Source organism: Bacillus sp. SH5-2, assembly GCF_008368905.1.
Taxonomy (GTDB): domain Bacteria; phylum Bacillota; class Bacilli; order Bacillales; family Bacillaceae_G; genus Bacillus_A; species Bacillus_A luti.
In genome coordinates, this window is sequence record NZ_QOSD01000006.1 from 115,344 (window position 1) to 173,014 (window position 57,671).

General features: G+C 34.7%; 60 protein-coding genes and 1 pseudogene (1 of these 61 only partly in view). 11 read left to right on the top strand and 50 right to left on the bottom strand.

All coding sequences use genetic code 11. The features are described 5' to 3' along the window. Positions 1-101 precede the first annotated feature (101 nt). The 8 genes from DN410_RS05595 to DN410_RS05630 form a co-directional block, all read right to left on the bottom strand. Positions 102-1,763, bottom strand: a complete 1,662-nt coding sequence (locus tag DN410_RS05595; RefSeq protein WP_149175714.1) for an alkaline phosphatase — start codon at positions 1,761-1,763, stop codon at positions 102-104. Positions 1,764-1,987: 224 nt separating this feature from the next. Further along, on the bottom strand, positions 1,988-3,088 hold the full coding sequence (locus DN410_RS05600) for an ABC transporter ATP-binding protein (RefSeq protein ID WP_149175715.1): 1,101 nt from the start codon (positions 3,086-3,088) through the stop codon (positions 1,988-1,990). Positions 3,089-3,156: 68 nt separating this feature from the next. Next, positions 3,157-3,864: an HAD family hydrolase gene (locus tag DN410_RS05605; RefSeq protein ID WP_149175716.1), complete on the bottom strand. Its 708-nt coding sequence runs from the start codon at positions 3,862-3,864 to the stop codon at positions 3,157-3,159. Next, a complete protein-coding gene (locus tag DN410_RS05610; protein ID WP_149175717.1) occupies positions 3,857-5,284 on the bottom strand; it encodes a CehA/McbA family metallohydrolase in 1,428 nt (475 codons plus the stop codon). The genes DN410_RS05605 and DN410_RS05610 overlap by 8 nt, the downstream gene beginning before the upstream one ends. 83 nt (positions 5,285-5,367) lie before the next feature. Beyond that, on the bottom strand, positions 5,368-6,729 hold the full coding sequence (locus DN410_RS05615; protein ID WP_149175718.1) for an extracellular solute-binding protein: 1,362 nt from the start codon (positions 6,727-6,729) through the stop codon (positions 5,368-5,370). A 25-nt stretch (positions 6,730-6,754) separates the two neighbouring features. Beyond that, positions 6,755-7,573 (bottom strand): carbohydrate ABC transporter permease, encoded by an 819-nt coding sequence (locus DN410_RS05620; RefSeq protein ID WP_001032572.1) that lies wholly within the window; start codon positions 7,571-7,573, stop codon positions 6,755-6,757. Positions 7,574-7,583: 10 nt separating this feature from the next. Then, a complete protein-coding gene (locus tag DN410_RS05625; RefSeq protein WP_149175719.1) occupies positions 7,584-8,450 on the bottom strand; it encodes a carbohydrate ABC transporter permease in 867 nt (288 codons plus the stop codon). A 162-nt stretch (positions 8,451-8,612) separates the two neighbouring features. Beyond that, positions 8,613-9,401 (bottom strand): DeoR/GlpR family DNA-binding transcription regulator, encoded by a 789-nt coding sequence (locus DN410_RS05630; protein WP_149175720.1) that lies wholly within the window; start codon positions 9,399-9,401, stop codon positions 8,613-8,615. A gap of 238 nt (positions 9,402-9,639) precedes the next feature. Here DN410_RS05630 and DN410_RS05635 point away from each other — a divergent pair, with 238 nt between their 5' ends. Both DN410_RS05635 and DN410_RS05640 read left to right on the top strand, forming a co-directional pair. Continuing rightward, a complete protein-coding gene (locus DN410_RS05635) occupies positions 9,640-10,122 on the top strand; it encodes a DUF2975 domain-containing protein (RefSeq protein WP_149175721.1) in 483 nt (160 codons plus the stop codon). A 10-nt stretch (positions 10,123-10,132) separates the two neighbouring features. Then, entirely contained in the window at positions 10,133-10,348 is a 216-nt protein-coding gene (locus tag DN410_RS05640; protein WP_000974633.1) for a helix-turn-helix domain-containing protein, read from the top strand. 41 nt (positions 10,349-10,389) lie between these two features. On the opposite strand, the gene DN410_RS05645 is transcribed toward DN410_RS05640, so the two are convergent. The 8 genes from DN410_RS05645 to DN410_RS05680 form a co-directional block, all read right to left on the bottom strand. Next, positions 10,390-10,701 (bottom strand): hypothetical protein, encoded by a 312-nt coding sequence (locus DN410_RS05645; protein ID WP_149175722.1) that lies wholly within the window; start codon positions 10,699-10,701, stop codon positions 10,390-10,392. A 108-nt stretch (positions 10,702-10,809) separates the two neighbouring features. Continuing rightward, a complete protein-coding gene (locus DN410_RS05650; RefSeq protein WP_149175723.1) occupies positions 10,810-11,196 on the bottom strand; it encodes a DUF3887 domain-containing protein in 387 nt (128 codons plus the stop codon). After that, positions 11,193-11,876, bottom strand: coding sequence for a YhfC family glutamic-type intramembrane protease (locus tag DN410_RS05655; RefSeq protein ID WP_149175724.1), 684 nt, complete (start codon positions 11,874-11,876; stop codon positions 11,193-11,195). The genes DN410_RS05650 and DN410_RS05655 overlap by 4 nt, the downstream gene beginning before the upstream one ends. Positions 11,877-11,965: 89 nt before the next feature. Next, positions 11,966-13,282: a GHKL domain-containing protein gene (locus DN410_RS05660; protein WP_149175725.1), complete on the bottom strand. Its 1,317-nt coding sequence runs from the start codon at positions 13,280-13,282 to the stop codon at positions 11,966-11,968. Beyond that, positions 13,282-14,016, bottom strand: coding sequence for a response regulator transcription factor (locus tag DN410_RS05665; RefSeq protein WP_149175726.1), 735 nt, complete (start codon positions 14,014-14,016; stop codon positions 13,282-13,284). The genes DN410_RS05660 and DN410_RS05665 overlap by 1 nt, the downstream gene beginning before the upstream one ends. 162 nt (positions 14,017-14,178) lie before the next feature. Next, on the bottom strand, positions 14,179-14,760 hold the full coding sequence (locus tag DN410_RS05670; protein WP_149175846.1) for a kinase: 582 nt from the start codon (positions 14,758-14,760) through the stop codon (positions 14,179-14,181). Then, complete coding sequence (locus tag DN410_RS05675; protein WP_149175727.1) at positions 14,760-15,302, bottom strand: GNAT family N-acetyltransferase; 543 nt, start codon at positions 15,300-15,302, stop codon at positions 14,760-14,762. The genes DN410_RS05670 and DN410_RS05675 overlap by 1 nt, the downstream gene beginning before the upstream one ends. Before the next feature lie 14 nt (positions 15,303-15,316). Further along, entirely contained in the window at positions 15,317-15,700 is a 384-nt protein-coding gene (locus DN410_RS05680) for a VOC family protein (protein ID WP_149175728.1), read from the bottom strand. Positions 15,701-15,973: 273 nt separating this feature from the next. On the opposite strand from DN410_RS05680, the gene DN410_RS05685 reads away from it, so the two are divergent. Both DN410_RS05685 and DN410_RS28360 read left to right on the top strand, forming a co-directional pair. Then, complete coding sequence (locus tag DN410_RS05685) at positions 15,974-16,222, top strand: DNA alkylation repair protein (RefSeq protein ID WP_149175729.1); 249 nt, start codon at positions 15,974-15,976, stop codon at positions 16,220-16,222. Between the two features lie 295 nt (positions 16,223-16,517). Then, positions 16,518-16,814: a hypothetical protein gene (locus tag DN410_RS28360; RefSeq protein WP_149175730.1), complete on the top strand. Its 297-nt coding sequence runs from the start codon at positions 16,518-16,520 to the stop codon at positions 16,812-16,814. A 118-nt stretch (positions 16,815-16,932) separates the two neighbouring features. On the opposite strand, the gene DN410_RS05695 is transcribed toward DN410_RS28360, so the two are convergent. Continuing rightward, positions 16,933-17,469, bottom strand: coding sequence for a DUF2812 domain-containing protein (locus DN410_RS05695; protein ID WP_149175731.1), 537 nt, complete (start codon positions 17,467-17,469; stop codon positions 16,933-16,935). A gap of 7 nt (positions 17,470-17,476) precedes the next feature. Beyond that, the gene (locus tag DN410_RS05700) at positions 17,477-17,794 is read right to left on the bottom strand and encodes a PadR family transcriptional regulator (protein WP_000991890.1); all 318 of its coding nucleotides are present in this window, start codon (positions 17,792-17,794) and stop codon (positions 17,477-17,479) included. A gap of 206 nt (positions 17,795-18,000) precedes the next feature. On the opposite strand from DN410_RS05700, the gene DN410_RS05705 reads away from it, so the two are divergent. The 3 genes from DN410_RS05705 to DN410_RS05715 are packed head-to-tail and all read left to right on the top strand — an operon-like array spanning position 18,001 to position 21,174. Next, positions 18,001-18,930 carry an AAA family ATPase gene (locus DN410_RS05705; RefSeq protein ID WP_149175732.1) on the top strand — a complete coding sequence of 310 codons (930 nt, stop codon included), beginning with the start codon at positions 18,001-18,003 and terminating at the stop codon, positions 18,928-18,930. After that, positions 18,927-20,093 carry a DUF58 domain-containing protein gene (locus DN410_RS05710; protein ID WP_149175733.1) on the top strand — a complete coding sequence of 389 codons (1,167 nt, stop codon included), beginning with the start codon at positions 18,927-18,929 and terminating at the stop codon, positions 20,091-20,093. The genes DN410_RS05705 and DN410_RS05710 overlap by 4 nt, the downstream gene beginning before the upstream one ends. Continuing rightward, complete coding sequence (locus tag DN410_RS05715; protein ID WP_149175734.1) at positions 20,065-21,174, top strand: DUF4018 domain-containing protein; 1,110 nt, start codon at positions 20,065-20,067, stop codon at positions 21,172-21,174. The genes DN410_RS05710 and DN410_RS05715 overlap by 29 nt, the downstream gene beginning before the upstream one ends. Positions 21,175-21,240: 66 nt before the next feature. Here the strand turns inward: DN410_RS05715 and DN410_RS05720 are convergent, their stop codons facing one another. The 3 genes from DN410_RS05720 to DN410_RS05725 all read right to left on the bottom strand — a co-directional run bounded on the left by DN410_RS05720 (position 21,241) and on the right by DN410_RS05725 (position 24,224). Then, positions 21,241-22,692 (bottom strand): MFS transporter, encoded by a 1,452-nt coding sequence (locus DN410_RS05720; protein WP_149175735.1) that lies wholly within the window; start codon positions 22,690-22,692, stop codon positions 21,241-21,243. A 124-nt stretch (positions 22,693-22,816) separates the two neighbouring features. Beyond that, entirely contained in the window at positions 22,817-23,002 is a 186-nt protein-coding gene (locus DN410_RS28150) for a hypothetical protein (protein WP_218947464.1), read from the bottom strand. A 4-nt stretch (positions 23,003-23,006) separates the two neighbouring features. After that, positions 23,007-24,224, bottom strand: coding sequence for an aspartate aminotransferase family protein (locus DN410_RS05725; protein WP_149175736.1), 1,218 nt, complete (start codon positions 24,222-24,224; stop codon positions 23,007-23,009). 271 nt (positions 24,225-24,495) lie between these two features. Between DN410_RS05725 and DN410_RS05730 the strand changes: the two genes are divergently transcribed. Beyond that, positions 24,496-25,875 (top strand): catalase, encoded by a 1,380-nt coding sequence (locus tag DN410_RS05730; RefSeq protein ID WP_149175737.1) that lies wholly within the window; start codon positions 24,496-24,498, stop codon positions 25,873-25,875. A 64-nt stretch (positions 25,876-25,939) separates the two neighbouring features. On the opposite strand, the gene DN410_RS05735 is transcribed toward DN410_RS05730, so the two are convergent. The 7 genes from DN410_RS05735 to DN410_RS05765 form a co-directional block, all read right to left on the bottom strand. Next, positions 25,940-26,149, bottom strand: a complete 210-nt coding sequence (locus DN410_RS05735; protein WP_149175738.1) for a hypothetical protein — start codon at positions 26,147-26,149, stop codon at positions 25,940-25,942. Then, a complete protein-coding gene (locus DN410_RS05740; protein WP_255446676.1) occupies positions 26,146-27,234 on the bottom strand; it encodes a response regulator aspartate phosphatase in 1,089 nt (362 codons plus the stop codon). Before DN410_RS05740 ends, DN410_RS05735 begins: the two co-directional genes overlap by 4 nt. Before the next feature lie 221 nt (positions 27,235-27,455). Then, entirely contained in the window at positions 27,456-27,983 is a 528-nt protein-coding gene (locus tag DN410_RS05745) for a hypothetical protein (protein ID WP_149175739.1), read from the bottom strand. 112 nt (positions 27,984-28,095) lie between these two features. Next, on the bottom strand, positions 28,096-29,850 hold the full coding sequence (locus DN410_RS05750) for an adenine deaminase C-terminal domain-containing protein (RefSeq protein WP_149175740.1): 1,755 nt from the start codon (positions 29,848-29,850) through the stop codon (positions 28,096-28,098). Positions 29,851-30,079: 229 nt separating this feature from the next. Beyond that, positions 30,080-31,558: a sodium:solute symporter family protein gene (locus DN410_RS05755; protein ID WP_149175741.1), complete on the bottom strand. Its 1,479-nt coding sequence runs from the start codon at positions 31,556-31,558 to the stop codon at positions 30,080-30,082. Then, on the bottom strand, positions 31,555-31,755 hold the full coding sequence (locus DN410_RS05760) for a DUF3311 domain-containing protein (RefSeq protein WP_149175742.1): 201 nt from the start codon (positions 31,753-31,755) through the stop codon (positions 31,555-31,557). Before DN410_RS05760 ends, DN410_RS05755 begins: the two co-directional genes overlap by 4 nt. 309 nt (positions 31,756-32,064) lie before the next feature. Next, positions 32,065-33,690: an amidohydrolase gene (locus DN410_RS05765; RefSeq protein WP_149175743.1), complete on the bottom strand. Its 1,626-nt coding sequence runs from the start codon at positions 33,688-33,690 to the stop codon at positions 32,065-32,067. Positions 33,691-34,301: 611 nt separating this feature from the next. Here DN410_RS05765 and DN410_RS05770 point away from each other — a divergent pair. Together DN410_RS05770 and DN410_RS27845 are read left to right on the top strand one after the other, a co-directional pair. Beyond that, positions 34,302-35,720 carry a sigma-54 interaction domain-containing protein gene (locus DN410_RS05770; protein ID WP_149175744.1) on the top strand — a complete coding sequence of 473 codons (1,419 nt, stop codon included), beginning with the start codon at positions 34,302-34,304 and terminating at the stop codon, positions 35,718-35,720. 248 nt (positions 35,721-35,968) lie between these two features. Further along, a complete protein-coding gene (locus DN410_RS27845; protein ID WP_179958583.1) occupies positions 35,969-36,127 on the top strand; it encodes a hypothetical protein in 159 nt (52 codons plus the stop codon). A gap of 231 nt (positions 36,128-36,358) precedes the next feature. Here the strand turns inward: DN410_RS27845 and DN410_RS05775 are convergent, their stop codons facing one another. From DN410_RS05775 to DN410_RS05825, 12 genes and pseudogenes are all read right to left on the bottom strand, one after another. After that, on the bottom strand, positions 36,359-37,093 hold the full coding sequence (locus tag DN410_RS05775; protein ID WP_149175745.1) for a signal peptidase II: 735 nt from the start codon (positions 37,091-37,093) through the stop codon (positions 36,359-36,361). 15 nt (positions 37,094-37,108) lie between these two features. Next, the gene (locus tag DN410_RS05780) at positions 37,109-38,218 is read right to left on the bottom strand and encodes a DUF58 domain-containing protein (protein ID WP_149175746.1); all 1,110 of its coding nucleotides are present in this window, start codon (positions 38,216-38,218) and stop codon (positions 37,109-37,111) included. After that, complete coding sequence (locus DN410_RS05785; protein ID WP_149175747.1) at positions 38,218-39,147, bottom strand: AAA family ATPase; 930 nt, start codon at positions 39,145-39,147, stop codon at positions 38,218-38,220. The genes DN410_RS05780 and DN410_RS05785 overlap by 1 nt, the downstream gene beginning before the upstream one ends. A gap of 300 nt (positions 39,148-39,447) precedes the next feature. Further along, positions 39,448-40,695, bottom strand: coding sequence for a PoNi-like cognate immunity protein (locus DN410_RS05790; protein WP_149175748.1), 1,248 nt, complete (start codon positions 40,693-40,695; stop codon positions 39,448-39,450). 57 nt (positions 40,696-40,752) lie between these two features. Then, positions 40,753-40,899, bottom strand: a pseudogene (locus DN410_RS27850) (sugar-binding protein); the annotation flags it as partial. A 264-nt stretch (positions 40,900-41,163) separates the two neighbouring features. Beyond that, entirely contained in the window at positions 41,164-41,895 is a 732-nt protein-coding gene (locus DN410_RS05795) for a PoNe immunity protein domain-containing protein (RefSeq protein ID WP_079245693.1), read from the bottom strand. Positions 41,896-41,972: 77 nt separating this feature from the next. Then, positions 41,973-43,676, bottom strand: a complete 1,704-nt coding sequence (locus DN410_RS05800; RefSeq protein WP_149175749.1) for a T7SS effector LXG polymorphic toxin — start codon at positions 43,674-43,676, stop codon at positions 41,973-41,975. After that, entirely contained in the window at positions 43,673-44,035 is a 363-nt protein-coding gene (locus DN410_RS05805; protein WP_149175750.1) for a DUF3958 family protein, read from the bottom strand. The genes DN410_RS05800 and DN410_RS05805 overlap by 4 nt, the downstream gene beginning before the upstream one ends. Positions 44,036-44,075: 40 nt before the next feature. Then, entirely contained in the window at positions 44,076-44,351 is a 276-nt protein-coding gene (locus DN410_RS05810; RefSeq protein ID WP_149175751.1) for a TIGR04197 family type VII secretion effector, read from the bottom strand. A gap of 212 nt (positions 44,352-44,563) precedes the next feature. Then, positions 44,564-44,857, bottom strand: coding sequence for a putative quinol monooxygenase (locus DN410_RS05815; RefSeq protein WP_149175752.1), 294 nt, complete (start codon positions 44,855-44,857; stop codon positions 44,564-44,566). 38 nt (positions 44,858-44,895) lie between these two features. Further along, on the bottom strand, positions 44,896-45,534 hold the full coding sequence (locus DN410_RS05820) for a nitroreductase family protein (RefSeq protein WP_149175753.1): 639 nt from the start codon (positions 45,532-45,534) through the stop codon (positions 44,896-44,898). A gap of 18 nt (positions 45,535-45,552) precedes the next feature. Beyond that, the gene (locus tag DN410_RS05825; protein WP_000204180.1) at positions 45,553-45,981 is read right to left on the bottom strand and encodes a MarR family winged helix-turn-helix transcriptional regulator; all 429 of its coding nucleotides are present in this window, start codon (positions 45,979-45,981) and stop codon (positions 45,553-45,555) included. A 264-nt stretch (positions 45,982-46,245) separates the two neighbouring features. On the opposite strand from DN410_RS05825, the gene DN410_RS05835 reads away from it, so the two are divergent. Continuing rightward, a complete protein-coding gene (locus DN410_RS05835) occupies positions 46,246-48,189 on the top strand; it encodes an elongation factor G (protein WP_149175755.1) in 1,944 nt (647 codons plus the stop codon). 73 nt (positions 48,190-48,262) lie between these two features. Here DN410_RS05835 and DN410_RS05840 read toward each other — a convergent pair whose 3' ends face one another. From DN410_RS05840 to DN410_RS05885, 10 genes are all read right to left on the bottom strand, one after another. Next, positions 48,263-49,375 carry a cupin domain-containing protein gene (locus DN410_RS05840; protein WP_000818554.1) on the bottom strand — a complete coding sequence of 371 codons (1,113 nt, stop codon included), beginning with the start codon at positions 49,373-49,375 and terminating at the stop codon, positions 48,263-48,265. 14 nt (positions 49,376-49,389) lie between these two features. Next, on the bottom strand, positions 49,390-49,890 hold the full coding sequence (locus DN410_RS05845) for a DinB family protein (protein WP_149175756.1): 501 nt from the start codon (positions 49,888-49,890) through the stop codon (positions 49,390-49,392). Beyond that, a complete protein-coding gene (locus DN410_RS05850; RefSeq protein WP_149175757.1) occupies positions 49,887-50,831 on the bottom strand; it encodes a fumarylacetoacetate hydrolase family protein in 945 nt (314 codons plus the stop codon). The genes DN410_RS05845 and DN410_RS05850 overlap by 4 nt, the downstream gene beginning before the upstream one ends. A 93-nt stretch (positions 50,832-50,924) precedes the next feature. Beyond that, on the bottom strand, positions 50,925-51,482 hold the full coding sequence (locus tag DN410_RS05855; protein ID WP_149175758.1) for a hypothetical protein: 558 nt from the start codon (positions 51,480-51,482) through the stop codon (positions 50,925-50,927). 45 nt (positions 51,483-51,527) lie between these two features. Next, entirely contained in the window at positions 51,528-52,757 is a 1,230-nt protein-coding gene (locus tag DN410_RS05860; protein WP_149175759.1) for an FAD-dependent oxidoreductase, read from the bottom strand. 60 nt (positions 52,758-52,817) lie between these two features. Beyond that, positions 52,818-53,234, bottom strand: coding sequence for an acyl-CoA thioesterase (locus DN410_RS05865; protein ID WP_048526209.1), 417 nt, complete (start codon positions 53,232-53,234; stop codon positions 52,818-52,820). 19 nt (positions 53,235-53,253) lie between these two features. Then, a complete protein-coding gene (locus tag DN410_RS05870) occupies positions 53,254-54,810 on the bottom strand; it encodes a class I adenylate-forming enzyme family protein (RefSeq protein ID WP_149175760.1) in 1,557 nt (518 codons plus the stop codon). Positions 54,811-54,910: 100 nt separating this feature from the next. Further along, positions 54,911-56,089, bottom strand: coding sequence for an acetyl-CoA C-acetyltransferase (locus tag DN410_RS05875; RefSeq protein ID WP_149175761.1), 1,179 nt, complete (start codon positions 56,087-56,089; stop codon positions 54,911-54,913). 15 nt (positions 56,090-56,104) lie between these two features. After that, positions 56,105-56,884 carry an enoyl-CoA hydratase/isomerase family protein gene (locus tag DN410_RS05880; RefSeq protein WP_149175762.1) on the bottom strand — a complete coding sequence of 260 codons (780 nt, stop codon included), beginning with the start codon at positions 56,882-56,884 and terminating at the stop codon, positions 56,105-56,107. Positions 56,885-56,902: 18 nt separating this feature from the next. After that, a protein-coding gene (locus DN410_RS05885; protein ID WP_149175763.1) for a 3-hydroxyacyl-CoA dehydrogenase family protein crosses the window boundary here: on the bottom strand, positions 56,903-57,671 show its 3' portion. Its footprint extends 86 nt past the window's final position; 769 of the gene's 855 nt are visible here — the last part of the coding sequence; its start codon lies beyond the right edge, outside the window — the gene reads right to left on this strand; the stop codon is at positions 56,903-56,905.

Here is a 57,671-nt window from a genome sequence, read left to right on the forward strand (position 1 = left end):
GAAGATAGTAACCTATTACGGTGTAATATAAAAACATTTATGATATAATACAAAAAATCGCTAACCACTTAGCCTATCAAGGATAAATGGTTAGCGATTTTTTAACGAGAATGCTTTATAAATAAATGAATTGCTTCTTCTGGTACATAGAACTTTCCATTACTTTCAACGACGACGCTTCCTAATTCATAATCTTTTCCACCGATTCGGATGATATTTTTATTAGCAAATAATTGAGCTTCCTCTTTATTTCGTTTTACTATGAGGGTCCAATTTGTTGTATCCGTTTTGTCAATCGTTACAGTTGCACCAATTCTCTTAAAGGCTACTTTACTCTCTACAAATAATTCATTTGTTAATTCTTCTAAGTTAAAGCCCATTGATTTTGCCATAGTTTTCGCAATGTCCGTATTTTGGACTAAGTCTTTTGGTTTTTGAGGTCCATAAGAGTATAAAAATACGTCTTCACCTGTATGACCGCCTGTCGTAAAACCAATGTTTGCACGATTAGCCAATAATGTAGTAAGTATCGGGCCTACATCATTTTTCTTTTGAGCTGCTTTTAACTTTTCTTTTTCTTCTTGCTTTAAATTGTCCAGACCATATAATGTAGCTACATCTCCTACATTTGATAAATCACTTTTCAGTTTATTTGTAGCACCTTCAAGTGTCATTTTTGCCTTTTTCAGTGGGTTTATGTAAGCTGCTACCGGGGTCGTCTTATATTCTTTTGTCGTATTCATATTGCCAATAGAAATTCCGCTGTTACCATGGTCAGCTACAGCGATGAGCAACGTATTCCCGTCTTTTTGGGCAAATTGTAACGCTTTTGCTACCGCTTCATCAAATGCCAATACATCACTAATCATCCCAATTGGGTCATTCGCATGCGCTGCCCAATCAGGTTTACTTCCTTCTATAAATAAAAAGAAGCCATCTTTATCTTTAGATAATGTATGAATTGCTTTTTCTGTCATTTGAGAAAGTGTTGGTTGCTCCGGATTCGTTGCTGCACGATCCATATCGAACGCAAGTGCAGTATGAGAGAAAGAGCCCCAAATTTTATTTGATGTAGCGTTCAATAATGCATCTTTCGTTTCAACAAAGTCGTATCCTTTGTTTTGAATTACTTTTACTAAATCTTCACCATCTTTTCGAATCCCACTACTTTTTACAGGTAGAAGTGATGCTTTTCCCCCACCTAATACGACATCTATATTTTGATATACTTGCTGCTCCGCAATTACGTCAAAATGCTTGCGATTGGCATGGTGAGCCGAGAACCCAGCCGGAGTAGCATGCTGAATTTCAGATGTTGCAACAATTCCAGTAGCACGTCCAGTGCGTTTTGCCCCTTCTAAAACATTGGCAACTGGTCTCATCCAGTCCTCTTCTGTTATTGGCTTTACACGAGGTGAATTCACAATAGAAGGTAATACGCCTACATACCCTGCATTCGATTTATTCCCTGTTGCTAATGCTGTAGCTGCTGGGGCTGAGTCTGTAATAGCTGATTCTGCTGAATAGGTACGAACGCCCCCTGTTACAATTTCATCTAACGCGAGCGGTGCCCCTTTATACAATCGAGCCAATGTTGTCGCCGAAGAACTCGTTCCGTCCATAACCATCATTATTACATTTTTCGGCTGGTGTTCTCCTTTTTTCGTCTCAGCTTTTATCTCACTATCTTTCATTATTATTCCTGTCCCTAACATACTTAAGGTTATCATGAGTCCTATTATCTTTTTACTACAATTCGACATAGCTGTCCCTCCATAGACTATTTCATCTTTGTATGTATACAAGACGGTAATCTCCCGCTGTATTTATGCAAGTTTATAATAGTAATCCCCTATTATCACGAAGCTAACAACAACTTGTTTCCTAAAAAATAAAAAAACGATTATCCTGTAATTGAAAGGATAATCGTTTTTTTACTTTTCATTTAATTGGAGAAACTTTAAAAATATAATCCCATAATTATTTTCTATAAAACAATTCGTTTCTCAGTTTCTAAGTCGAAATAATGAACTTTTTCCATGTTCAAAACTAAATCTATATTTGATTGACTTTTCACATCTAAAGAAGTATCCACACGTGCAACAAAAGATTGTCCGTTTAGGCTAGAATATAGATATGTTTCCGCCCCCATTAATTCTGCTACATCAATACATACCGTTACTTTTGCGTTATATGATAACGCCTCGATTGCTTTTCCATAATAAAAGTCTTCTGGACGTATCCCTATTATAATTTCTTTATTCGTATAGCCCTTATTTCGCAAGCCCTTCATTTTCTCTTCTGGTACTTCAATTTCCCACTTATCAACCATAAGCGCGTTATCTGTTAATAATCCTTTAAAAAAATTCATTCCAGGAGAGCCAATGAATCCTCCAACAAATACATTCTCAGGATTTTCATACACTTCTTTCGGTGTACCGACTTGTTGTACAATCCCATCTTTTAACACAACAAGGCGGGTTGCCATCGTCATAGCTTCTATTTGATCATGCGTAACATACACAGTTGTTGTTTGCAGTTGCTTGTGTAATTTTGTAATCTCAGCACGCATTTGAACACGCAACTTCGCATCTAAGTTTGATAAAGGCTCGTCCATTAAAAATACCTTCGCATTTCGAACAATCGCCCTTCCTAAAGCGACACGTTGGCGTTGTCCACCTGAAAGTGCTTTTGGCTTTCTACTTAAATACTGATCAAGCCCAAGAATTTTCGCTGCATGTTGCACACGCTGGTCAATTTCTTCTTTACTATACTTTCGTAGTTTTAACCCAAATGCCATGTTTTCATAAACACTCATATGTGGATAAAGCGCGTAGTTTTGAAATACCATTGCAATGTCTCTATCTTTCGGTGTAACATCATTTACACGCTTTCCATCAATATAAAAATCGCCCTCTGAAATCTCTTCAAGTCCTGCAATCATACGTAATGTTGTAGATTTCCCACACCCTGAAGGACCAACCAAAACGATAAATTCGCCATCATTTACTTCTAGATTAAAATCTTTTACGATTGTCACATCATGATCATATTTTTTGTAAATGTTTTTGAATGATAGTTGAGCCATAATATCCTCCTAGAAATTGAGCTGTTTTTATAAGTACTCTTATTGAGAAAATTCGGTGTACAGTTGTTTTATAAAACTTTCGAAATATCCTTCATACTATCTAAAATATAATCAGCTTTTCCTTCTAAATCTTCTTTTCTACTTGCACCGGATAAGACGCCCACTACTTTAATATTACTATTTCTCGCAAATGTAACGTCTGTTAATGTATCACCTACCATAAGTACATCTTCCTCAGCTAATGAGAATTGTTCTTTAAACATATGATAAAAATCACTTTCAGGTTTTGTTCTATTCACACCATCATCTGCACCTAAAAAATCTACGTAATCATATAACTCGGTCATTTTTAGAGAATGAATCGCAGCATCAACATCGTCTGCCGTAACAACGCCAATAATATATTCATTTTCTTTTAAATATCGTAACGTTTCCTTTGCACCTTCCACTTCTGTAAATATAAGATCATCTGCAGTAGAGTACTTTTTGAATAAAAGACATACGTCATGAATGAAATTCTTTTTATCTACATGTTGACTTTCTAACAACGAATACCATGCAGCCGCAATAAAGTAATTTGTGCGACAAGCTAGTAAACTCGTACTCTCAAAATCATTATCATTCATACCAATAATCGATAAGTAATCATCTCGTTTACTTGTTTCATTTGGATACGTTTGAAATATATCATCTAACACACGATGTACAATTTTGTACCAAACGGAATCTAACTGTATTAATGTTCCATCTTTATCAAAAATAATTGCTTTATTCACTTTTTATTCCCCCTATAATTTCATCCCATGTTTTTACATTTTTATACTGTACTTTATTATGAATAGGATTAATAAACGCTACTAATTCATCCTCTTCCCATCCCTCAACCCTAGCGTATTCCCCTTCAGTTAAAGAGAATACAAAGGTTACATCGCAGCCAGGTTTTTGTTCTATCATTTGCCCATTTATTATTAGTCTCCAATCACACGGTTTGTCAGTAGCAATGCTGTAAATAATATTTCCCTTAGCCTCATCACCGACATATATCGCTTCCCCTTCATTTTGAATATCTATCACTAGTTTTCTAAAACGTGAGAAATAAATTCGTCCCTTTTTGATTGCAGATTTTAAGTTTTTCATAGATAAACCGTTACATAATACATATGTTCCTGGATCACCGTAAATGGATGGGTCTTTTGATCCTGGGAATGTTTTAGACGGATGTAAATGCGAATCACTTCCTCCTATCCCCCAAATTTTAAGACCATTTGCCCACATTTGATCGAAACAACGTAAAGCTTCTAAAGTGGATGATTTACTTTTTTTATAAGTTGGGTCACACATAATTTCCATCGTATGAACATGTTCTAAATCGATATTCACTTGGTTCGCCCAAGGTTTCATAAATGGGTGATTCACACTCAATAAATAGCCTTTTTCCTTCATCAATGAAAATAGTACGTTCATATTTTCAGCGCTAAATGATTCATCTACATACTTTGTAAAGTCAGCGTATTCCTTTATCCCGAATATATTGTAATGACCGTACGGAGTTGTAAGTTCCATAGATGGTATAATTAATGTGTTTCCTTTTTCATACGATGGCATTACGATATTGTGCTCCGTTGCATATAAAAAATCTAATTCTTGTTTTTCGCATACTTTCATTCCAAGTTCATCATCTATCTCGCCATCAGTTAAATCTGTGTGTTCATGAAATTCTCCTTTGTACCAGCGATGTTCTTCATTTATCACCTTATTAAAACGGTCATCATCGATAAAAACATTTTCCTTACAAAAGTGCTCTCTATTATACTTTCGTTCCAACTGATCGTTCACTACTATATTTACTGTGTAGTCAACTTTTGCCCCAGTAAATTTCACTACTTTCTTTGCACAATGAGGGATATATATGACTTCCAATTCCCAATTACCTGACTGTATTTCTCCTCCACTACACCCTGCGGAACAAAACTTTACATCTTTCGATACGACTAGTTTTTCATTTGCAACTGGCGTTTGATATTGTATACGTACATAACCGCTAGGATCTCTTACGATTAATAAAAGCGGGATTTTCTGGCTATCCCCTTGATCAATCGTTAATGTGAAATTTTTAATATCAGTTTCATCCATTTGGAAACAATGTTTATTTATTACGAATGGAGAAAGTGTTATCGTACTTGTTATTTCGATCATCGTTCTCACACCTTTTTCCGTTTTCCGTTTTAATGAAGGTCATTTAGAAGCACTTCCTGTGTTCAAAAGCACCTCATGTAATATTACTTCTTCTTTTTCAAAACTTTATCTAACTCTTCTTGTGCAACTTTAGCTGCTTCATCTAATGCTTTTTTCGCTGGAATTCCTTCAATCTCTACTTTATCTTTCGCTACATTTAAGGCATCATTGATTTTCCCGCCCGTTGGATCAACAAATGGTCCCACTCCATAATTGTTAGCTTGTTCTAATGGAACTAATGCTTGTGGTTGTTTTTTGACAAATTCAGCATATGGGCCGTAATCTGTTACATTGTTACGAACAGGGATATATCCTGTAGCCATAGACCATTCAGCCGTTTTCTCCGTACTTGTCGCAAACTTCATAAAGTCATATGCGCCTTTTGCTACTTCTGGATCAATATTTCTCGTTAATGTAAATAAATATGTTTCTAGTTTTGGCGCTGGTTTATTATTACCCCAAGCAGGCTGAGGTAATGCTTCAAATGTGTTAAGGCGTTCTTCTTCTGTCATTCCTTTTCCTAATGATTTAAAAACAAATCCTTGGTCACCAGATGATCCTGTAAATCCTAGCGTTCTACCTTCAACTAAATCAATTACTGTTTTATCCCAATATTCCCATCCAGTACCACCTGAATGTATTTTCATAATTTTATCTTCATGAAGCCATGTACGGAATTTCTCCCATACCGTAACCCAAGTGTCATCGTTAATTAATACTTTGGTACCATCTTCACTTAATACATTTCCGCCAGCACTGCGAACCGCATCAATTAAATTGGAAGTTCCCCACATTGGCATCCAGCCCGCATATGATACATTTCCATTTTGACCACGTTTTGCGACTGTTTTTGCTACTTTTTCTACACCTTCCCACGTCTTTAAATCATCTTTTGTAAAACCATTCTCCGCTAATGCTTTTTTATTGTAATAAAAAATTTGTGTTGTACCGTAAAACGGAATTCCATACAACTTATCGTTAATCGTTGCTTGCTCCATAAACCCTTTTCCATAATCTTCTTTTTTGAAATTAGTATCATTTTTAACATATTCATCTATAGGTACGATTAACTGTTTTTTAGCATATTCTTGAACGACATCTGAACCTAGTAATGCAATTGCTTCTTGATTATTTGCTGCAAATCCACTTTGTAATTTTTGATAAGACTCATCATAGCTACCAGCTTTTGTCGTTTTCACTACATATTTGTCCTGGCTTTTATTGTATTCTTCTACAATCTTATCTACACGATCTGCAAGAGAACCTCCTACTCCGTTAATGAATGGAACAACAACCTTCTCTCCTTCTTTACTCGCTTTAACCGTACTTCCTTTTCCGCCTGAACATCCCGCAAGTGCGCTTACAAACAATGTTATAACTGTTAGAAGCATGAATAGTTTTTTCATCCCACAGATCCCCTTTACTATTTAATTACCCCTTTATTCCTGAATCAGTAACACCAGATAAAAACCATTTTTGTAGAATTAAAAATACGATTAGGAGTGGCACTGTTGCGATTGTACTTGCAACCATAATGTGTGACCAATCTCTTCCTAAGGAACTATTAATGAAATAATCAGCAATTCCATTCGTAATTAACTTTTGCGTATTATCTTTCAAAATAAGAGCTGGCCAGACGTAATTATTATAATTACCAATAAACGTGACCAATCCTAATGTTACAAATGATGATCGTGTCATTGGGAAAATAATCTTCCAAAGAATACGCCAATCACTTGCCCCATCAATTTTGGCTGCTTCAACTATTTCAAAACCAACTTTGTGGAACGATTGTTTTAAATAGAAAATACCGAATACGCTAACAGCCATAGAAATCATGTATCCAAAATGAGAATCAAGCAGACCAAATTTCCCTAGCATTACATATACAGGAACATACGAAACAGCTCCAGGGATCATATACGTTGCCATTACAACACTAAATGTAATATTTTTACCTTTAAACTTGTAAAATGCCAACATATAAGCAAACAGTGCAGATGAAACAAGCACATATATTGTAATGAGGAAAGATGTATAAAAACTATTAAATAAATATGTGTTAAATGGTAGTATGTCTAATACTTGTCGATAATTTTCCCAATGAAATTCTTTAGGCCAAAAGCCTCCTTGTAATACTTCACTAGATGTTTTAAACGAGCCAAGTACCATCCATATGAACGGAAAAACAAATAGTATACTTGATAGAGCTAGAAAGAGATGCTTTACGATTAATGGACCTTTGTTCATATTATTCACCTTAATAGTTCACCCACTTATCACCTATTATTTTGTTTATAACAGATAGTAGAATTGTAATGATTAGTATGATAAATGCGATTGCTGTTGCAGATCCCATATCAAACTGTTCAAACCCTTGTTGGAAGAATAAATACAGTAACGTACGCGTCGAACCACTAGGTCCACCTTGTGTTAAAATTTTTATTTGATCGTAAGCCTGCACTGAAGAAATTGTATTAACGACAACTAAGAAGAAAGTTGTTGATGAAACCATTGGCAGTGTTACATATCTAAATTTCTGCCATACATTTGCTCCATCAATACTAGCTGCTTCATATAAACTATCTGGAACTTTTTCTAATGCGCCGATATAGAAAATCATTGTCCAACCAACTAATTTCCAAACAGTCATTATAATGACCGCTAACATCGCTGTTTGACTACTCTGAAGCCAGTCCAAACCAGGTATTCCGAAAAAGTTTAGCACTTTATTAATAACTCCAAATTGAGGTTCATATAAGAGTGACCACACAATGGATACAGCTATTGTTGGCGTTACCCATGGTGAAAAGATCATTAATTGATACAATGCAGAACCTTTGAATTTCTTTCGGAAAAATAATGCGAACCCTAAGCCTAATGCAATCGTCGGAATGACTGTTCCAATTCCGAAATAAAACGTATTGAGCAATGCTTGCATAAAAGAATCTTGTGTAAATAAATTGAAATAGTTTTCTAAACCAACAAAGTTAAAATCATTCGTCATAAAATCCCAATCAGTAAAACTAATACCTAAACTAATGAAATTCGGAATAATCCAAAACAAGATTAGAGGTATTCCAACTGGTATTAAAAAGAACACAGCTTTTGATAGTTTTATTTGCATTCTTGCCACCCCCTAATTCATATTGTACGAGTTCATTATTAACACAATGTTGTTAATTTGTTAACTAATTGTAAAAACAACAAATTAACAAAACAAAACAACATATAAACAAAAAGAAGGCTATTCCTCAACTTACTAAGAAATAGCCTTCTTTTTGTTTTTCTATACTGTTATTATTTCTACTCCATTACTTGTTAACACACTTTCCCACGCTTCATCAAGTTTCGCATTCGTATATAATGCATCTATATCACTAAAACTCCCGCTTTTATAAAACTTTGTTAAATTAAACTTTGATTCATCAGCCATCATTACAACTTGTTTTGCATTATTTTTTAACTGCTTATATATTTGAGCATCTTCAATATATGAACATGTTAGTTCTTTTTCTAATGAAATGCCATCACACGAAGCAAATAACTTATTAACAGTGAAATGATCAAGATAGTTTAACGTCATTTCTCCAGACAGTGCTAATGAATTTGTATTCAATATTCCTCCTATGACTATTAACCTGCAATCAAAGGAATCGTACTGTTCTTTCAGCTCAATAATTTTATTCACAGCCGGTATCGAGTTTGTTAAAATCGTCAAATTCTTTCTATCGTATATGTAATCTAAAATTTGCATTGTAGTTGTCCCAATTTCAATTGCGATAATATCATTATCTTCTACGAGTTTACTTGCTTCCATTGCAATTTTTCGTTTTTCTTCAATATTCTCAGATCGACGTTTATCAAAATGAAATTCTAGTGATTGATCTTTTTTCTTAATTGCCCCACCATGTATTTTCGTAAGCTGCCCTTCCTTATGCAACATATCCAAATCTCTTCGTATCGTTTCTGTTGTAACATTTAGTACTTTCGCTAAATCATTTACCATCACTCGATTATACTTTTCCAACTCATCTAGTATGTGTTTTCTTCGTTCAAACTGTGTGTACGATTTCATTTCATTAACACCTCGTCTAATTACGCAAAATATTGATTTTCTAAACACTCTTAATATACAAAAGTTTTAATCATTACTTTTAACATAACATCATTTACAGAAATAAGGAACGATTATATTCATTTTAATTCAAAATTTATTTAACAATAAAAACATGATTATAATAAATAAAAATTTATTGTTAAACAATAAATTTCATGTTAAATTTAAAAGATATTAAATAAATGAGGTGCTTTTTATGAAACAAGGATCCACACTCTTTTTAAAAACCGTTGTGATTCTAATCGGAATCCCTGTTCTAGCTATGTGTATATTTTTGGTCCCTAAAATTGGGAATTTCGCAGCTGAATTGTATCCCGATATTGCATTTATAAAATATCTTGTCTTTATCAATTTATATGCAACGGCTATACCTTTTTACTACGCCCTGTATCAAGCTTTTAAACTGTTAAGCTATATTGATAAAAACAATGCTTTCTCGGAATTGTCTGTTAGCGCTTTAAAAAATATAAAATACTGCGCTATGACAATCAGCATCTTGTACCTATTAGGCATGCCACTCTTTTATCTCATTGCGGAGAGAGATGACGCTCCAGGCTTTATCATTATTGGCATGATCATGATTCTTGCATCAATGGTTATCGCGGTCTTTGCTGCCGTTCTCCAAAGGCTTTTACAAGATGCGATAGATATAAAATCAGAAAACGATTTGACGGTCTGAGGTGATACATATGGCAATAATAATTAATATTGATGTAATGCTTGCTAAACGGAAAATGAGTGTCACAGAGCTGACTGATAAAGTTGGGATTACGATGGCTAACCTTTCTATTTTGAAAAACGGAAAAGCAAAAGCAATTCGATTTTCCACTTTAGAAGCAATTTGTAAAGCATTAGAGTGCCAACCTGGGGATATTTTAGAATATCGACCAGAAGATACCGAATAAAAAAGAGTCCTTCATACGAGAAGGACTCTTTTGATTGCACATTACGGCGCAAAACTAATTTGACCAGTAAACAATAAGATAATCGTGATAATCCAAAAAACAAAGAAAGATGAAGAAAGTATTAATGAGACAATTGCAATTGCTTTCTTTTCTGTTTTTTTCGTCATTGTAATGACAGAAAGTATAATACCTGCAACTGTCAGGGCAACTGCAATATAGTCTCCCACTATATTACCTACATTCGCTATCCTTGTCGGTGTAATAAAAACGAACAGAAAACACAAAATGCCGATGAGTAAAGATATATAGCTTATTATACTGTACTTCTTTTTGGGAACTATTTCGGTGTTCATCCTACCCCTCCTTCTTATGTAGCTATGATTTCATATTAGCATAAATAACCATAATTTGGTTAAAACAAAAAAAAGAGATACAGCGGTAACTTCCACTGTGTCTCTTTTTTATTTGATAACTAAACCTGCTATTTTCTCTTTATCATTATAAGTTATAATAAATGTCCGTTGTTCTTTACTATATTTCGCTACAAGAATAACCGTATATAAACCATCTTTTTCTTCAATCGATTGTTTTTCAATTTTTTCGAACGTACCAGCTTTCTCGATTATAGGTGTAAGATCTTTCATCTTTTCTTCTGGCAATGCAGCTGTCATTTTACTATCAAATTTTTCATGCACTTCTTTATATTTTGCCTCATTTAATAATGATACAATTTCTTCCGCTTTCGGAATAAATTTTTTAGACGTACTTTCATCTACTTTATTTCCGGTACATGCTGCAAGTGCGAATGCCGCGATAGCACTTATAATAATAAGTAACATTTTTCTCATTTTAATACACCCTTTCTTTTTAAATTGAAACTATAACTAAAAACGAGTAAAGCACAAATTGCTATTGAAACTTCTGACATAATGATCCCGCTTTTCCCTGGTACATAAAGTGATATAATGCTCGCTATTCCATTTGCAGTCCCATGGATGATAATTGCATACACAACATAACGAAATTTCTTTTGGACGACAGCTTGCAATACAATGAAGGAAAGCCCGACATGTAATACCATCGCAAAAATACGCTCGATACCGCCGAAATAGTAACTGTCACCATTTTGGATGACTGTTTGTGATAATAGTAGGGATATTACCGGGATACCGACTATCAATACCGCCTCAATACCACCATGCCCTGCTCCAAATAAAAAGCCAGACTGCCAATCTCGTTGTTTCATAAAATAACGCATTGCGATAACACGGGCTACCTCTTCAAAAATTCCAGCTGATAAACTAAGCAAAAGAACAAATAGTACAGGCTGCATAACAGAAAACATTTGAAAATCTGTGCTAGTTCCATTTAAATAATTCAGTATTGGTATGCGAATCAATATTTGTGATACAACAAAAGCCAATACCCCTAACATATATGGAATATAGCGTTTCTTCCAAAAAGCATATAAAAGTGCAATAAGCGGTAAACCAATGCTAATCATTGTTGTAAAAATAAGACCATTCATCTCGCTTCACCTCTTACTTGAAGTGTATAAAAACGAGTGAAAAAAGTATGTAGTTATTTCCTATTCGGTTTCATTTTCATCATGGATGGTCATTTCATCTCTTTTAATATAAATGTTTGTGTGAAATAAGGACTTACATAAGTTGTTTCTAACGTCGCATTATTTGTTTTATTCATGATACGTTTTAATGAGAATAGCCCGTATCCTCTAGCCCCTTCTTTACTTGAATGGTTTTTTTCATAAATTTTTTGCAAATCAATCTCTTCACTCTTTGAACTATTACGCACGATAAAATATTGTCGTGAATCCATTTCAAAGAATGCGATTTGCAATATCTTCTCCTCACTTTGTACTGCTTCTTCAATTGCATTATCTACTAAAACTGAAATGATGCGAATAAATGAAATAATGGTCATTGAAACACTTTCAATATTCTCCGGTATATCAAGCATTACTTTTATTTGTTGCTGCTGGGCAGTGCCGACTTTCGCTCTTAATACACTTCTTACTTCAGGAATATGTATGCGAGATAATTTTGCAATATCAAGTTCATGGTCATTTATTGTTTTTAATGTAGGTGCAACAACATCATAATACACTTGCTCAATTTCTTTCACATTTTTTGTACGTATTCCCTCTTCTAACGATAGTAATACATTCATATAATCATGACGGAAACTAGCAAGCTCATCATGCATATCCTCTAATTTCTCCACATAATCTAATAACTCTTTATCTAAACGTTTTTCATGCTCTTCTCGTAACTTTTCTTTCGATAAATGTGAGCTTATTAGTACAATGATTAGTAATAATAAAAAAATAATAATCGCTGAATTATAACTTACTTCACTGTATTGTTGATTTATTTTTGCTAAAAACTCAGTTGACGGCTGAGTTAAAATTAGTTCAATAATAAACCCGATAATTAATAATATGTAAGTTATATAATATAACGGACTACCTACTATATATTGAGCAATTTTTTGGATTCTTTTACGCGCTAATAGAATACCGATAAAAGTAAGTGTCGATACGATAAGATGAATCATGCTACCTGTCCATAAATATAAATTGAATGGCGTTAACATAAAGATTTTCATTCCTAAATCGAAAAGTAACATTTTCACTAACGTTATAATCACCATACTCACCAGTGCAAAATATAAATTATGCTTAAATTTCAATTCATTTTGCATTAATCCTAAACTTATTAAAAATAACACAATCGTACTATTCAACTCTGGATATCTCGTTACTGTTACGACAATAGCAAGTAAAATAATGAATACCGCACTTAAAGCTATTAACATTCTAACTGACAATCTATTGTACCGGATTAATTGTATGTATAAAAACGTGTGACACATACTAGTAAGCAGTATTGCAAATAAATCATAAATATACATTACATCTCACCCTTTAACATGTTACGTACTTTACTCACTAAACGACGTGATACCGGAATACGTTTCCCGCTTTTTAAAACTATCATTTTTTGCTTCGCATCGTAATAAAACATTTGCTTCGTATTCACGATATATGATTGATGACAACGAAATAAACGTTCATCTATTATTTCAATTTCCTTTAAAGTTCCATAAAAATAAACGATTCGATCTAACGTCACTAATGCTAACCGGTGCGGTTCATCGGTCATAACATATTCAACTTCGTGAAAAGGAACTCGTACAGTTGCATTACTGTTTTCAACAATAAAATCATCAGATGGAATGATGTGCTTATTACGTGCTTCATATTGGAGTAAACATTGTTCAAAAACTTTACACTTCTCCTCGTATGGCAACCCTTTATCAATAAAAGTTAAAGCTGATACCATGTATTGGTATGAAATAGGTGCAAATTCAGAATGCGTCGTTACAAACACAATAATTCCTTGCGTATCATACTTTCGTATTTCTTGCGCCACTTGTAAACCTTTACGCTCTTCTCTTTTTATCTCTATATCTAAAAAATAGATTGGGACATACTTCGCCTTTGGAATGTTAGTAATAATGTTTTCACTTTTACTAGTTACCTCGATAAAATCAAAAGGCAACCTATATTTCTCACAAATCTCTTCAACTAGCCGCTTCATTTGCTGCGCTTGTATGACATCATCTTCTAAAATAAAAATACTCATGTGATCACTCGCTTTATTGAAATATTTTTATCTATAGATTTATCTATAAATATATAATTCAAATTATAATAATATTCTCCTTCTCATTAATTGAAATAATTAATCTGCTATTACATAGAGAAACCTCAACTTTTCAAACAAAAAGTTGAGGTTTTCTTCAAATCACTTTATGACTAAATCCGCCCTATCCTTCGGCAATTCCGTTTCTAAGTAATAATCCTCTGCTTTCCAATACCTATTCTCAAACTTTGAAAGATTTTTCTGTGTTTTCTTACTCTCGCGTAGAAATCTTGTCTCTCTTGGACAATCCAAATACACCATATAATGAAAGAAATCTCTCCATTCTTTTCGTTGCAGAAAAACTCCTTCAATTACAATTACACCTACGATAGGAATCTGTACTTTCTTCATTTCACATGAGTCTTTTTCATCGTCATAAAAAGGCAATTTCAATTTTGTTTCATGTTGTAGCTTCTGAAAAAATGTCTGCCGTAAGTATGCAATGTCCCATTGTAAATAATAATACTCATACCATTCTTCATGTTCTGTATGATAGCGTTTATTACGCTCCACAATATGATCATCAATATGAAAAACATGAAACGGAATGCCTTCTTGTTTCATATTTTTCATTAAATTTGTTACGAATGTTGTTTTGCCTGAACGGCTTAAACCATCTATTCCTAAAATGAATCTATTTTCTTTATGCTTCTTCATAACATTTATAAGTTCACGTGTACCCATTACTTCTGCCACTCTTCCTTTAATAAAGAGTATAAAATTGTATCATGAGCAACTCCATTTTGAATCATATGTTTTCGAAGCAATCCTTCTTCTTGAAACCCTGCTTTTTTTAACAATTTTTGAGAAGCTTTATTTTCTACATATACAACAGCAGCAATTCTTATGAGCTGTAACGATTCAAATCCATAAGTTAATATGGCCTGAAGTGCTTCAGTTGCATATCCCTGCCCCCAATATGTATCGTCTAATTCATAACCAATTTCAGCTCGTTTATGATGATTGTTAATTAAATGAAATCCGCACGTTCCAATTAGTTGACCCGACCCCTTTTTCTCAATTCCCCAACGAAACACACTTCCTTCTTCATAACGATTTTTAAACGTTTGAATCGTTGTTTTCGCTTGTTCAATATTTTCGAAAGAATCCATCCCGAAATAACGTATAACAGATTCTTTCGAAAAATAGCGGAACATCGCTTCTGCATCTAATAATGTAAGTTCTCTTAATAGTAAACGTTCTGTTTCTAGTTTCGGAAATCCCATCTCTTTTTCTCCCTCTATTCTAATGAACTGCAAATTTCAATATAATTACCGTCTGGATCAGCAATGTATGCAATTGTTTGTCCCCATGGCTTTACAATTGGTTCAACTAAAATCTTGATACCTTGCTCTCTGAATTGCTCAATTGTTTCTTGTACATTCTCAACGACGAATCCCAATTCGAAATGAGAAGACTGTAATTCACCTTCTGTAAGCGGTAATCCGGTTAATTTCTTTACATCTTCTCTCGTATTCATCGCTAAAATTGTTGATCCAGTATGAAATTCAATATATGTACCATGCTCTGCTTTTATAGGTAACTGTAAAGTGTCTTTATAGAACCTTAAACATTCCTCAAACTTTTCAACATATAAAATGATATATTTCATTTTTAAATTCATGTTACATCCCCCTTTATCTATCCCCCTAAAAATTCGACAAATCTTTTAAATAACCTTGTTCCATAAGCACAAAAAAATGAGGCCGATTTCTCGGCCCCCAGCTTATTGGCATAAAACAGGAGATTTGGTTTGGACATAACCAGTTCTTACATTTATTATATTTTATTTTTTCAGAATTTTAAACACATTAAACACCTATTTATATTGAGAAAGTTTTTTTACTTGCATAAAATCAAAGCACTTTAGAAATGATACAAATGGAGGTGTATACATATGGAACCAATGCTTTGTCCAAGTTGTAAAACGAACCGAACTCGCTTTAATATTCTTGAGCAACAAGTAAAACCAGTCAAGTTAAACCCACAAACTGGTCAAGTAGAAGAAGAATACACAAATGAAACGATAAATGCTTTTCATATGGCTTATCAAGGACCTACATACCGCGTCCAATGCGCTGTATGCGGGCTTGTTGAAAATCCAGAACAATTTATTAAACCTGCGCAAAATCAGTCTTTCTCATAAAGTGAAACTTTAATCAGTGGGGGTTTTGTTCATCCCCCACTGATTATTAGTTGAACCAATCGGGCTTTTACGGGCAGCCCGCCCCCCCACCTAACTTCTTTGCTTTCGCTGAATTTTGAGGTGGGGGCCTTACTGCCCGTTAAAGCGGGATAAAATCATTACGATCCCTTGTAGAAATAGATTTTTCTATAAGGGATTTTGCCTTTTAATCCGGTAATATAAAACGTATTTCTTCCTTATAATATGTTAAATCCCATACTCTTCTGGTAATATTTACATAAGAGAGGTGAAATAAATGATGCTTAACAACAGATTAATGATTCCATCCGCATTACTACTATTAGTTTGCCACATGACCATACTTTACTATTGGATCTTCGACTGGCAGAAAATTACGACTCCCTATGGACTATTCATATGGATCGGATCAACTATTTGCGGCTGTTTACTCTATTATCATTTTAAAAATCAAAAATCTAATAGAAAAATATTAATCGGTAGTTCAATATTTTTAATAGTTTCCTCATCATTTATGATTTTTTTAGGTATTGTTACAGGAGTAACCTTTATTATTGTTAGTTCTATGCCTTAATTAAATAGTTTTTATTATGTAAAAAAGAATGAACAAAATGAACTTTGATAGAAACGAAAGACGCTGATTCGCTGGTAGTTAACCGGAGAAATCAGCGTCTTTAAAAATTAAAGATTTGTTACAATATTTCATTTTTTAACTTTTTAATCTTCCAAGATACATTAATAAATATATATAAATACATACAACCTACAAATCCTATCATGCCTTTAAATATATAAGGAATTCTAGATTCTGATGGTCCAAGAAAACATAAGTAAAGCGCTGGCATTATTGTTACAAACATAATTACAAAAAACTGTAACAACTCAGTAAGTTTTTGTATCCTCGTTTCCTTCTCTGAATATATATCAGGTAACTCATTTTCCTCTTCTACTTCTTTACAAAAGTAATTCCACTTCGCAAAACTCGTTACATGTTTCCAACCACACATTTCATATATTTCGATATATTCTTTTTGTTTTTCTTTCGAATCTTTATACTCTAATCTAAAGTCTGCTTTATATACTACATCTTTCGGCTCAGTTTTCTTAAACGTATACATTACGTTATACTTTTGTAACGCCCAGCCTTGTTGATGCATTTTACGTAAATACGCTTCTTCTTTTTCTAAGCTCCATACTGCGAAAGGTTTGAATATCTTCTTTGTTTCCATCTTCCATTCACTCCCCTAATATACTGTTTCCATTCTTTACAGACCGCTGTAATCTGTTGTACTCCAGTTCCAGTACCTCTCTACCAAATGGTGTTAACTCATAGCACTTCTTTCTATCTGTAGAAGCAACTTCAACTATTAACTTCTCTTTTAGTAACTTCGTTGTATTCCCGTATAAAGTACCAGGACCGAGCTTTACTTCCCCATTTGTCATCTCTTCTACCATTTGCATAATTCCGTAACCGTGCATTGGCTTCACGAGTGACAATAATATGTAATATGTCGCCTCTGTTAACGGAATATATTTTTGTGCTTTCGCATTCATTATAACTACCTCCGATACATCGCCTTATGATATATCGACTTCCGATATATCATATATCGATATTGTATAATCATATTCCAAAATATGCAAGTACATTTTAATAATTAAATATCTATTTCTTTAAATTGAAAAATCATTCCAATTTTCAGAATAATTTGTTAAAATATAGAAATATTAACTCTTTTATGATGAAAGGAATGTTACATATGATTAATAAATTAAAAGAAAATATTGGGTCTGTCTTTGTTGGTAAGGAGAATGTTATTGATCTACTACTCGTTTCACTACTTGCTGATGGACATGTATTGCTTGAAGACGTGCCTGGTACTGGGAAAACGTTACTAGCGAAAACAATTTCAAAAAGTATTGGTGGTCATTTTTCTCGCGTTCAGTTTACCCCTGATGTACTTCCGAGTGACGTAACAGGTATTGAATATTTTAATCCGAAAACGAGCGAATTCGAGTTAAGACTTGGACCAGTCGTAGCAAACATTTTACTGGCAGATGAAATTAACCGTGCGATGCCGAGAACGCAGTCGAGTTTGTTAGAGGCGATGGAAGAACGACAAGTGACGCTCGAAAAACAATCTACGCCTCTGCCGAAACCATTCTTTGTTATTGCGACGCAAAATCCAATTGAATCACAAGGAACGTTCCCTCTTCCAGATGCACAGCTTGATCGCTTTTTAATGACAATTTCAATTGGCTATCCGTCTCCAGAAGATGAGCTACAAATGATGCGACGTTTTCGTAACGATACACCGTTAGAAAGTATCACATCTGTCATTTCATTAGAAGATATTTTAAAAGCGCAGAAACGAGTAAAGGAAATATTCGTATCCGAACCGTTAGAACATTACATAATTAAACTTGCCCATGCTACAAGAAATCATGATTACATCGCTAACGGTGTAAGCCCGCGTGCCACTCTTGCATTAGTGCGATCAATTCAAGCATTAGCCTTTTTACGCGGCAGAGAATATTGCACGCCTGAAGATATACAATTTTTAGTTCCTTCTGTTTGGAATCACCGTATCGTTTTATCAATGGAAGGTGCCCTGCGCACGACAAAAAATGAAATCATGCAAAGGATTTTAAAAGAAGTTGACGTACCAGTGGAGATTGAGCAAGCATGAATGGACAGCGTGTTGTAACTGTACCTTTATTTTTTCAACTTCATATTATTCAATTAACTGTTCCAGTCGCGTTACTTTTCACCTTCTTTTTCCCGCAACGAATGCTTATGTTTCTCTTTTTCTTCTATTATTTATTTGCGATTTTCATTTATAAATATGTCGCTTTCATAGAGAAAAAGTTTCAAATCATAAATGAGAAACAAACTACACGGCTTTTTCCTGAGGAATCTGGACAGTTTTTTATTCATTTAAAAAATGGAGCCAGTATACCGCTCGTTAATGGTGTTTGTTATTTTCATTTAAATTCGTCCCTTATACCGCATAAAGAGCAAGGCATTGAACAAATATCAAAAACGTTATTCTCTTTCCCATTTTCACAACCTGCACATTCGGCACAAAAATGGGATTTAACATTAACCGCAACGAAGCGTGGTGTGTTTCAAATTGAACAGTTTGAATGTGTCTTAAAAGATCCATTTCATCTATTAACTGTACATTTACCTGTTTTTGATAAATTAAGGACTGAAATTATTGTGTATCCTTCTCCTAAAGAAGTAGCAGGTTTGCAAGAACTTCAGCAACTATTAAACGGTTCTTATCGAACGAATTTTTCTTTTTACAATGATGAAACATCTATTATCGGTGTAAAAAGATATGAACGTGAATCATTTCGCTCTATTCATTGGAAAGCATCTGCTAAAATGCAGGAATTACAAGCGAAGCAATATGAGCCTGTAAAAAATTATAGCTGGACGATTTGTCTTTCTTTAGCTGCTGATCGCGGGTTTGGTTGGAAAGAGAATATAGAAGAACTTATTTCATATGCAACATACATTTTCCAGTACGCAACGAAGCACCAAATTCCGTTTGAATTGTTTATTAGTGTATTAGCAGAAGGCGGTGCATTACATGTACCGTTAAATGAAGGACAAACGCAATATGCAAAAGTTTTAGAAGAATTAGCCCGTATTTCAGATGATAGTACATTACTTCCGAAACAAGGATTTCTTCATTATGTAATGAAAAAAAGAGAGCGATCATCAACTATCATTTTTCTCGGTTTGCAAAAAAAGGCACTTCCTCTTTTAACACAACCGACATTTGTCATTCATGATGAAGGGATGGTGGAACCAGTTGAAAACTTGGCTATATCACATTCATGATTTCATTCTGCTCCTCCTGCTTTCATTATTAACAGAAAAAACTGAACTAATTGGGATTGCAATTTTTCTAACAACAGGATATGCGGGAATATTTCTTATTCATAAATTAATGAAGAAAAAACCGATAGGATTTGTAATACTTTTAGTTCTTCAAGTAGTCGGCTTTTCTTTATTTTTAAATTTTTCTCTTTTTGGCACAATCATATTACCACTATTTTTCTTTATCGTACATGCGGTCGGACCTGGATATCCAGTTCAAAAATCTTTAGGTGGTATTGTATGGTTTGTCGTTTCAGCTATATTTTATGCACCCTTTCCACCGTTGTGGAAACTATTAATATTAGCCTTGCATCTTATGATTACATTTTGGTTAACCGGAGCAAATCGCAAACAACAACTATTACGTTTTGCTTCTATCATTACGATTGGCTTAATGAGTATATTAATTGTTCAAGTATTTCCTTTCATTCGACTTATTTTTGGTTTTATAACGGAATTAGTCGCATTAGGCGTCGGCTATGCTTTAATGCCATTAATTAAAGCAGCGGAATTAAAAGATACTGAAGATGTTTGGGCAAATAAAGGACATCTCTTAAAACCAAAAATTGAAGACGGGAAAAAAATTCCTGATTTTGATCCAATACTCATAAATAGCGCTACAATAATAGTCTGTACAGTCATCGCTATTTACATCGTTTGGAAAATAGTAAAAAAACGAAAACATTTAAGTTTACCAAATATGCCTATCTTCGAATCTACTATCATCACCGATAAAGAAGGTATGAGCCAAAAAAGAATGAAGCGATACAAACCACCACATAACGAAATTCGAAAAGAAATTTTCAAATTGGAGAGTAAGTTATCCCCTCCCTTAAATAGAAAGCGAGGAGAAACAGTTGAGGCTTGGCTAGAGAGAATAGATAATGAAGAGGATGTAAATATAGAGAAGCATATTATTATAAACGCTTATAATACAGTTCGTTATTCAAACGAAGAAAACACTGTACTTCTGCATGAATTTAAGAAAGAAGTTCATAAGCTTTATGAGTATCAGAAGGATTTGAAGAAACGAAAAAAATAATGTAATAAAAAAGACTCCTATTAAAAAATAGGAGTCTTTTATTTACTTCTACGTCACTTTTATAACTTAAGCATGCTTCCCTGCTTCAATTTCTAATGACTCTTCATGCCACCAAAGTGTTTCTTCAGGGTCTTCTTTAGCAATTTGGTGTGCTTCTTTTTTCGTTTCTACTGTAGGATAAGAGCCTTTTAGCGCACGTCCTGATGTTGTGACGAAAAGTACACTAAATACAACTAATCCAATAATACTTACGCCTGTTAAATAAAATGCCGGTGCGAGCGGGTTACCAGTCGCATGAACTAAGTATGAACATACGAGCGGCGTTGTTCCACCGAATATTGATACAGAAATATTAAAGGAGATCGAAAGCGCTCGATAACGTACATCGGTGAAAAAGAGTGATGGTAATAACGAAGGTAATGTTCCTTCATACACACTTAGGAAGAAACCTAATACGAAAACACCTGCAAATATAGCTGCAATATGTCCGTTACCTATTAGTAAAAATGCTGGAATTGCAAATACAGTTAATCCAATTAAACCAATTTGCACGACGCGTTTATTACCAATTTTATCACTTAATTTACCGAAATAAAGCGCCAGTGGAATCATAAGTGCCATCGTAATCGAAATAATTAATAAGCCAGTTGTTTCTTTGACTTTTAATACTTGAGTTAGATAAGAAGGAATATACGAAAGAATCATATAGTTCGTAATATTAAAGAAGGCGACAATTATTGTGCTTAATAAGAAGTCTTTTTTGTGATATTTTAATATATCCATAAACGAAAATTGTTCATTGTCTTCAGATTCCTCTTGTGCTTTTTCCATCTCTTCAAAGATGGGAGATTCATCTAAATGACGACGTAAATATAAACCGACCAAACCAATTGGTGCAGCTATTAAGAAAGGAATACGCCAGCCCCAGCTGAGCATTTGCTCATCTGTTAACAATAACGTCAAAATGGTAACAATTACCGAAGCAGCAATGTAACCTGAGAGTGTTCCAATTTCAAGACCACTACCGAGTATACCACGCTTTTTATCTGGAGAAGATTCTGCGATATAAACCATTGCACCTGAATATTCGCCGCCTGTAGAGAAGCCTTGAATCATTCGGGCAACTAAAAGTAGTATTGGTGCCCATACACCAATTTGTTCATAGGTTGGTAGTAATGCGATGAATAATGTAGAAAGTGCCATTAAAATAATAGTAGTACTTAACACGATTTTTCGGCCATACTTATCTCCTATTCTACCAAAGAATACACCTCCGATTGGTCGAACGAGAAAGGCAGCTGCAAATGTACCAAATGTAAGTACAAGTTGCAATCCACTATTATCAACACCTGAGAAGAATAATTGACTCAAAATAACCGCTAAATACGCGTATAATCCGAAGTCAAACCACTCCATTGCATTCCCAATACCAGTAGCAACTACTGCTTTCCTGGCTTGTTTAGGATTGACAATATTAACGTCTTGAGGTTCAAAATTTAAATCATTATTTTGTTGCATATAATAAAACAGCTCCTTATTTAATTTAACTTCTTTAAGCACACCTTCTCTTATTGAATAAAATTAATTCGAAGCACTTAAGGAAAAACAACGTCTCCTTATCTGTTATTATTGTTTCACATAATTAATTATTTGTCCAATGAGATTCTCTCTTAGTTAAGTAATTTAATAGTATAAAAAGCTGGAAAAAGCGCTGTATGAGTGCCTTTTTCAGCTTTTTATTTAAATACGAAAATTTATTTTTTTCACCCCATTTTCTTCCTGCGCGAATGAAAAATACGGTACTTTTTTTATTTGTAGTTTCATCCAAATTTTTAAACACTTGCTATCGCTGCCACACTATGAATAACGGATATAAATTCATTAATAAATGCATCAATTTCCTTTTCTGTAATTATATACGGAGGAAGTAAACGGATGATATTCCCTTGTGTAACATCGACTAATATCCCTTTCTCCATTAATTCTAGCTGTAATTTCTTCACGTTTTCATTCGTATCGTTCACACTAATACCAAACATCATCCCCGCATGACGTACTTCCTGAACATAATAAGAGTTTTCTTTTTGAATTGCTTGCAGTTTCTCATTGAAATAATGTGACATTTCATACGCTTCTTGCATTAAACCATCTTCAATCAATGTATTTAATACCGTTAAACCTAAAGCTGCTCCCATTGATGAATGAGCAAATGTTGTTCCGTGATCTCCTGGTGAAAATACATCACATAGCTTTTCACCTACAATGATTCCTCCAAGCGGTATCCCGCCCCCTGCTCCTTTACCAATTTGAATAATATCCGGTGTAATATTGAAATTTTGATAAGAAAATAGTTTTCCAGTTCTCCCCATACCACTCTGTACTTCATCAACGATAAGAATCACATTATATGTATCACAAAGATGTTGAACACTATGCAAATATTCACTTGATAAAGGATAGATTCCGCCGCTGCCTAATACAGGCTCTAACATAATTGCAATAGGCTTTTCATTTATGATTGTTTCTTCTAATTGCTCTATATTTTCGCGCTCTACTTCATATACAGGAATAGATGTTTTAGGGAAATTTTGATATACATTTTCTTGTCTTGTAAAATGAAGTGCCCCTAACGTACGCCCGTGGAAACTATTTTTCAACACAACAACTCCATCGCGCTCTTCATTCGTAATAGCTCTATATTTGTCAATTAATTTCAAAGTCGTTTCTGTCGCTTCCGTACCTGAATTTGTATAGAAGACTTTACCATTTCCTAAAGAATTATCAACTAATTTCTTTGCATACTCAATTGCAACTGGGTTTAAAAAATGAAACGGTAGATGCAACGATTTCGTAACTTGCTCCATTGTCGTTTGCACGATTTTAGGGTGATTGTATCCTAATACGTTCACTCCTACACCCGAAAATAAATCTAAATACTCTTTACCATCCACATCATATAGTTTACAACCTTCTCCTCTTTCCATCGCAACCTGCGTACGACAATACGTTGACATCATATATTCTTTATCTAATTGAAACCAATCCGACATTTTAAATTCCTCCTAGTTATTTTCCCTGTTTATTTATGTTCATTTTCTATAAAGTCATGTATAAATTCATTTTTAAGATTGAAATTTTAATAGTAATTTTCCTTCCCGATATTCATTTTTCCATAATTCCTTCTATTTCAACAGGTCCACTGCATACGCTTTTTTTTCATCTAGCGGTCTGTTACTATTTTGAACTTTGCATGCCATACATAATCAAGGCTAAAAAATCATATTTAGTAAAAATGGACAAAAAAATTTGGAGGCTATATCGATGGATGAAAACTATGATAAACAGTGGCAACCTTCACTAGGGAAAGGGTTTAATGAAAATGGAGAACGTAATGAACCAGCTAAACTTCACTCTCAAACAGTTGGTTCACGTGGACCCGTACTAGAGCAAGATAGTGTACTGCATGAATCATTACAAGAATTTATTCACGAAAAAATTTTAGAAAGACCTGTTCATGTAAAAGGATTTGGTGCGTTCGGTTATTTTCAAACGATCTATCCAATGTCCGAACATACTAAACTAAATTTCCTGCAAAATCCTAATGAGAAAATTCCCGTTATGGTGCGATTTTCATTAGCTGTTAGTACGAAAGGAACACCGGATACTTCTAGAAATGTACGCGGTTTTTCCACAAAATTTTATACAAAAGAAGGCATTTTTGACCTTTTATGCAATCACATCCCTGTTTTTTCTGTTCGTGATCCGATGCGTTTCCCTGAAACGATTAAAGCACTCTTGCCTTCACCTAAAAATAACTTAATAGACCCTAATAGATTTTGGAGTTTTGTCGCTAAAGCACCTGAATCTATTCATTTTGTTGTCCGTTTATACTCTAATAATGGTACGGCCAAAAGTCTTCGCCACATTCCAGGACATAGTGTTAATACATATGTATGGAGAAATGCGGAAGGTAATCGAAAGTATGTAAAGTATCATTGGTACCCATTTGAAGGTGTACAGTACATTACTAGTAAAGAAGCAATTAAACTAGCTGCCGAAAATCCTGATTATAGCGGGAAAGATTTATATGATGCAATTGCAAATGGTAAACCAGTGGAATATGGTTTATATGTTCAGCTCATGGAACCAAAAGATGAAGCACATCTTTCTTATGATCCTCTAGATGATACAAAAGTATGGGACGAAAAGGCGTACCCTCTTATACCAGTTGGTAAAATGGTATTAAATAAAAATCCTGAAAATTATATGGAGCAAGTAGAGAAAGTCGCATTCTCCCCTTCTAATTTACTTGACGGTGCAGAACTATCAGATGATAAAATGCTGCAAGGGCGCGCTAACATTTACAGTGATTCACAAAGAAGAAGAATTGGTCCTGAATTTCGTAAATTAACGATTAACCAGCAACAAGATTGGACACCTGCTAATCAAATTACAAGCGGTGATGGAAGGTACGTTGAAGGTAAACTTGAAAGGACTTCTATAACTAAACAGAATGACTTTCAGCAGGCTGGTGAATTTTATGACAAGTTACAAACGATAGAAAAAGAACACCTTGCTGAAAACTTAGCTAGTGATTTGAAAGTTATATCCGATAATATTAGAAAGGTCGTTTTAGGGTATTTTCATAAAGTGTCTGCTGATTTGGTAAAAAAGATTGAAAGTGCGATGCAAAAAATTTAAGAATATAAAAAACGTCATTTTTAATAATTAAAATGACGTTTTTTATAACCATTTTTTGTAATTTCTATGATAACTTCAAGCTATCATATGTAGTTTTTGTATAAGTAGGAATTACCGGTGCAGGAGTATCCCCACGATTTGCATATTGAATAAAGTCTCTTGCTGGTGCTGGTGTATCTCCTCGATTTGCATATTGAATAAATTGGGATCCGCCAAAAGCGATTGTACCAATAAATGCAATGCCCACTAAAAATATTTTGATTTCTTTTATCATATTAACGCCCCTTTTTCCATTGATTTTTTTTTCGACACTGTACTTTGATAAAAATATTCACTAGCTTTTTGATAATTATTTTCCTCATGAAATTTTATTGCTAGTTTTTCAGTATATTCACAAACCGCATCTGATAGATTATTCTGTTCAAAATATTGAATACCTTCAATTACAACCCTCTCTAGGTCATTTGTATTTGATAATTTGTTCATTTGTTCAAGGATTAAAAATCTATGGAGGTATTCTTTATTCCCCATTTCCTTACTCACATTTATTCCCCTATTAATAAGCTCTTCTGCACGCACTGATTCTCCCAACTTAAAGTGTGCTTCAGACTCTGAAAAAAGCGCACGTGCATGATTCGCTATTTTACTGTTTACTTCTGACAAATGACGGATTGCAGATGGTAATAGATTTTGATTTTCATATAACCAGCCTATGTTGCTCCGTACACGCAGTAATAACTCTTCTTGAGATTCTCTTCGTAATATATCAATAGCAGCGTCAAAACTTTCTTCTGCTAAATTATATTGTTTTAAATCTATACACGATAATCCGTAAACGTTTTTACACAACGCAACAAGTACATTATATTCTTTATGTTTTAAAAAAATATTTTTAGCCTCAGTTACTCTCTCGATCGCAAGTAGGGGTTGATAAGTTTGATACAAGTAAGTTGCTTGTCTATACATAAACTCAGCTTTTTCTAATTCATTTAAATCACTTGGCATGAATTCTTCAGCTTGTTCAAAATGTATTTTTGCATCATTATAGTCACTTAATATCGTTCTATGTATTCCCTTAAAAAAGTGATAATAAAATTGAATTGAATTAGATTCAGATAAATTCATTAAATCAATATGATCAAATGATTCCTTATTAATTGAAAGCCCATCTGTAAGCACTTGATACCTAAAATTAAATAATTCTAAATAATGTTTTTGATCCAAATTTAATTCATTTTCATTAATTCTTTTATTTAATTCTGTTTTGATTTGTAATGCTTCGTTTCTATTACATCTTATAATATTTTCATACCATTTCTTTAATAAACTATTAATTTCCTCATTTGTGTTTGTAATCAAACTCTTCCCCCTCTTTCATGTTTGATAATTATATTTTATCTCAATTTAATAATAAGCGACTTGTAGAATTAATTGATAAATATATTTCAGAAAATTCAGTTAATTAACAAAAAATTATATTCAAACTAAAAAGTAGGCAACCATATTTACATAAAACAATATGATTGCCTACTTTTTATTATTTATTAACAAAAACTCTTTCCTTCAAAATTATCGTTGCATTATTTTATATTATGGTACTCATTTCTCTTCTTCATATAATCTTTTTCACATTGCAACGGCTTGAATTTCACTTTTTTCCCTTTCTTCTTTTTCGTTTTTATAACAAGCCATTCCCCTTTTTCAACGTCTAGTTTTAGACGTTTCATTACATTGATATTATCTTTTTCTTTATAAAGTAAAAATGCTTCTTGTGCACTCACAAATAAACTATGCTGCTCGCTAAATCCACCACTATCATAAATTTTAGTTAGCGAATTATAATAAGAATCATTTTCCTTTCCACCATACATTAAATGTGCAGCATCTAGATCTCTTTTACTTACTTCCCAAAAACTATGTTCATCAATATTTAAATTAAATGTGGATTTAATGTCCTGTATTATATTCTTCACATACTTTTCATCTCGAATTTTCCTTTCTTCAAGACAATCTGAAGATAACCTTGGTGCATCTGATTGGGAATGTACAACGTGTTGTATTGATACACACAAAATAAATACGCTTAAAATGTAAAATATTTTTTTCATATTTACATATCACCTCAAATGATTTAGATACTATATTATTTGAGGCTTACAATATTCTTATGCTAATAATGTAAAAGGCCCTATAATTTAGACTTTTATAGGGCCTTTCATATTAATATTGCTTTATCAAATTCACCGGCGAAGCCAGTACCTTACTACTCTTCACATCATATAATCCTATAGGCGTTACCCTTATAAAAGGCAAGTGCGTCGCAGAAAAGAATAAAATTGTAAATGCTGGATCGTCATAAGCATATCCTCTTTCTTGCAGTAAGTTCACCATCTTTTTCTCTTTCTGTATTACATGACTCACCTTTTCATCTGACATAATCCCCATGAGCGGTAATGCAATTTCATGTAATACTTCATTCTTTTCAGCTATTACCATTCCCCCGCCTAGCTCTTTTACTCTATGAAAAGCTGTAAGCATATCACCTTTACTTTTTCCAATCAGAATCATATCACCTGTGCCAGAATAAGAACTAGCAAGACCACCTAATTCTTTTGCAAAACCTTTCACAACTGTATTTACTCGCCAAGTACCATCACGAGCAATCATCATAAGGAAACATTCATCATGATCAATAGAAAGTTCATCATGGTTTAAGTCAATTTCACTTACATATGGTTTTGTTATAACGTTATTTAATAAGTGTATACCCGTTTTATTAGGGAAAATCATATCCTCTTTTTCTATGGTCCAGTCTAATGATAATGGAGTTACTTTGAACTTACTCCACTCTATAAATAATGATTCATTTTTGTTTACTCCGTCACGCTTTACCCATTGTCCCTTTGCAATTACGCTCGTTGGCACTGGGTTTTCTTTACTTTCTAAAATATTCATATTAGCAATTCTACCTGTCGCAATCGAACCATGTATATGCTCCATATTATAATAACGAGCAATATTATAACTTGCCATATGATACGCATCAATTACTGGAATACCTTTCTCTATAGCGGTAGTAATCATTACATTCGTCATTCCTTTTTCATAAAAGGACGGATGTGAACCGTCTGTTGTGAAAAAGAATCTATCAAATTGTTTCACACCTAATTCCAGCAATTCTTTTAATAAAACTTCTAAATCCGGTCTAATGGAAGAATTTCTAAGAGAAACGGTGTAGCCTTGCATAAGACGATTTAACGCTTCCTCCCCTGTCATCGCTTCATGATCGCAATCCGTGCCTAATAATTTTAGCTTTGCTAACGTTGCTTCAGATGCACCTGGGAAATGTCCTTCTACTTTTTTCTGTAATCGTTTCGTTTCCTGCACCCAAGTTAGCATTTCATCATCGCCATGTAATAGTTTTGGCCATGCTGTTAACTCTCCGCCTTGAAGAACCGCTTCATGCTGCAGCCACTCTATTATTTCTTCACTATTAAACAAAGATTCCCCGTTTTGCAATTCAGTCTGTCCATCAAAACGGCACCACCAATACATGCTTGCTGGAATCTTTTTAAATTCCTCTAATAAACGAAATGATTCTTCACGTTTTAATGTGAAAAATAAAGTTAAATTATCATTAATAAAAGTCGTTGTTCCAAATTGCATCGCATGATTTGCTAGCGTCTCTGGGTTATATAATTGATATGGATGTGCATGAGGTTCTATGTAACCGGGTACGACACACTTTCCTTCGCAATCAATAACTTCACAATCCGTTAATTGCTCTGGCAACTTCTCCCCTACATATACAATTCTGTCATCATAAATCCAAACATTCGCTACTATCCAATTACGTAAGTAAGAATTTAAATACGTTGCATTCTTTAATAAAATGTGCGGACTTCTCTTGCCATCTAATACTTCGACATGCTCTCGTAATTGTTTATTACTCCATTTATAATGATTTTGTCCCAATGTACTCAACTCCAAATCTATTAACTGTTATATTGGTTAAAACGAGAAATAGTTAATCAACTAAAGTATTTTCCATTCATAAAACCCCTATTACTTTCATTATATGGAATAATTTTAAAAATAACAATTTTCAGAATTAAAAGCGTACCTCTTTGCTCCAAAATAAAAAGAACGTCATGCAACTGGCATCCTTTTTATTTTTTACTAGGCGAATAGATATAAAATTATTTTAGCTCGATGTAGATGTGGTTGTCCCCTTTTGAATCGGTACGTTCTTTGAAGCTACGCTTACAATGATGGTTATTACGATATTAATAAATAATGCTATTGCACCAGTACTAATGTCGTTAATAGTAGGCGAGACTGTTGGAAAAAAGGTTGCGATTTTTATATTGAAAATCGTAGCATACAAAACAACGAGCACTCCCACAACGATTCCTGTCATTGCACCATATTTATTAATATAATTTTTCTTGGAAACACTAAGGAATAATGCAGGTGCCAATTGAGCGATAAGACTATATGACATAATATTTAACAGTGCAAGTGCTGTTCCACCAAATAGTGTGAAGATTAAAGCAGTTAAAGAAAGGATAATGATGAATAGTTTTGAGGCTACTAATTGTTGTTTTTCGGTAGCCTTTGGAAAAATAACATTGTAAATCCCTTTTGTTAATCCAACAGATGCAGACATTAACATAACGGAAGCTGGTACTAATGCCGTTAATAAACCAGCTGCTCCAACTATTCCAACGACCCAAGGATCAAATGTTTGAATCGTTAATCTTAAAAGAGAAAGATCTCCATCCGCTCCTTGTAAACCAGGGATTTTTACGATAGCTGAAAAGCCAATAAAGAAAACAAACAGTAATAATATTGTGTATAAAGGTAGAGTAATTGCATTTTTGCGAAGTGCTTTTTCCCCATTTGCTGAGAAAACTACAGTGAAAGAAGTCGGTAATAAATAAAAAGATATCGCATTTAAAAGGATAGTAGAGATAAACCACGGAATACTTAGTCCCTGATCGGCTAACGTTAACAATTCAGGTTTAACAGCCTCAACAGACTTAAACATTTGCTCAATTCCACCAAAATAGTGGATAGGGATGTATAGGCCTAAAAAAATAACTACGCCCAAAATCATAATATCTTTAATCACAGCTGTCCAAGCTGAACCATGAATACCAGAGAATATAACATATGTTGTAATTACGATTGCACCTATAATACTTGCAGCTATTGGTGAAATAGCTCCAAAAGAAGCCTCTGAAACAATGATGCCTAGCCCTTTCATTTGTATACAAATATAAGGTATAAGGGCCAAACTTCCCACAATAGCTACTAAAACCCCCATTGCACGACTATCGTATTTAGATGCAAAATAGTCAGGTTGTGAAATAATACCATGTTCTTTACCGTATTTCCAAATCTTAGGTGCAATCCAATAAGATATGATATATGCTAGAAATATATACGTGGGCACATAATATGCAGCAGCACCCTTGGAATACGCCCAACCACTTCCGCCTAAAAAAGTAAAAGTCGTATAAACTTCTCCAGCTATTAATAGGAATACGAATAAGGTCCCAAAACCTCTGCCACCAACTGAAAATTGCTGCAAATTCATCTTTTTTCCTCTTCTTGCTGCTATCCCTAAATAAAGTGATAGGATTAAGAAAATAAAAATAATAAATAATGATATATTCATTCTGCCTCCCTCCCTTTATTATCAGGATCAAGCTTATAAACAATAGTTAAAATAATTGAAGAAAGTACCATCCAAAATACAATCCAAAATAATAGAAAAGGCATTCCTAATACGTAAGGTTCTATTTTATTTACAAATGGCAAGAATCCGACACACCCTATAAAAGGAATTAAGAGTAAGAGTTTAATATATTTCAAAATATGCTCAACCTCCTATTTCATAGTTTGAATTTTTATGGATTAAGAACCAATATCATAAAAGGATTTGTTAATAGATAAATCCTTTTTAATTTCCTGCCCTATAAATCTTTACTATGCAGAATAAAAGTAACCTACACTCGTTACATACGGCAGAAAAAAGACCTGACTGCTTCTAAGCATAGCCAGATACTCTTTCCCATCTAAAAAGAGGGGTTATGTCGTTTGTTAATTGATTTATAGATAGAAAAATGTGAAGTAATATAATGATAATAACCCCCTCTTAGTAACAAGTTCTTTTTCCTGCATCTAATTTTTCATCATTAAATCAGTCTCCCTTTGATAGACAATTTCCCCATCAATAATCGTAGTCTCCACTTTCAAATCCTTAATACGATCTGGTTTAGCATTTAAAATACTTTCACTTAATATAACTAAATCAGCTAATTTCCCTACCTCTAGGCTCCCTTTTATATCCTCTTCAAAACTTGCATAAGCGCCATTCCACGTGTAAAGTTTAATAGCTTCTAGTACACTAATGGATTGATTTGTGCCAATTTCAGTTCCAAATTGGCTTTTTCTATTCACTGCAGTATGAATTCCTAATAAAGGATTATAATCAGTAACCGGTGCATCTGAACTACCTGCTGCAATAATGCCTTTATCTATATAATCACGAGCAGCGTACATATAATTTACGCGTTCACCATAATTGTGAGCATATATCTCGCCATATTCATATGGAAATGGTGGATTTGGAATAGGGATGACTTCAAGTTGTTTCATTCTTTCTTGTAAATCTGGTGTTGAAACTCCTGCATGCTCGATTCGATGGCGATGATTTTTCCTTGGTGCTTCTTTTAACGCTCTTTCTACGCAGTCTAAATACATCTCAATGGCTTTATCACCTTGGGCGTGTACTGTTATTTGATAGCCTTTTTTATGTGCTTCACCTAGAACTTTATATATTTCTTCCTCACTATAATAAAGAATCCCGAAATTGTTAGGATCGCTGGAGTAAGGTTTTCGAGTTGCAATTGTTGGACCAGAGCTACTACCATCTAAAAACATTTTAGCCGGCCCAACTCTGAATTTCTCATCCCCTGTACCGGTTACTATCCCTGCATCCATCATTTTATTTACAAATTTATCAGATTCATTTATGGTACCAATTATTGCATATACCCGAACACGGATATCTTTGGTTTTTATAGCTGTTTGTAACAAACGATAACAATTAGAATCAAAAGTAGCTGCTTCATGAATACTCGTGATTCCTCCAGAAATGAAATGATCCGATGCGATTTTAACAGCTTTCATAAGTTCATTGTCTGAATAGCTTGCTACATCATTCATCTTCATATTTGCAGCTTCAATTAATTTCCCTGTAATTTCCCCCTTCTCATTTTTTTCAATTACTCCACCTTGAGGATTCGGTGTCTTTTCGTCATATCCAGCCTTTTCTAGTGCTACTGTGTTTACGATACAAATATGTCCACATGTACGAGAGATGGTGATTGGATGCTCTGTTGAAATGGCATCTAGCTCAGCAATCGTTGGATACCGCTTCTCTTTTATTGTGGTTTCATTAAACCCCCAAGCTCTTATCCACTCACCTTTTGGAGTTTCCGACGCTTTTTTCTTAAGCTCGTTCAACAAAGCTGCAACAGAGTCGATGTGACTTTCTTTACAACTGATATTCAACTGAAAAACCCCATATAAAACCAGGTGTGTGTGTGCATCAATAAATCCAGGAAGAAGAGATTTGCCTGCTAAGTCAATGACTTCCGTCTTCTCTCCAATGAATTTATTCATTTCTAAATTTGAACCGAGCCCAATTATTCGATTGTCCTTAACTGCTACAGATTCTACTATTGAATTTTGTTTATCCGATGTAATAACTTCACCATTGATAAATACTAAATTTGCATTCATACATACACCATCCTTTTTATATAAGTACAAATAAAAAAATCGACAGAAAACCTTTCTTTTTAAATGGGAGAAAATCCGGCCATTCATAGAAGTGGTCAGGTCCTTTTCCTACCCCAAACCAATTGAAAACAAAGAGAGAAAACAAGTGCATATTACCTTTTGTTATTCATAGCCGTGAATTATATGCCAAATAGTCAAAATGGATATACTTAGTGATTTACATCTATCAGCCTATAAATTATAGTAACGCATCAATAAAACGCTTTCATTTAACAATATTCCTATAGGATAATCTGTTTTTCTCTGTTAGTACAAATGGTCCCCTAATAATTCCAATAAAAGGAAAAATCTCATCATATACCTCCCTCTAAAAATTAATAGTTCCACACTGTACACTTTTATAATGCAAAAATCATGCCATCAGTTTGGAATGAAAATACAAAAAATAGACAGAAAATTATAAAAAATACCTTTAAATCTAGCTATTGTGAGATATAATGAATTAAATTCGTTTCAACCGATTCAAAAATGGTTCGCTCTTTTCACTAATTCCCATCCATTTTGAACCACTTTCGGTTCGAAATAGATGCATTCATAGGAGGATTCAAGCTATGTCCGACATTCCTATCCAAATTGAAACCAAATATCTCTTTAAAATTCTCGACAATCTCGAAAGTGGGATGAATATTGTTGACAAACATGGAACAATTATATGGGTAAACCAAGCATGTTGTAAGCTTTTTAACAAAAGCAAGGAAGATTTAATTGGCAGGAATATTTTCGTTCTGAAAAAAGAAGGTGCGTTCACTCCATCCGTAATCGAAATGGCTTTACAAAATGGAAGTACTGTAACCACTGTGCAAGAAATTACCGGTGGTAACAAGATGACCGTAACAGGGGACATTATTTTGGACGAGCAGGAAAACCCCATTTATTTTGTAGCACATGGCCATGATATAAGCAATTGGATGGATAATGTTTCTAAACTAGAATGGGAAGAATTAGCGCCCGTATTGAAGCGGTATTTACTAGAAATAAAAAAAATGAATACCAGGTATATTTTAATAAAGGAAGATCAGTCCTTTATCGGACATAGTAAAGTACATAATTTGCTTGCTGAAATCATGGAAAGAGTGGCAAGTGTTGATTCAACTGTGCTTATTAACGGAGAAACAGGAGTTGGAAAAAACGTAGTTGCAAAGCGTATTCATGAGTTAAGCGAACGCTACAGTAAACCCTTTGTCCACTTAAATTGTGCAGCAATTCCCGATACACTTCTCGAATCTGAATTGTTCGGTTACCATAAAGGAGCCTTTACAGGTGCTAATTCAAAAGGGAAAGCAGGACTCGTCAAAACAGCGGAAAAAGGAACTCTTTTTTTGGATGAAATTAGTGAACTTCCTCTACATCTGCAGCCCAAGCTCCTTCAATTACTGCAGGACAAAACCTATATGCCTATTGGCGGTTCACAGTTAGTAAAGGCTGATATTCGCATTATTGCAGCAACAAACCGCAAAATCGAGGAAATGGTGAAAGAAGGAAAATTCCGGGCCGATCTATATTATCGCCTTCACGTTTTACCAGTAAACATTTCGCCGTTACGTGAGCGACATGAAGATATTTTTCCACTACTCCATTTCTATTTACAAAAGTATAATCAGATATTCAACCAAACACGTACCTTCTCGAAGCAAACGATAGGTGTTTTACAACGTTATCAGTGGCCGGGAAATATACGTGAGTTGGAAAACACTGTTGAGCAGCTCGTTATTATGGCTAAAAAGGAGGAAATCTCGATTCATGATTTACCAGATCGCTTTCACTCAGTAAGCATGAAAAAAGAAGCTTTACAATCTCTGAAACAAGGCAACAATTTAAACGAGATTATCGAAAGCATGGAAAAAACAATTATAGAACAAGCAATGAAGGAAAATAAGACTACACGTAAAACTGCAACAGTTCTCGGAATTACCCAAACTTCACTGATCCGTCGGTTAAAGAAGTACAATATCCGCAATGAAAAAGAATAGCGGTTTTATTGTAGGTGGATTGATTTTTTTCTTAATTTGATGGCTATGAGGTGGTATCCCATGCCCATCAAATTAAGATTTTGAAGTCCGTCCAAAATTTCCTCCCGCCTTCTCCCTTTCTCACAAGATTATGATTTTATAATTAGTTAATTTCTGCATATAATTCCATTTAAAGACACAAAATATTTAAGTAACATTTTTTTAATCACACCGTTTTTATATCTAACTTCACAAAGGAGCTGCATAACATGGATGAAAAAAATGTATTAAATCAACAACTAGACCACGTGTCATCAGATGCTCTAAATACTCCTAGTAAAGCTCAAGAACAGATGGAAGAAGCATCTCAAGAGGTACATAATCTAAATAAAACCAATGTTAAAAAGAAAAGCATTACTCGCGATTAAAATGAGTCGTCTCACAAATCGTGATTATAAAAAAGATGACTTTAGAAAAAGTCATCTTTTTTACGATTTAGTTCAAAGTTCCCAAGGATTTCAGCATTAAATATTAATGTCGCAATTGATGGACAAGACTACGGACAAGCACAACTTAAAGTCATTCAATATGAACATGGACAACATTTGCTTCATGAAACGGAATGTCAATAATTTTAGTATTTTTTCATATATTTTAACTTAATCCAGTTTCCTATCCTCCTCTATCCACTTCATTGTTTTTTTCACATCTAATTCCGTATACGTCTTTTCACCATATCGAACAGACTCATATATCGGAATAATGTCTCTCGTTCTACATATTCTCTTTAGCCATTGTTGCATCGTTTCATAGGACCTTCGCTGTTCGTGAAATGGTAAAGTCCTCTCCCATTCAATTAACTTTTTCCTTATCGTATCTGTAGGTAGTGGATGCTCTGACTGATGAATGACTTTTTCATTTTTTACGGCTCTTACCGTATTCTCTTTTGTTACCGATTGTTTCTCCTGCTCTATTTCTGATTTCATCAACTTTTTCCTAATAGATTTGTAAAGAAAATATATAATTACGACTGCGATAATCACATAAAATGCTATAGTAATCCATGAACTTGAGAGCAAAGAAAATATGACTCCCCATGAATTTTCTTCTTTAAAACCTTTAAATTTTTTACCCGTTGGCGTCATATCCCTATTTTCTCCTACTTTTGTCTCTTCCAAAGGTCTGCCAGTGCCATAATCTTCATTATTTTCATAGTTTATTGTTTCCTTATAAATTTTTTCAGATTTCTTTTCACTAAAAAAACGCTCTTTTACTATGCCTTGTACTTGCACCACACCTTGTGATAACGCTATCGCACTAACCGCAAAGAAAAATATGATTAAAGCTCTTACACTCCAAAACTTCACTCTCATATGCCGCTTTTTATTCAACATGACATAAATCCCTTCTTATTCTTTAATGACAATCCATTTATTCGTTCTACTGTATTTCCTTGGTGAAGTACCAAGAATTAACGGAACTGCATCCAATTCCTTACGACGAAAGCCTGCTGTGTAAAAATAAGAAGAAGAAACAGGAGTATCTTGGTCCGATATCGAGGCAAGTACCTTTAATACATTTTGCAAATGTTTCCGATTATCACCATTCTTTATATGTAACAGGCCGTTATCTCTCACGCTATTAATCCATAATTCAAATGAGCAATCTTGCATGAGCAGTTGTTTACATATGCCAGCTGTTAGTTCAATTAGTTCTTCTGTATCATTACGTAAAGAAACGCCACTTTTATTCTGTAAATTAAGATACACCGCGTATTTATCTGATTGTGTTCGTTCATATTTTTTCGCCGTTATCGTCCCTGTTTTCGCTGTTGCACTCCAGTGGATGGAACGAAAATCTTCATTTTCATAAGATTTCACTCCCATTACTTTCGTTTCGTCATATAGCGGAGATGACATTGCTTTTCGAACTCCACGGGACCATTCTTGTAATTCAGGTACTTGTATTTTCGGTATAGCTGGTAAAACTAAATAGGACGGCGTATCAACTTGACTATATGTCATATGGTTCGTTATGAATCCAAAAGGATCAGTAATAACAATTTCAACCTCTTCCCATTTCGCGATGCCTCTTTTTAGTGCCACAGCTTGTAAATCATATGAAACCGCCTCTCCTCCTTTTATATTGAAATTCAAATAATAATTTGATCCTGTACTATGATTTTTGTTTAGTTCATCATGATTCCAAGTTAACTTATTTTCACATTTAAATCGAAATACGATATTGAAAATAGGAAATATCGAGTTGTTTGAAATTTTTATTTTGCACATATTTGTTTCACCTATAAAAACATTCGAATTCCCTTGATTGTATTCCCATTCAACACGAGACACTCTACGTATGTATCCATGCATGGCTCCTATTAACATTAAATATAAAAATACGAGAGATAAAACAAGTAGATTACTTGAAAATATACATAAAATAACGGCTACAACTGATATAACGCCTATTACGAAAGAATCCGCTAATGGTGTATACACAAGCTGTTGCTTCATCATACATTCTCCACTGGTACATGAATCGTATGAAGAATTTCTTTTATAATTTGCTCTTTCGTCGTTTTCATCTCCCCTTCAATCGTTAACGTTAAACGATGTGCACAAACGGATGCAGCAAGCGTCTTTATGTCATCTGGCGTACAATAATCTCTTTCATTTAATATCGCCCGTGCTTGAATCGCTCTCATAAATGCCAATGTCCCCCGCGGACTTACACCGATTTCAATTAACTCATGTTTACGGGTTGCTCCAATAATTTCAAGAAGATACTCTTGCACCTCGTTTCCTACTAACACTTCTCTTGCACGTTTTTGCAACGCAATAATCTCTTCACTTGAAATAATAGCGTGTAACGTTTCGAACGGATCATTCATTTGGAAGCGATTCATCATTTCCTTTTCTGCTTCTCTCATAGGGTAACCTTGGCGTATCGTAAGTAAAAAACGGTCTAACTGAGCGTCTGGTAGTGGGAATGTGCCAGCCGATTCAAGAGGATTTTGCGTTGCAATAACTAAAAAAGGTTCTGGTAATGAATGTGTCTGTTTCGCAATTGTAACAGTACGTTCTTCCATAACTTCAAGTAACGAAGATTGTGTTCTCGGTACAGCACGATTAATTTCATCCACTAGTACTATATTTGCAAAAATAGGACCTAACCTCGTTTTAAATTCCGATTCCTTCACATCAAAATATTCAAGACCAATAACATCGCCGGGTAAAGTGTCAGCTGTGAATTGAATTCTTTGAAATTTAGCTTCTACACTTTTAGCCAAACTTTTCGCTAATGTTGTTTTTCCCGTCCCAGGTACATCCTCTAATAAAATGTGCCCTCTTGCTATAAGAGCTATGACTGCAAGTACTATCGATTCATCTTTTCCCATAATAACTTTCGAAATATTATTAGTAATCTTCTTTAATGTACTCATATAGTATCTACCACCTTTAAGTTATCTAAAAATTAAGAATATACATTTTCCAAATTATAACATATGTTTTAAAGATGAAATAGAGTAAAAATGAATCTTATATTTTTTCTTCACTGCATGCAAAAAAGCACCTATTGTCGTATATTGACAATGAAGTGCTTAACTCAATTCAACAGCCTTCTTTTCCTCTACTTTTTAGTAACAATACACCCTTTTTTCTCCCACGCATGCATTATTATCAATTAACTAGTAAAATGCATTCTAATATTACATATAATGAAAACCATTTCTATTTTTTCGTTATAGAACTTCCTCTACATCGACACTCTCAATCTTCACTTCATACATATTTGGGATACTTGCTTCTTTTGGTACCCATGCATAATAATTCTGATCATTTTCTAACATAAATTGAACTAACTTTGTTTCTGAAACATTCCAGAAATTTTTAAGATTATCAATATAGTCTTCTAAATCCTCTTTATAGTCCAGTTGTAATATATAATCTCTTATCGTCAGGGCAAACACAATTAAACTTCCTAATAGATTTTTTTGCTCATTTTCTTCTTTATACTCTTGTGGTAAGAACCACACTTGACCTATTCCTATCGTTTTTTTGTATTTTTCATAAAAACTACTATCATCCATATTCTCATAGTCATGGACCAATTCATTGACCAATGAATGCCATTTTGGCGGAATAATGTTTTCCAATGCAGGATTATTTTCAATTCCTTCTACTATTTCCTCAATTTCTTCTGTCTCATCTTCATAATGATATTCACTTAGGTCTATATGCTTAAATTTCATTTCATTTTTATAATGTGCCAAATCATATGGATAATGGTTATTATCTTTTAAACTTATATCATCAAGTTCGAGTATCTTTACTAATGCAGCTGTCTCAAAGCTCCAATACCCTACATATCCAGGTTCTTTATGGGCATTTTTCCATTCATAATCATAATGGCCTTTAAACCATTCTTTCTCCATATACGTTTGTAATCTTTTAGACGCTTCTTTTTTATCTGTTTGTGCAAGTTCTATAATTTCTCTCGTTTTTGCATATGGATTTTCTTTATAATATCTGTTCGTCATTTTTGTGTATCCGATATCACTAGCGCATAAGAGGAAATCAATTACTGCGTCGTTTATATTTTTTGTATCAACTATCTTTTTTAATCTTTCTATATTCTTTTTATCCGTTTCTAACAAAATTCCTAAGGAAATTATCCAAATCAGACTTACATATCCACTCTCACTACTACCTGTATGCTCTAGATAATCAATTGCATTATGAAAATTACCTTCTATTGCACTAATATCTTCTCCTAAAGAGTACTTTGCCCTAATATCCTCCATCTCATATCTGAAATTTTCTAGATAGGTTTCTACTATAATACTATTATTATCTTTAGGATATCTTTGAATTCCATTTTCAGTATCTTCTTTTAAACTTTTAATATCCTCTATATTTTCCTCAATAAATTCTTTATGATATTCAATTCTTTCTCTACATTTTTCTTCTATACATAAATGATCTCTCATACCATTCAATTCCTCCTAGCTTCTAAATTATGGCCATTCTCCAACGATGTTACCCTTTGCATCTATCTTAAATGATTGTAACATTTCAAGCGTAGGCTTCAATTCTTTTGCTAGTGTTACTGCATTAGCAATTGTACTTACTCCACTTGATGCTTTTGCTCCTTTTGCGATATGGCCTATTGAAGATTTAATTAAATCATTCAATTAATTTCTATATACAGATATAAATAGAAGGTGATAACAATATGTTTATGAATTTACTAATATTCAATTAGATATTATGGATATTTAGATAAAAAAATCCAGTGATAATTCATAATTCGTCTGCGTTTCAACATCTCGTACATATTTCCTAATTAGCTCTTACATCTAGCTCACTGGATCCATTACCAACATTACCCTTATACCTACTTTAATACAAACTAAAAAATCCACAGTGTAAAAATTTATCACTGTGGATTCCAACATTTATTTTTCTTGGCAATGCACCATATCATAAGGGTAATATGAACTATCTTTCAAGGTTGAATCATCTAATTTTAAAATTTTAGCGATTGCTCCACTTTCAAAACTCCAGTAACCACTATAAATGTCATGTTTATTTTCATGTGCATCGTACCATGCTTCTTCTAAATGTCCCTTATACCAATACTCCTTTATATATTTCTCTAAATTTTTTATAGAATTCTCTTGTGAAATTTTATTACTCTCAATTACTTCTTTTAATTTGAAATATGGATATTTTACATAAAACTCACTTTGCTCATAAAAATCTGATGGCTCACTATTTCTAAAAGCAATAAAATAATTAATCAAATAATCATTTAATCCTTCTTTCCTTACCATTGCTATTAGTCTATTAAATTCTTTATCTTCAACATTTAGCATTACTGCTATAGATATCATCCATAACATACGTATATATCCACTTTCTTTATTCCACACTTTTTCCATTATATTTATTACTTCAGGTAAAAAATCACGAATAGTTTGGATAGAACAACCCGCAGAGTACATTGCCCTTAATTTATTAAAATGATACCCTTGTAACGCTATATATCCATTCTTTACACCTTTATCATCTTTGCCTCTTTCCTCAATAACCTTTTCAACCAATAATAAAAACTTTTCTATTCTCTTTTCCTCATAATTGATAAATTTGTTAAAATATATATCATTTTTGATTTTATCCCTTAGCATAATTTCTTTTCCACCTTTTATACTTCAAGAATTTTCTTCACAATCGTTCCGTCAGGCATAACTTGAATAACAATTCTTTAAACATTTTCTGGATTCAGCAACATCTCTTCCACAATTTCATCTGCTTTTTCTTTTGACAAAGTACTATCTAACCTTTCACTTCCAAGAATCCAATCTTCACTCATTTGCTTACCATCATTTGTTTTTCCTAATTTGGATGTGTTATACTTAGCCTCCGCTATTACATACTTAGGTGGCGGAGATGAATTTTCATATACAGCATCTATTCCCTTAACAATTTTTTGATCTAATGTTAATACACGATCATCACTAATTCTAGTATATGTTTGACTTTCAAAAAAGTCATCCATCTTCATTTCACCATAATTTCCTTTACGCTTCGTTGTTTTTAAAGCTACTTCGCCACTTTCTACTGATTCTATTACCGTACGTTGTTGTGCTCTAGCTGCTTCTAATGTTTGGGCTACTTTTCCAGATTCCTTAGCTATTTCACTAGTTTTACCCGTACCCTTACCACCATCTTTAGACTTCGCAAACTTATAATAAGCTTCTATTAATTCGCCTTGAGGTATTTTGGTTACGATAGTTCCACCAACACTAGAGAGTGCATAGGAAGCCTCTCTCTTAAATGCTTGTAACATTTCAAGCGTAGGCTTCAATTCTTTTGCTAGTTTTACTGCGTTAGCAAATGTACTTACTCCACTTGATGCTTTTGCTCCTTTTGTGATATGGCCTACTTTATTTAGTGCCCTATCGCCTAATATTGTGGTAGCTATTTGTGTTAATCCATAGGTAGTCAATTCTGTACGACTCTCTGCATCTCCCTCTATCATATCTCGTTTTATTTTATTTGAAAATGCATGCCACATATTTTTTGCAGTTTCATCCAAATGGAAAAGTGCATAGGTTACATTAATAAAAGTCCCTATGTCCATATTACTTAAAGCTATTGCGGACTCGATTTCATCACCAATAGCTTTCCCCGATCCTCTTTGAATAGCTTCCCACATCTTTTTCGCTGTTTCAAACGTGCCAACTATACTGTCTGTCGCATCGTCCCAAGCATTTCTAACCGGAGATTTCTTCTCAATTATGTTATTTGTTTCTATATCTTTAATTGACTGATCATTTTTTCGAGCTGTTTCTTCTATAATCCCCTGAATAGAACTCACCCAATCCATATTCAATCCTTGTGTACTAAACGTCCCACTCACAGGACTAAATCCTTTTCCGCTTTGCACTTCAGCGAGTCCAGCTGTGATGCTAGCCGCTAATTGGAGGGCGGTGCTGTAGTTGTTGCTGGACGTATGATTGAATTCATATAAATGCTCTAGTTTTTCTTCTAGTTTTTTCCTCATCGCAACTAAGACCGCAACAATTGCGTCTACTCCAGGCATCGGTGTAAGTACTTCTATTGCTTCTATACTTGCAATCGATTGATTGATTTCTTGTATTTGTTGTCTTATTTCATGTTCGATAACATCTGTTGAAGCAACTTTTGCTTGGAACTCATTTGGGAATGCTTCGTTTTGGCGAATTAATTCTTCACATAAGCATATGATTCCTTGCGCTAATGGCCGAAATGTTTGGACAAGGTAGGCTTTTGCACTACTGTATGTTTGTCCTTGTAATACTGTATCTATCGCAAATGCATCAATAGATTGAATGGCTTGTTCCATACTTTGAATCGTAGCATTACATATAGCGTTCATACTTTGAGTTTGACTTTGTACTTCTCCCAAATACATGTTTAAACTCATGTATTGACCTCCCTTTGTAGTTGCTGCTGTTCATAGGAAAGGTCGTTTTCTTTCTCACTGAGATGCCGTTTTTCTTTAAGCAACGTCTCTTTTTCGTTTTCTAATTCGAATGTAAGTTTTCTTTCATACTGTCCGATTTCTTGTCGCATATTCGTAAAAAGCTGAAATGCTTCTTTATCACCATACCAAGTTTCTAGTATTCGGTTAAATAAACGATTGCTTCTATTTTTCCATTCATGAAAACTAGCCTCAGCTCGTTCTTGATTTTGCAGCGCAATTCGGTTTTCATTTTGTTCTTCAAATATAATTCGTAATTTTTGATTACATTGACTTATTTTCATTTCAAGTTCTTGACTCATCTTTTCTCCCTACCTTTTCCCATTTACGTAGGCCGTTACATTATTGAAAAGTCTTTTGAAGTCCGTTATCCATTTTTTCAAATTCATTTGCTACGGAATGGATATTATCAATCGTCTGTTGAAAAGCAGCGCAAAATTGTTTCGTGATTTGTAAATTTTGTTGATTTGCTTCTTGTGCTTTAAAGTTCACAGATAGTGTAGTACGCGTTGCCTTATTTATAGAGCGACTAGTAGCACTTTGCATTCTATCCGAAGCATTTCTCATTTTCGTTGCAAGTTGCGTTGCCGTATGCAAATTACTTTGAAATTCTCCCACTACTTACTCCCATCTACCATTTATTTACAAGAAAATTATACCACAGGAAAATATCCCTATAAACAGAATATTCAAAGTTAACATACAATTAATCACTGTTACTAAAGATACGAGCAAATCTTCTATTTCAACATAACTGTATCGAAAGTAGATTCTACTTATACAAAAAAGATGACCTCAGCCATATGCTAAAGTCATCTTTTTCTACCTTATTATTTCACTAACTCTCCATTATAAGCTTTTATATCAAGAGGAGCAGTTAACAACTGTTTTACTTTGCTAACGAAAGATGTGAAGTGTTCACTCGTATTATGACTCGCAACTGCTACTTCATCTTTCCATACTTCTACCATCGTATACACATTTTCTTTTTCTACATCTTTATAAAGATCATAAGATACATTTCCACTTTCTTCTCTTGAACCATGAAGTAATGGTTGAACTTCTTCTAAAAATGTTTGTTGTTTCGCTGGATCTACTTGAAATATTGCGTGAATAATAATCATGGTGTTTCCCCTTTCATATTCCACTTATTTCTTTGAAATTACTTCCACTCAGCAACTTTTTCAATTGGGAGACGTACTGATTGGTAACCACTGTCAGCAGCTTTTCCGATTGAAATTAACATTACTGGTACGTGACGTTCTTTATCTAGTCCGAAAGCTTCTGCGATTTGATCTTTTTCAAATCCGCCAATCGGGCAAGTGTCATAGCCGTGAGCACGAGCTGCTAGCATAAATTGCATTGCTACAAGACCACCGTCAATTAAAACAGTTTCTTTCATTACTTCTGGTGTAACCATTGAGAAGTAAGCTGAAAGTTTTTTCATTTGATCTTCTTTTACTTCAGCTGGCATTAAACCACGCTCTACTGCTGTACCGTAAATTTCTTCTGCGTTATCAAAATTGTTTAAGTCACCAAATAAAGCGATCATTGCTGAAGACGTTTCTACTTGAGATTGATTGAATTTCGCAAGTGGCGCAAGTGTTGCTTTTGCTTCGTCACTTTCAATCACTACGAATCTCCATGGTTGCATGTTTACTGAAGATGGTGCAAGTGTTGCTTCTGTAAGAATTTCTGTCATTTCTTCTTTGCTAATTTTCACTGAAGAATCGTATTTACGAATTGAACGACGTCCTGTTAAAATTTCGTTAAAATCATTTGTTTTTACTGAGTTAGTCATAGTTGTATTCTCCCTTTTTTATAATTCTTTTATATTTTCTTGAATGTGATTTAACATATTTAAAAGATTGTCGCGTTCTTCTTCACTTAATCCTTTAAATGCAGATGCTGCAAAACGTTCTTTTTCCTCTTGAAACGCTTGAATTTTATTTCGTCCCTCTTCAGTAAGAGAAACTAACGTAATTCTGTTATCGTCTGGATTTTTACGTCTTACAATCATTCCGTTTGCTTCTAGCTGTTTTAAATGCCTCGTAATCGCCGCATTATCAATATTCACTTCTTGTTGAAGTGCTTTTTGACTAATTTCACCTACTTCATATAACTGAAGTATAAGCTCTAATCGAGACTGGCTCATACCCGTACACCCTTCAAACTTCGAACTTACTTCTTTATTTAGAAAGTGTAATTTATATAAAATAATCGCTTCTTTTGAGCATGAACTTGTCATATTAACCCTCCTTTACATCCAAATCAAAAACGTTTGATGTATCAATAATTGATGTATCAATTAATATAATCTATATCGATTAAGAATGCAAGCATTTTGTTTTCATTTATATTTTTCCAAATTAAGGCGCTTTATCGCGTTACAAAAAATGTAAATTACATTATAATAGTACTAATTTAAATGACTGGAGAGTGATTGTAATGCGGCAATACACAAATAGAAATGAGGAAATGAAAATGGAAAATGAAATGAGGATATTTATATATGACAACAATAAATATAGGGATTGTTGCGCACATAGACGCTGGCAAGACGAGTTTGACTGAGCGTATTCTTTATGAAACGAATGTAATTCAAGAAGTTGGCCGAGTTGATAGCGGAAGCACACAAACTGACTCAATGGAATTAGAAAGACAGCGCGGAATTACGATTAAAGCATCTGTCGTTTCTTTCTATATAAATGACTTAAAAGTAAATGTCATTGATACACCTGGACACGCTGATTTTATCGCTGAAGTGGAGCGATCATTCCGCGTTTTAGACGGTGCGATTTTAGTTATCTCTGCCGTTGAAGGTGTGCAAGCACAAACAAAAATTTTAATGCGAACATTACAGAAACTAAACATACCGACTATTTTATTCGTTAATAAAATTGATTGTAGTGGCGCAAATAGTGAAAAAGTTGTAAAGCAAATAAAAACAATTCTTTCAAATGAAGCATTCCCCTTTTACTCTGCCCAAAACGAAGGAACAAAAGAAGCTCTTATTATTGAATATAAATCATATGACGATTGTATTGAACGATTAGCACCTTATAATGAATCATTACTTGAGTCATATGTAAATAATGAAATCGTACCGGACGTTTTATTAAGAGAAGAACTCGAAAAGCAAATACAGCAAGCAAATGTGTATCCAATTTTTTTCGGTTCAGCAATGACAGGTATAGGTGTAACTGAACTGCTCGAAAATATTTCAGACCTATTTCCAGCTAATAAATCGGCAGACAATGAAAGGTTATCCGGTGTTGTTTTTAAAATTGAACGTGAACCATTTGGAGAAAAGATTGCTTATGTAAGACTTTTTTCAGGTAGTTTACACGTTAGAAAATATGTGGATATACAGCGCAATGAGTCTCTACCACATAAGGAAAAGATTAAAAAAATGTGCATATTTCATAATGGAGATGCCGTTCAAACTTCTACCGTTCCTAGTGGAGAATTTTGCAAAGTGTGGGGACTGAGTGATATAAAAATTGGTGATATTATCGGTGAACGGACTGATTATATAAAAGACATTCACTTTGCCGAACCACAAATGGAAGCAGCCATTGATGCAATACCAAAAGAACGAATTCACGATTTATACGCTGCACTTATGGAACTATGTGAAGAAGATCCACTCATTAAAGTGTGGAAAGACGATGTTCATAACGAACTATACATTCGCCTGTTCGGTGAAGTACAAAAAGAAGTGATTGAAACTACACTTTATGAGAAATATAATTTGCAGGTTACTTTTTCAAATACACGAGTTGTATGTATTGAGAAACCAATTGGCGTAGGTAATAGCATTGAAGTAATGGGTGAAAAAGCGAATCCATTTTACGCAACAATTGGTTTTAAAATTGAACGTGGTGAACTTAACTCTGGCATAACGTATAACTTAGGTGTTGAGCTTGGTTCATTGCCTTTAGCATTTCATAAAGCAATTGAAGATACAGTATTCCAAACGTTAAAACAAGGTTTGTACGGATGGGAAGTTAAGGACATTTCCGTCACACTTACACATACTGGTTATGCTAGTCCTGTCACAACAGCGAGTGACTTTAGAAACTTAACACCGCTCGTTTTAATGGATGCTTTAAAGCAAGCTGAAACATGTGTATATGAACCAGTAGACGAGTTTGAATTGACTGTACCGGAGCATGCAATTAGTACCGCGATGTATAAGCTCGCTGCCATGCCAGCAACTTTTGCAGAGCCTATATTCAATAATGATTCTTACCAGTTAACAGGATCATTACCTGTTGCGAAAACAGAGGATTTTAAACGAATGCTCCATTCCTTTACAGAAGGAGAAGGTATCTTTACAACGAGGCCAACCGGTTTCGCAAAACTGAAGCCTCCCTTCCCTACTCGAAAACGTGTTGATTATAATCCGATGAACCGGAAAGATTATTTGCTTCATGTTTTGAAAGCTTATTAATTAACAAATAGAAAAAAGCGTCCTCTTGTATGATATGTTCCTTACAAGAGGGCGCTTTTTGTATACAATAATATTAAGGTAGGGCTGGTTCAAACTCCCCTGTAATTGTTTGATATCCATTATTGTTCTCATATTCCTGTTTCCGCTCTAACCCGAATTTTTCTAAAATAGGAAGATCATTTGTTGAAAATACATAACTATTTTCTAGTGCAACGTGTTCGTGCCATGCCCAGTTTGGTACAACAAAGAAATCGCCTTTAGACCAGTCGAAGCGAACACCATTAATTATCGTATATCCTGATCCTTCATGCACATGATAGATTGATGCATGTGTATGGCGATGCGCTTTTCCTTTGAATCCCTTCGGCAATTTTTGCATCCAAGCTGCAATCGTTGGACACGCTGTTTCACCATTCGATGGATTTATATATTCAACCGCATAACCATCGTATGCATCTGGTTCAAAACGACTTAATCCGTTAAGCGCTGCTTCCGTCCCTGCCCATTTGTAAGAACTAAGTGGCGCTTTCTTTGCATATCGGTCCGAAACCGGTCGAACCATTCCACCTTCATAGCACTGAGCAGTATAATTGTCCGGCACATTAGGCTGTTCAATTTTTTCTGGATATGGCTCAAAAAACGTACCGCCGAGATAATAAATGGTCGGAATATCAAGGCAATCCATCCAAATCATCGGTTTGTCACCTGTATGACCATGTCCATGCCACAGTCCATTTGGAGTTGTTAAAAAGTCTCCTCGTTCCATGAAAATACGTTCTCCTTGAACAATTGAATATGCCCCTTCTCCTTCCATGACGAATCTCAAAGCATTCTGTACATGTCTGTGTGATGGAGCAGTTTCACCGGGTTGTATCAATTGAACCGCTGCATATAACGTTTGTGTAGTCGATGCCCAACCCCAAGGTTTTCTATAATTAAGTCCTGGATTTTGTAAGTAGATAGCCCGGCGTTCTCCCCCTCGGTCTGGTGTAAATATTTGCGTTGCTTCTGTTAACTTCTTTTGGAGCAATTCAGATTTCCAAAGGTATGCTTGCGCATGAGGTTCTGGTGTATGTTTCATTAAATCAGGGATCGCATTCCAAAGTGGTCCGAGATGATATTGTTCTATATCACGATTGAAATCTTGTACGAGTGTACTTTCAAAAAAAGCATTTTTTTCCGCCATTTTATTTGCCTCCTTTATCGTTCATTAAACTTACATAAATTCCGTTCGATTTGTTTATAATGCTTTTCTGTATGTTCTACGATGAGGTGATTCACAATAAAATCAATCGACTTATTGTTAAAACGAGGATTACGACTCGGAGCCTGAATATGTAACTCTTCGTCTGTTAATGTAGTCAGTACATTTTCTATCGTGAGTGGTATAGAAGACAGCTGCTGAATGACTTCTTCTATAGACTGATTATGAATATTCTCTTCTGAAACTGCTTGTAGGCGCACTTCATCCGTTAAACCACGGCCCCATAAGTTTTCATGATTTACTTTAATATTGCTAATTTCTTTTGCCCAATACGGAATCGCTTCCGCTACATGTGTAATGATCTGCATAATTGACCATTCATTTTCCGAAGGTTTCCAATAGATAATTTCCTCTGGTAAAGGCTTAACAATCGTTTTTATCTTATTAATTGATTCATAAATAGACTCGGCCGCGTGGACTTGTAAGTTTTTCGTCATAGTACTGGCACCTCTAACTTTTGTCTCACTTTATTTTCCAACACACCTATTCCATCAACTTCGATTCGAACGATATCTCCATCTTTAAGAAATACTTGCGGATTACGTGCAACTCCTACACCACCTGGCGTACCTGTTAAAATGACGTCCCCTGGCTCTAGTGTCATTAGACCGGATAAAAACGAAACGAGGTATTGTACCGAGAATACTAAATTAGCAGTATTAGATTGTTGACGTTTTTCCCCATTTACCGTTAATACGATTTCCAAACCAGATGGGTTCTTTAATTCATCTGAGGTAATTAACCATGGTCCCATTGGAGCGCTTCCTTCAACGGTCTTCCCTTGAAGCCATTGAATTGTACGGCGCTGAATATCACGATAAGTAATATCATTTACAATTGTGTAACCAGCTACATATTGGAGGGCATCTTCTTCTGAAACATTTCGGGCACGCTTTCCAATTACAAAAGCAAATTCAGCTTCATAATCTAATTGTTCTGAAATCGGATAAAACGGAATATCATCTTGCGGACCGACTACTGTATTCGCAAACTTTGCAAAGATAACCGGAAAGGCGGGTAATTCTCGTTTCATTTCCAAAATATGCTCACGATAATTGTGACCTACACATATAATTTTTCCTGGCGAAGGTACCGGGGCCTCAATTTTCACTTCACCTTCTTCAAATACCAATTTTTCTTTATGGTTTTTCATAAGTGCATAATCTATTGCCTCTTTTGCTAGATTCATACTTTCCGTACCACCTTGTAAGAATCCATTCATATCTTTTGGAATATGTGCTTCTGCAATTTGAATAGCCCGAAGGTTCCCTTCACTTGCCAATTTCGTTTTAAAAGCAGCATGCAAATCAATCAATTTCCCATTTTCTAAAGCAGCAATTCGCGTTTCTCCATTATGTGTAAAAGTAACAAGTTTCATAGTAATCTCCCTTTCCTTTAAATGATTGAAAGTTCTACCGTCTCAAATAATCGAGAATGATGATAACATATAACTTTCCCGCCCCACTTTTTGTTATAAAAGATAAAAAGTATTTCGCTCTGGACCAAGTGGTATATGTCCCAATTCTAATAACTCTACTATTGGCAGAAACACATTTTTTTCTTCAGCTAATTCAGCAGCACATGCAACAGTACTTATGTACATCGCATGCCCAACTAGAAATTTCACTACTTTTTCCTCTCCAAAATGTTTGAACGCTTCTTTATAAACACCGTGAAAAATTGCTTCTGGTACTTTATCTACAACATCTATAAGAAGTTTTTCGTTACCTACACTTATAATTTTTTCTTTCAAATGATCTGGTACTTCTGCTAGCACCCCCCATAAATCATTATCTTCAAATGAAATTCGTTCAATTGTCTCACTTAATTGGTTTCTTGAAATCCATTTAATTTCATATTCACTATTGTTTAGAGCACACATAAATTGATCTATTTTTTTCTCAGCCTCTAAATTTTGCTGTCCAATGTTGCTATACCAGTTCATCGTCATTAACCGCTCAATCATTCCATTTGTAGAACGGGCATGGGAACCATACTTTTCTTCATTTATGAATTGAGACAAAGCCATTTCTTATCGCTCCTTTCACAGTACTTATCTAATTTTTTTATCATTTTAATATTTTGTCGTCAGTTCAGGAGGTCCAAATTTCGGTCCATATGGGCCTTCGTCAAGCCATCTTCCCAGCCTCGGAACGATAGATACCAGTGAAGCAGCAATATCACGTTTCATATTCATTTCAGGAGAACTCCCTTGAAGGTGATGAAGTGCTGTAGTTGATGCATCGCGGTTCCACTGCGCTGCAATTCGGCGTTCATTTGCCGCTGCTCCAATCGCGTTCACCCGCTCTTCTTCAGAGTTAGATTGTAGTGCTTTCTCAATACCTCTCGCGGCTAGAATAGCATCTGGAATTCCAGAGTTTAATCCACGTGCTCCGAATGGGGCAAATAAGTGCGCTGCTTCTCCAGCTAGAAGAACACGACATTTTTCGTCAGTAAATGAATTTGCCACTACTTGATGGAAACGATAGGAAGACACCCACGTAATCCTCTCAGCGTACTTAGCATCCATGACTTTCGGCAACCATTTCTTAACACTTTCAATATTTGTATAATCATCTGGGTTATCTGACTCAAGCAGTTGCAAATCGATACGCCATCCTCCTTTAAACGGAACAAACATTACATTTCTTCCCCCCATAGCTGGATGCTGATAATGGAATATTCTTTCTAAAGGAAGTGGATCTGTTTCATCTTCTTTTGCATCTACGACGATAAAAGTATCTGCTGTACGTGGGCCTTCAAACGTTAATCCTGCTTGCTCTCTTACTATTGAACGTGCTCCATCACATCCAATTACATACTGCGCCTTTAAGATTTCGTCATTTGTGATTGTTAGTTCTACTCCAGAATCTGTAATGTGTAACTTCTTAACCGGGGCATCCCAAAGGAATTCAACTCCTTCTTTTATACACGCCTCATACATATGTTTTTCGATTTCATCTTGATGAAGTGCTGTGAAATGGGGCAATCGATTAAACTTAAGGTTTTCATCCTTACCGTAATCTCTTACATATACTTCTTTCCCTTTATAAAACGTTCGTTTTACAGGCCAAATAATTCCGTTACGAGCAAGTGTAAAACCGAGGCCTTCTGCAGTTTCCTCTAGTAGTTTTAACGAAGCACTATGCAAATAAATTGCTCTACTTCCTGGACGTGGTCTTCCATATGAATCTGCCTCAATTACTAACGTTGATATCCCCTTCTTTTGTAATGCAAGTCCTGCTACAAGTCCGACTGGTCCCGCCCCAACTACAATGGCATCATATTTTTTTTCTTTTCCCATCATTATCTCCCCTTTATTAACAATTTCTCGTTACGGTATAGTATCCTTACTCGTTCTTCTTTAACTTTCTACAGTTTTTATCTCCGGCATCATCTTCTGCCGAATATATTCAGGTATTGGTTGCGCTTTCACTTTTTCTTTAAAAGAAGTCCATGCACGAGTTTCATAACCTTCTGCCACAACCTGTTCTCCCTTTACAAAAACATGCTGAATTGTAAAAACTTTATTATGCAATTCGTTCACAGTACTTTTCACAATTACTTGATCTTCAAAACGAAGAGGTGACTTAAATTGACATTTTGCTTCTAATAACGGCAAACCAATTTGTTGTTCTTCGTAAAGTTCAACCGAAGGAAAACCAATTTTTTTAAAATATTCATGAGTTGCTTCATCCATCCATTTATAAAAATTAGGATAATACACAATGCCCGCCGCATCTGTATCTCCCCATCTTACTTGAAAAGTATACTCTTCCATTTCATCTACCTCCTATCTATTACACTGTTGGACTAATATTTGAAGATACTTGATCTCTCAATTTCAACTTTTGAATTTTCCCACTTGCAGTGACAGGAAATTCATCAGTAAAGATCACTTTCTCTGGTAATTTATAAATTGCCATTCTCTCTTTAAGATAGATTTTCATTTCTTCTTCCGTACTTACTTCCCCATTCTTTAAACGTATGACCGCACAAGCAACTTCCCCTAGTACTTTATCTGGAAGGCCTACAACTGCCGCTTCGATTACTTTTGGATGTTTCATAATGACTGCCTCAATTTCCTGGGGATAAACGTTAAGTCCACCCCTTATAATCATCTCTTTCTTCCGTCCTACGAACCTTAAATACCCTTCGGAATCAAGTGTGCCTAAATCTCCTGAATAATACCAATCTTCATTATCTAAAACCTGCTTTGTCTGTTCAGGCATATTATAATAGCCTTTCATAACTCCAAATCCCTTAACTGCAATTTCTCCTACTTCTCCAGGCGGGAGCACTACTCTATTTTCATCTACAATTTTTAATGTTACCCCTGGGATTGCCTTTCCGAGGGTTTCTGTTATGTTCTGTTTTGTATCATCATACGAGGTCATCGTAATAGAAACCGTTTCAGTTATCCCAAATGATTGGCAAAGGTTAATGCCCATCCGTTCTCGAATCTCCATCACTGTTTTTGCTGGAATAGGTGCTGCACCAACTAACCCGGCGCGTAATGAAGATAAATCATATTTATCAAAGTCCTCTAACTCTAGTTCCTTTATAAACATAGTTGGTACACCTTTTTGGATGGTTACCTTTTCTTGCTCAATTAATTGTAAAGTTTCGCGTGGGTGAAATTTTTCTTGTAATATAATCCGTCCCCCCATCGCTACTGCGCAAAGCATATTAATTGCCATACCGAAAATATGAAATAGTGGTGCTGAAATAATGAATACATCCTTTTGTGTGCAATGCAGCTCTGTTCCTATCGTTCGTGCAGATTGTACAACGGCACAATGTGTAACCATTACACCTTTTGGAGTTCCCGTCGTACCTGACGTATATAAAATACAAAACAAATCATCGTTCACATTTATATGAACTGGTTCAAAATCCATTTTTTCTGTACGAATTAACTCCTCATATGAACAGTAATTCTCTTGCGAAAACCGTACTGTAATAACCTTTTGTACTTTATTAACGACTTTTTCAAATCCAAAATTCTTTTCAAATTCCCCTGAAGCTATTAATAGTTTTGGAGCTGAACTTTCCAATATATATTCAATTTCATATGATTTATATTTTGGGTTAAATGGAACGATTATCGCTCCCAATTTCGCAGCTGCAAAATAGATTACTACTGTTTCGGACCAGTTTGGTAGAGATACTGCGATACGGTCTGCTTTACCTACTCCTAGTCTCTTAAAAGCCGTAGCCAAACAATCTACTTCATATTTCAATTGTTTGTATGTAATTCGTCTCGTTAAATCATATATTGCTTCTTTTTCACCGTAAGATGAACTCACCGTTTCTAATAGCTCATACACCGATAATACGTTTTTATCCTTTTTCATTTCCCCACTCACTTTCTATCGTCTTACCAACTTGCCCGAATTTTTCACTTTAAGAAACGATGTAGGTAAAACCAGGAAGGACTCTCCCTGGTTTTTCTCTCTAGTACAACGCTTCCCAAATCGCTGCGATTCCTTGTCCTCCGCCAATACAAACAGCGGATACTCCATATTTCTTATTTCTTCTTCTTAATTCATAAATTAAGGATAGAGAAATTCTCGTTCCACTTGCAGCAAGTGGATGACCTATTGCAATTGCCCCACCATTTACATTCGCTTTATTAAGGTCGAATCCTAATTCTTTTTGACAAGCTAAGTATTGCGCAGAAAATGCTTCATTAATTTCAATCAAGTCTAAGTCTGCCAAAGTTAAATTTGCTTTTTCTAATGCACTTTGAATTGCTGGCACTGGACCAATTCCCATATACTTTGGTTCTACTCCTACAACAGCCCAAGAAATAAGCTTAGCAATCGGTTTTAATCCTCTATCATTTGCAAAATTACTTGATGCCAAAACAGCGGCAGCTGCACCATCCACCATTCCGCTTGCACTACCAGGAGTTACGACACCATTTTCCACAAAACGAGGTTTTAACTTTGCAAGTTTTTCTAGACTCGTATGACGGATATGCTCATCCTCTTCAATGACCTGTTCTCCTTTTCTTCCTTTCACTGTTACTGGAACAATCTCTTCTTTGAAATACCCATTTTCCCTTGCTACAAGAGCTCGTTCATGACTAGAGAGTGCATGCCGATCTACTTCTTCCCTCGTTAAGTTATATTTTGCAGCCAAGTTTTCAGCTGTTTCTCCCATCGTACATTTGCCGTACGTATCATAAAGGCCATCCCATAACCAATCTTCTATAGCTGGACCACCGAGCGGGCTTCCCCATCTCATTCCGGGTATTACGTGCGGCACTTGGCTCATGTTCTCCGTTCCACCTGCAAGTGCAACTTCTGCTTCCCCGCTAAGAATATAACGAGCAGCCGTTAAAATAGATTCAACACCAGTTCCGCAAAGTCGATTGATTGTCAAAGCTGGTACATGAATAGGTGCTCCAGCTTTTAGACCAACATGCCTTGCCAATAAATGTGCGTCTTTACTAGATTGCTGAACGTTACCAAATACAACTTGATCAATATCTTCAGCAGATATAGAAGCTTTACGTATTGCTTCCTTAGCGGCAATTGCCCCTAATTCTGTTGCATTTAATCCCCGAAATGATCCCGAAATTTCAGCGAATGGAGTCCTTGCTCCCTCTAATAAAACAATTTCTTTCATATCCTTTTCACCTCATTATTTCCCTAAATAAACTGGTTTTCTTTTTTCAACGAATGCTTGTAATCCTTCCTTACGATCCTCTGTTGCGAATGCATTTCCAAAACAGGTGCTTTCAATGATTAAGCCTGTTTCAAGATCAGCATTACTTCCTACATTCACCGCCGTCTTTAACATTTGAAGTGCTACTGGTGGTTTTTTTGCCAATTTATATGCCCACTCCTTTGCCGCTTCAAACAACTCTTCCGCAGGCACTACTTTATTGACAATATGTAAATCGAAAGCACGCTCTGCATCAAACATATCTCCGAAATAAAGTAATTCTTTCGCTATACCTTGGCCGACAATCTTTTGAAGACGCTGTGTACCTCCGCCTCCAGGAATAATTCCGAGTCCTACTTCTGGAAAAGCGAATTTTGCTTGATCCGAACAAATGCGTAAGTCACATGCGAGTGCAAGTTCAAAACCACCACCAAGAGCTAATCCATTTATTGCAGCGATAACTGGTTTTGACATATTTTCAATTTTGCTAAATACCGTTCGTGAAGTTTTATTCATTTTGTTTACACCGACAAGATCAAGTGCTGCCATTTCATTAATATCAGCGCCTGCGACAAATGCTTTCCTTCCGCTTCCTGTAAGAACGATTACTCGTACTTCTTCATTCGCCTCTAGTTCGCCAAATAGACTGGAAAGTTCATGAAACACTTGTGTATTCAACGGATTTACAGGTGGTCGATTAATCGTAACGATTGCAACTTTATTTTCAATATCACAAATTAAAAATTCATAATTCATAACTAAATCCCCCATTCTTTATTCATAATCATAAAAACCTGCACCTGTTTTTTTGCCGTGTCTACCTGCTCTAACTAGTTGTTTTAAAAGAAGCGGCGGCGCGTATTGATCATTATTTAATTCTTCTTTGAAGTACTCCATCACGTGATAGCCAATGTCTACACCTGCAAAATCTTGTAGTGTAAACGGCCCCATCGGATAATTGAGGCCCAGTGTAACAGCCTTATCAATATCTTCTGCAGACGCAACCCCATCTTCAAGCAATTTAATTGCTTCAATAAATTGCGGAATCATAATTCGATTTACAATAAATCCAGGTGAATCTTTCTTTACTTCAACTGGTTCTTTCGAAAGTTTTTTAGATAACGCTTTCAATTCTTCGACTGTTTCATCACTCGTTTTATAGCCGCGAACAACTTCTACAAGTTTCATAAGTTGTGCCGGATTAAAGAAGTGCATACCTGCTACTCGCTCTGGACGATTCGTCGCTGACGCGATTTCTGTTATTGACATAGATGAAGTATTTGTCGCAAGTATAACCCCTTCAGGAACTATGCGATCCAGTGCTGCAAACACTTCTCTCTTCAACTCTAATTTTTCTAACACTGCTTCAATAATTACATCCGCATTTTTCATATCTTCTAAAGTTGTAGTGAGTCGAATTTGGCCAAGCGCCTTTTCTTTATCTTCTTCCGTCATCTTTCCTCTTGTAACACTCTTAGTCATAAAACCATTTATACGTTGTATTGCATTATCTAAATAACGCTCTTCAATATCATGTAAAATA

Coding starts and splice junctions, on each gene's coding strand:
- DN410_RS05630 (WP_149175720.1), bottom strand. CDS start 9,401: ATGAAATCGTACACACAGTTTGAACGAAGAAAACACATACTAGATGAG.
- DN410_RS05840 (WP_000818554.1), bottom strand. CDS start 49,375: ATGGCGGAAAAAAATGCTTTTTTTGAAAGTACACTCGTACAAGATTTC.
- DN410_RS05825 (WP_000204180.1), bottom strand. CDS start 45,981: ATGACAAGTTCATGCTCAAAAGAAGCGATTATTTTATATAAATTACAC.
- DN410_RS05855 (WP_149175758.1), bottom strand. CDS start 51,482: ATGGCTTTGTCTCAATTCATAAATGAAGAAAAGTATGGTTCCCATGCC.
- DN410_RS05860 (WP_149175759.1), bottom strand. CDS start 52,757: ATGGGAAAAGAAAAAAAATATGATGCCATTGTAGTTGGGGCGGGACCA.
- DN410_RS05765 (WP_149175743.1), bottom strand. CDS start 33,690: ATGAATGCAAATTTAGTATTTATCAATGGTGAAGTTATTACATCGGAT.
- DN410_RS05790 (WP_149175748.1), bottom strand. CDS start 40,695: ATGAGAGATCATTTATGTATAGAAGAAAAATGTAGAGAAAGAATTGAA.
- DN410_RS05795 (WP_079245693.1), bottom strand. CDS start 41,895: ATGCTAAGGGATAAAATCAAAAATGATATATATTTTAACAAATTTATC.
- DN410_RS05775 (WP_149175745.1), bottom strand. CDS start 37,093: ATGTTGAATAAAAAGCGGCATATGAGAGTGAAGTTTTGGAGTGTAAGA.
- DN410_RS05870 (WP_149175760.1), bottom strand. CDS start 54,810: ATGAAAAAGGATAAAAACGTATTATCGGTGTATGAGCTATTAGAAACG.
- DN410_RS05670 (WP_149175846.1), bottom strand. CDS start 14,760: ATGGGTACACGTGAACTTATAAATGTTATGAAGAAGCATAAAGAAAAT.
- DN410_RS05610 (WP_149175717.1), bottom strand. CDS start 5,284: ATGATCGAAATAACAAGTACGATAACACTTTCTCCATTCGTAATAAAT.
- DN410_RS05780 (WP_149175746.1), bottom strand. CDS start 38,218: ATGAAGCAACAGCTTGTGTATACACCATTAGCGGATTCTTTCGTAATA.
- DN410_RS05655 (WP_149175724.1), bottom strand. CDS start 11,876: ATGAATGGTCTTATTTTTACAACAATGATTAGCATTGGTTTACCGCTT.
- DN410_RS05635 (WP_149175721.1), top strand. CDS start 9,640: ATGAAACAAGGATCCACACTCTTTTTAAAAACCGTTGTGATTCTAATC.
- DN410_RS05835 (WP_149175755.1), top strand. CDS start 46,246: ATGACAACAATAAATATAGGGATTGTTGCGCACATAGACGCTGGCAAG.
- DN410_RS05755 (WP_149175741.1), bottom strand. CDS start 31,558: ATGAATATATCATTATTTATTATTTTTATTTTCTTAATCCTATCACTT.
- DN410_RS05815 (WP_149175752.1), bottom strand. CDS start 44,857: ATGATTATTATTCACGCAATATTTCAAGTAGATCCAGCGAAACAACAA.
- DN410_RS05595 (WP_149175714.1), bottom strand. CDS start 1,763: ATGTCGAATTGTAGTAAAAAGATAATAGGACTCATGATAACCTTAAGT.
- DN410_RS28360 (WP_149175730.1), top strand. CDS start 16,518: ATGATGCTTAACAACAGATTAATGATTCCATCCGCATTACTACTATTA.
- DN410_RS05820 (WP_149175753.1), bottom strand. CDS start 45,534: ATGACTAACTCAGTAAAAACAAATGATTTTAACGAAATTTTAACAGGA.
- DN410_RS05845 (WP_149175756.1), bottom strand. CDS start 49,890: ATGACGAAAAACTTACAAGTCCACGCGGCCGAGTCTATTTATGAATCA.
- DN410_RS05875 (WP_149175761.1), bottom strand. CDS start 56,089: ATGAAAGAAATTGTTTTATTAGAGGGAGCAAGGACTCCATTCGCTGAA.
- DN410_RS05805 (WP_149175750.1), bottom strand. CDS start 44,035: ATGAGTCAAGAACTTGAAATGAAAATAAGTCAATGTAATCAAAAATTA.
- DN410_RS05645 (WP_149175722.1), bottom strand. CDS start 10,701: ATGAACACCGAAATAGTTCCCAAAAAGAAGTACAGTATAATAAGCTAT.
- DN410_RS05695 (WP_149175731.1), bottom strand. CDS start 17,469: ATGGAAACAAAGAAGATATTCAAACCTTTCGCAGTATGGAGCTTAGAA.
- DN410_RS05675 (WP_149175727.1), bottom strand. CDS start 15,302: ATGGGATTTCCGAAACTAGAAACAGAACGTTTACTATTAAGAGAACTT.
- DN410_RS05730 (WP_149175737.1), top strand. CDS start 24,496: ATGGATGAAAACTATGATAAACAGTGGCAACCTTCACTAGGGAAAGGG.
- DN410_RS05865 (WP_048526209.1), bottom strand. CDS start 53,234: ATGGAAGAGTATACTTTTCAAGTAAGATGGGGAGATACAGATGCGGCG.
- DN410_RS05800 (WP_149175749.1), bottom strand. CDS start 43,676: ATGAGTTTAAACATGTATTTGGGAGAAGTACAAAGTCAAACTCAAAGT.
- DN410_RS05745 (WP_149175739.1), bottom strand. CDS start 27,983: ATGAAAAAAATATTTTACATTTTAAGCGTATTTATTTTGTGTGTATCA.
- DN410_RS05705 (WP_149175732.1), top strand. CDS start 18,001: ATGATTAATAAATTAAAAGAAAATATTGGGTCTGTCTTTGTTGGTAAG.
- DN410_RS05640 (WP_000974633.1), top strand. CDS start 10,133: ATGGCAATAATAATTAATATTGATGTAATGCTTGCTAAACGGAAAATG.
- DN410_RS05615 (WP_149175718.1), bottom strand. CDS start 6,729: ATGAAAAAACTATTCATGCTTCTAACAGTTATAACATTGTTTGTAAGC.
- DN410_RS05785 (WP_149175747.1), bottom strand. CDS start 39,147: ATGAGTACATTAAAGAAGATTACTAATAATATTTCGAAAGTTATTATG.
- DN410_RS05850 (WP_149175757.1), bottom strand. CDS start 50,831: ATGAAACTTGTTACTTTTACACATAATGGAGAAACGCGAATTGCTGCT.
- DN410_RS05735 (WP_149175738.1), bottom strand. CDS start 26,149: ATGATAAAAGAAATCAAAATATTTTTAGTGGGCATTGCATTTATTGGT.
- DN410_RS05665 (WP_149175726.1), bottom strand. CDS start 14,016: ATGAGTATTTTTATTTTAGAAGATGATGTCATACAAGCGCAGCAAATG.
- DN410_RS05770 (WP_149175744.1), top strand. CDS start 34,302: ATGTCCGACATTCCTATCCAAATTGAAACCAAATATCTCTTTAAAATT.
- DN410_RS05625 (WP_149175719.1), bottom strand. CDS start 8,450: ATGCAAATAAAACTATCAAAAGCTGTGTTCTTTTTAATACCAGTTGGA.
- DN410_RS05660 (WP_149175725.1), bottom strand. CDS start 13,282: ATGTATATTTATGATTTATTTGCAATACTGCTTACTAGTATGTGTCAC.
- DN410_RS05720 (WP_149175735.1), bottom strand. CDS start 22,692: ATGCAACAAAATAATGATTTAAATTTTGAACCTCAAGACGTTAATATT.
- DN410_RS05710 (WP_149175733.1), top strand. CDS start 18,927: ATGAATGGACAGCGTGTTGTAACTGTACCTTTATTTTTTCAACTTCAT.
- DN410_RS05680 (WP_149175728.1), bottom strand. CDS start 15,700: ATGAATTTAAAAATGAAATATATCATTTTATATGTTGAAAAGTTTGAG.
- DN410_RS27845 (WP_179958583.1), top strand. CDS start 35,969: ATGGATGAAAAAAATGTATTAAATCAACAACTAGACCACGTGTCATCA.
- DN410_RS05700 (WP_000991890.1), bottom strand. CDS start 17,794: ATGAATGCGAAAGCACAAAAATATATTCCGTTAACAGAGGCGACATAT.
- DN410_RS05880 (WP_149175762.1), bottom strand. CDS start 56,884: ATGAATTATGAATTTTTAATTTGTGATATTGAAAATAAAGTTGCAATC.
- DN410_RS05600 (WP_149175715.1), bottom strand. CDS start 3,088: ATGGCTCAACTATCATTCAAAAACATTTACAAAAAATATGATCATGAT.
- DN410_RS05650 (WP_149175723.1), bottom strand. CDS start 11,196: ATGAGAAAAATGTTACTTATTATTATAAGTGCTATCGCGGCATTCGCA.
- DN410_RS05685 (WP_149175729.1), top strand. CDS start 15,974: ATGGAACCAATGCTTTGTCCAAGTTGTAAAACGAACCGAACTCGCTTT.
- DN410_RS05725 (WP_149175736.1), bottom strand. CDS start 24,224: ATGTCGGATTGGTTTCAATTAGATAAAGAATATATGATGTCAACGTAT.
- DN410_RS05620 (WP_001032572.1), bottom strand. CDS start 7,573: ATGAACAAAGGTCCATTAATCGTAAAGCATCTCTTTCTAGCTCTATCA.